Origin of the sequence: Streptomyces olivochromogenes (assembly GCF_001514115.1) — a bacterium.
In the GTDB taxonomy this organism is placed as follows: domain Bacteria; phylum Actinomycetota; class Actinomycetes; order Streptomycetales; family Streptomycetaceae; genus Streptomyces; species Streptomyces olivochromogenes.
The window spans coordinates 251,533-303,545 of sequence record NZ_KQ948465.1 but is presented as its reverse complement, the minus strand read 5'-3'; the positions used below and the strand labels follow the sequence as shown (position 1 = coordinate 303,545).

Annotated in this window: 34 protein-coding genes, 6 tRNA genes and 1 riboswitch (1 of these 41 running past the window's edge); of the genes, 20 read left to right on the top strand and 20 right to left on the bottom strand. The window is 70.9% G+C overall.

Features of this window, described 5'->3' with window-relative positions:
• Positions 1-226 precede the first annotated feature (226 nt).
• The gene (locus tag AQJ27_RS34380; RefSeq protein WP_067377183.1) at positions 227-787 is read right to left on the bottom strand and encodes a MarR family winged helix-turn-helix transcriptional regulator; all 561 of its coding nucleotides are present in this window, start codon (positions 785-787) and stop codon (positions 227-229) included.
• 144 nt (positions 788-931) lie between these two features.
• On the opposite strand from AQJ27_RS34380, the gene AQJ27_RS34375 reads away from it, so the two are divergent.
• On the top strand, positions 932-2,209 hold the full coding sequence (locus AQJ27_RS34375) for an MFS transporter (RefSeq protein WP_067377181.1): 1,278 nt from the start codon (positions 932-934) through the stop codon (positions 2,207-2,209).
• 97 nt (positions 2,210-2,306) lie between these two features.
• Here the strand turns inward: AQJ27_RS34375 and AQJ27_RS34370 are convergent, their stop codons facing one another.
• Complete coding sequence (locus tag AQJ27_RS34370; RefSeq protein WP_067377178.1) at positions 2,307-3,962, bottom strand: ATP-binding SpoIIE family protein phosphatase; 1,656 nt, start codon at positions 3,960-3,962, stop codon at positions 2,307-2,309.
• A gap of 242 nt (positions 3,963-4,204) precedes the next feature.
• Positions 4,205-5,584 carry an NAD(P)/FAD-dependent oxidoreductase gene (locus AQJ27_RS34365; RefSeq protein ID WP_067377174.1) on the bottom strand — a complete coding sequence of 460 codons (1,380 nt, stop codon included), beginning with the start codon at positions 5,582-5,584 and terminating at the stop codon, positions 4,205-4,207.
• 374 nt (positions 5,585-5,958) lie between these two features.
• Here AQJ27_RS34365 and AQJ27_RS34360 point away from each other — a divergent pair, with 374 nt between their 5' ends.
• Both AQJ27_RS34360 and AQJ27_RS34355 read left to right on the top strand, forming a co-directional pair.
• Entirely contained in the window at positions 5,959-6,738 is a 780-nt protein-coding gene (locus AQJ27_RS34360) for a TetR/AcrR family transcriptional regulator (RefSeq protein WP_067377172.1), read from the top strand.
• Positions 6,739-6,979: 241 nt separating this feature from the next.
• Positions 6,980-9,091, top strand: a complete 2,112-nt coding sequence (locus AQJ27_RS34355) for a sigma-70 family RNA polymerase sigma factor (RefSeq protein ID WP_067377169.1) — start codon at positions 6,980-6,982, stop codon at positions 9,089-9,091.
• 110 nt (positions 9,092-9,201) lie between these two features.
• Here AQJ27_RS34355 and AQJ27_RS34350 read toward each other — a convergent pair whose 3' ends face one another.
• Entirely contained in the window at positions 9,202-12,822 is a 3,621-nt protein-coding gene (locus AQJ27_RS34350; RefSeq protein ID WP_235613684.1) for an AfsR/SARP family transcriptional regulator, read from the bottom strand.
• A 706-nt stretch (positions 12,823-13,528) separates the two neighbouring features.
• The gene (locus AQJ27_RS34345; protein WP_067377166.1) at positions 13,529-15,628 is read right to left on the bottom strand and encodes an asparagine synthase-related protein; all 2,100 of its coding nucleotides are present in this window, start codon (positions 15,626-15,628) and stop codon (positions 13,529-13,531) included.
• Between the two features lie 748 nt (positions 15,629-16,376).
• On the opposite strand from AQJ27_RS34345, the gene AQJ27_RS34340 reads away from it, so the two are divergent.
• From AQJ27_RS34340 to AQJ27_RS34325, 4 genes are all read left to right on the top strand, one after another.
• The gene (locus AQJ27_RS34340; RefSeq protein ID WP_054230257.1) at positions 16,377-17,798 is read left to right on the top strand and encodes an NsdA family TPR-like regulatory protein; all 1,422 of its coding nucleotides are present in this window, start codon (positions 16,377-16,379) and stop codon (positions 17,796-17,798) included.
• A 163-nt stretch (positions 17,799-17,961) separates the two neighbouring features.
• Positions 17,962-19,167, top strand: a complete 1,206-nt coding sequence (gene lhgO / locus AQJ27_RS34335) for an L-2-hydroxyglutarate oxidase (RefSeq protein ID WP_425275247.1) — start codon at positions 17,962-17,964, stop codon at positions 19,165-19,167.
• Positions 19,168-19,499: 332 nt separating this feature from the next.
• On the top strand, positions 19,500-20,339 hold the full coding sequence (gene trmB / locus AQJ27_RS34330; RefSeq protein WP_067377161.1) for a tRNA (guanosine(46)-N7)-methyltransferase TrmB: 840 nt from the start codon (positions 19,500-19,502) through the stop codon (positions 20,337-20,339).
• Between the two features lie 67 nt (positions 20,340-20,406).
• Positions 20,407-21,804, top strand: a complete 1,398-nt coding sequence (locus tag AQJ27_RS34325; protein ID WP_067377158.1) for a PrsW family intramembrane metalloprotease — start codon at positions 20,407-20,409, stop codon at positions 21,802-21,804.
• A gap of 3 nt (positions 21,805-21,807) precedes the next feature.
• On the opposite strand, the gene AQJ27_RS34320 is transcribed toward AQJ27_RS34325, so the two are convergent.
• From AQJ27_RS34320 to AQJ27_RS34295, 6 genes are all read right to left on the bottom strand, one after another.
• Positions 21,808-22,752, bottom strand: coding sequence for an aldo/keto reductase (locus tag AQJ27_RS34320; protein ID WP_067377155.1), 945 nt, complete (start codon positions 22,750-22,752; stop codon positions 21,808-21,810).
• 58 nt (positions 22,753-22,810) lie between these two features.
• Positions 22,811-23,848 (bottom strand): M23 family metallopeptidase, encoded by a 1,038-nt coding sequence (locus tag AQJ27_RS34315; protein WP_067377152.1) that lies wholly within the window; start codon positions 23,846-23,848, stop codon positions 22,811-22,813.
• Positions 23,849-23,858: 10 nt separating this feature from the next.
• Positions 23,859-24,016: riboswitch (cyclic di-AMP (ydaO/yuaA leader) on the bottom strand.
• Between the two features lie 256 nt (positions 24,017-24,272).
• Positions 24,273-25,400 carry a PP2C family protein-serine/threonine phosphatase gene (locus tag AQJ27_RS34310; RefSeq protein ID WP_425275248.1) on the bottom strand — a complete coding sequence of 376 codons (1,128 nt, stop codon included), beginning with the start codon at positions 25,398-25,400 and terminating at the stop codon, positions 24,273-24,275.
• A gap of 176 nt (positions 25,401-25,576) precedes the next feature.
• On the bottom strand, positions 25,577-25,768 hold the full coding sequence (locus tag AQJ27_RS34305) for a hypothetical protein (protein WP_067377149.1): 192 nt from the start codon (positions 25,766-25,768) through the stop codon (positions 25,577-25,579).
• A gap of 152 nt (positions 25,769-25,920) precedes the next feature.
• A tRNA-Met gene (locus AQJ27_RS34300) sits at positions 25,921-25,994 on the bottom strand.
• A 73-nt stretch (positions 25,995-26,067) separates the two neighbouring features.
• On the bottom strand, positions 26,068-27,210 hold the full coding sequence (locus AQJ27_RS34295; RefSeq protein ID WP_067377146.1) for a dihydrofolate reductase family protein: 1,143 nt from the start codon (positions 27,208-27,210) through the stop codon (positions 26,068-26,070).
• Positions 27,211-27,282: 72 nt separating this feature from the next.
• Between AQJ27_RS34295 and AQJ27_RS34290 the strand changes: the two genes are divergently transcribed.
• Positions 27,283-27,786: a MarR family winged helix-turn-helix transcriptional regulator gene (locus AQJ27_RS34290; RefSeq protein ID WP_067377143.1), complete on the top strand. Its 504-nt coding sequence runs from the start codon at positions 27,283-27,285 to the stop codon at positions 27,784-27,786.
• A gap of 206 nt (positions 27,787-27,992) precedes the next feature.
• On the top strand, positions 27,993-28,619 hold the full coding sequence (locus AQJ27_RS34285) for a GTP cyclohydrolase II (protein ID WP_067377140.1): 627 nt from the start codon (positions 27,993-27,995) through the stop codon (positions 28,617-28,619).
• Positions 28,620-28,691: 72 nt separating this feature from the next.
• Here AQJ27_RS34285 and AQJ27_RS34280 read toward each other — a convergent pair.
• The 6 genes from AQJ27_RS34280 to AQJ27_RS34255 all read right to left on the bottom strand — a co-directional run bounded on the left by AQJ27_RS34280 (position 28,692) and on the right by AQJ27_RS34255 (position 37,494).
• A tRNA-Lys gene (locus tag AQJ27_RS34280) sits at positions 28,692-28,764 on the bottom strand.
• A gap of 109 nt (positions 28,765-28,873) precedes the next feature.
• Entirely contained in the window at positions 28,874-30,409 is a 1,536-nt protein-coding gene (locus AQJ27_RS34275; protein WP_067377137.1) for an amino acid permease, read from the bottom strand.
• A 58-nt stretch (positions 30,410-30,467) separates the two neighbouring features.
• On the bottom strand, positions 30,468-33,551 hold the full coding sequence (locus tag AQJ27_RS34270) for an FG-GAP repeat domain-containing protein (RefSeq protein WP_067377135.1): 3,084 nt from the start codon (positions 33,549-33,551) through the stop codon (positions 30,468-30,470).
• A gap of 248 nt (positions 33,552-33,799) precedes the next feature.
• Complete coding sequence (locus tag AQJ27_RS34265; RefSeq protein WP_067377132.1) at positions 33,800-36,043, bottom strand: DEAD/DEAH box helicase; 2,244 nt, start codon at positions 36,041-36,043, stop codon at positions 33,800-33,802.
• Positions 36,044-36,449: 406 nt separating this feature from the next.
• Entirely contained in the window at positions 36,450-36,971 is a 522-nt protein-coding gene (locus AQJ27_RS34260) for a hypothetical protein (RefSeq protein ID WP_067377129.1), read from the bottom strand.
• 172 nt (positions 36,972-37,143) lie between these two features.
• Positions 37,144-37,494 carry a metallopeptidase family protein gene (locus AQJ27_RS34255; protein WP_067377126.1) on the bottom strand — a complete coding sequence of 117 codons (351 nt, stop codon included), beginning with the start codon at positions 37,492-37,494 and terminating at the stop codon, positions 37,144-37,146.
• Between the two features lie 202 nt (positions 37,495-37,696).
• Here AQJ27_RS34255 and AQJ27_RS34250 point away from each other — a divergent pair, with 202 nt between their 5' ends.
• The 9 genes from AQJ27_RS34250 to AQJ27_RS34210 all read left to right on the top strand — a co-directional run bounded on the left by AQJ27_RS34250 (position 37,697) and on the right by AQJ27_RS34210 (position 46,649).
• Positions 37,697-39,247, top strand: a complete 1,551-nt coding sequence (locus AQJ27_RS34250; protein WP_096240163.1) for a metallophosphoesterase family protein — start codon at positions 37,697-37,699, stop codon at positions 39,245-39,247.
• 80 nt (positions 39,248-39,327) lie between these two features.
• Positions 39,328-39,400, top strand: a tRNA-Glu gene (locus AQJ27_RS34245).
• A 47-nt stretch (positions 39,401-39,447) separates the two neighbouring features.
• Positions 39,448-39,522: transfer RNA gene (locus AQJ27_RS34240), tRNA-Asp, on the top strand.
• Positions 39,523-39,546: 24 nt separating this feature from the next.
• A tRNA-Phe gene (locus AQJ27_RS34235) sits at positions 39,547-39,620 on the top strand.
• Positions 39,621-39,691: 71 nt separating this feature from the next.
• Positions 39,692-41,320 (top strand): hypothetical protein, encoded by a 1,629-nt coding sequence (locus AQJ27_RS34230; protein ID WP_235613683.1) that lies wholly within the window; start codon positions 39,692-39,694, stop codon positions 41,318-41,320.
• Between the two features lie 194 nt (positions 41,321-41,514).
• Entirely contained in the window at positions 41,515-41,865 is a 351-nt protein-coding gene (locus tag AQJ27_RS54960) for a hypothetical protein (RefSeq protein WP_425275246.1), read from the top strand.
• A gap of 67 nt (positions 41,866-41,932) precedes the next feature.
• Entirely contained in the window at positions 41,933-45,910 is a 3,978-nt protein-coding gene (gene hrpA / locus AQJ27_RS34220; RefSeq protein ID WP_067377114.1) for an ATP-dependent RNA helicase HrpA, read from the top strand.
• Positions 45,911-46,003: 93 nt separating this feature from the next.
• A tRNA-Asp gene (locus tag AQJ27_RS34215) sits at positions 46,004-46,078 on the top strand.
• Positions 46,079-46,460: 382 nt separating this feature from the next.
• Positions 46,461-46,649 carry a DUF6274 family protein gene (locus AQJ27_RS34210; RefSeq protein ID WP_067377111.1) on the top strand — a complete coding sequence of 63 codons (189 nt, stop codon included), beginning with the start codon at positions 46,461-46,463 and terminating at the stop codon, positions 46,647-46,649.
• A 448-nt stretch (positions 46,650-47,097) separates the two neighbouring features.
• Here the strand turns inward: AQJ27_RS34210 and bldC are convergent, their stop codons facing one another.
• Both bldC and AQJ27_RS34200 read right to left on the bottom strand, forming a co-directional pair.
• A complete protein-coding gene (gene bldC, locus AQJ27_RS34205; RefSeq protein ID WP_067377109.1) occupies positions 47,098-47,304 on the bottom strand; it encodes a developmental transcriptional regulator BldC in 207 nt (68 codons plus the stop codon).
• Positions 47,305-48,019: 715 nt separating this feature from the next.
• Positions 48,020-48,868 (bottom strand): DUF8083 family protein, encoded by an 849-nt coding sequence (locus AQJ27_RS34200; RefSeq protein WP_067377106.1) that lies wholly within the window; start codon positions 48,866-48,868, stop codon positions 48,020-48,022.
• Between the two features lie 245 nt (positions 48,869-49,113).
• Here AQJ27_RS34200 and AQJ27_RS34195 point away from each other — a divergent pair, with 245 nt between their 5' ends.
• Positions 49,114-50,202: a Leu/Phe/Val dehydrogenase gene (locus AQJ27_RS34195; RefSeq protein ID WP_067377103.1), complete on the top strand. Its 1,089-nt coding sequence runs from the start codon at positions 49,114-49,116 to the stop codon at positions 50,200-50,202.
• A gap of 321 nt (positions 50,203-50,523) precedes the next feature.
• Complete coding sequence (locus tag AQJ27_RS34190; RefSeq protein WP_067377246.1) at positions 50,524-50,775, top strand: DUF3073 domain-containing protein; 252 nt, start codon at positions 50,524-50,526, stop codon at positions 50,773-50,775.
• 144 nt (positions 50,776-50,919) lie between these two features.
• Here the strand turns inward: AQJ27_RS34190 and purM are convergent, their stop codons facing one another.
• Positions 50,920-52,013, bottom strand: partial view of a phosphoribosylformylglycinamidine cyclo-ligase gene (purM, locus tag AQJ27_RS34185; protein ID WP_180294002.1) — the 3' portion only. 7 nt of this gene lie beyond the right edge of the window; the window shows 1,094 of its 1,101 coding nt (coding positions 8-1,101); its start codon lies off the right edge, out of view — the gene reads right to left on this strand; the stop codon is at positions 50,920-50,922.

The window sequence follows — 52,013 nt, the reverse complement described above, 5'->3', positions numbered from 1 at the left end:
CGTCCCAAACTTTAGCGGATCCTCTCGGCAGTTCCTAATCGGATCGCCGTGTCCCGAGCGAATTGAATTCGGGCACGCCGAATTCACCCGTTTGGGAGATCGTGCTGGTGGTTGGGGTGCCGCTTCTGCGGCGGAGGTGCCACCGCAGAACCGTTACGGCCCCGTGGCAACTCGAAGAACCTTACGGATCCAGCAGGGTGGTGTCAATCGCCCTTGTCAAGATCTTTTAATCGAGGTCGCTGAGCCGGCCGCCCGCGTCCGGCTGGGCGTGCTCCACCCGCCGTAGAAGACGCGTCAGAACCTCACCGAGGACACCGCGCTCGTCGGCGGACAGGTCCTGGAGGAGGTCCTCCTCGAAGACCGTGGCGAGACGCATGGCCTCCAGCCACTTCTCGCGCCCCTCGTCCGTGAGCTCCACGATCACGCGGACACGGTTCGACTCGTCCCGCTCCCGGGTGACCAGACCCTCCCCGACCATCCGGTCGATCCGGTGGGTCATCGCGGCCGGGGTCAGACCCAGCCGCTTGGCGAGTTCGCTGGGGCCCATCCGGTACGGCTCCCCGGACAGGACGAGGGCCTTGAGGACCTCCCACTCGGCGTTGCTGATGCCGAGGGTGGCGGTCTGGCGGCCGTAGGCGACGTTCATACGGCGGTTGAGGCGGCCGAGGGCCGCCACGATCTTCTCGACCTGGGGGTCGAGGTCCCGGAACTCGCGCTGGTAGGCGGCGATCTGTTCGTCGAGTGTCGGCTCGGTTGTCGGCGCAGCGAGGCCGGGGGTGTCGCCCATGTCCGAAGTATCGCACGGGCTCGCTTGGCGTTGAAGTCCTTGAAGCTGTACAGTTCAACATCTAACTTTAGCTTCGAAGTCTTCAGGTCTGCATCCATGCGCGCCGAAGCTTCACGACCAAGGCAGGTGAAAGTGACCAGGGCGATGGGCGCAGCGATGCGCCGGATCCACGTGGGCAACGCACTCGGAGCGTTCGGGCTCGGCTTTACCGTCCCCTTCCTCTACGTCTATGTGGCGCAGGTACGGGGACTCGGCTCCATGACGGCGGGCCTCGTGCTCGCCGTCTTCGCCGTGGCCGCTCTCGTGGTGCTGCCGTTCGCTGGACGGGCCATCGTCCTGCGCGGCCCGCTGCCGGTCCTGCTCACCGCCCTGGTCACCGCCGCCGTCGGGGCGCTGAGTCTGGGGCTCGCGAGCAACGCCACGGCCGTACTGCTGTCGGCGGCGGCGCTCGGTGCGGGACAAGCCGTCATGCAGCCGGCGCTGGCGACGATGATCGTGGACTGCTCGACGGCGGACACACGGTCGCGCGCCTTCGCGACACAGTTCTTCCTGCAGAACCTCGGGCTCGGCGTGGGGGGCCTGATCGGCGGCCACATCGTCGACACGACCCGCGCGAGTTCGTTCACGCTGCTGTTCGCGATCGAGTCGGCGATGTTCCTGGTGCTGGTCGTGATCATGGCGACCGTACGGGTGCCGCACGCACCGCGGATCGAGGGGGACGCGCCGCAGGCCGAGGGCGGTAGCTGGAAGCAGCTGCTGGGCAACCGGGCCATGGTGCAGCTGTCCGTGCTGGGCTTCGTGCTGTTCTTCGCCTGCTACGGGCAGTTCGAGTCGGGGCTGTCCGCGTACGGCGTCGAGGCGGCCGGGATCTCGACCTCCGCGCTCGGTACGGCGATGGCGGCGAACACGGCGATGATCGTGGTGGCGCAGTTCGCGGTGCTGAAGTTCGTCGAGCGCCGGAAGCGGTCGCGGGTGATCGCGGCGGTGGGCCTCATCTGGGCCGTGGCGTGGCTGGCCGCCGGATACGCGGGGCTGGGACACGGCAGCCAGACGATGGCGACGGCGGCGTTCGTCTCGACGTACGCGCTGTTCGGACTCGGCGAGGCGATGCTGTCGCCGACGGTCGCGCCGCTGGTCGCGGATCTCGCGCCGACGGGACTGGCCGGCCAGTACAACTCCGCCTTCGCCCTGGTGAAGCAGCTCGCGTTGGCCGTCGGTCCAGCGGTGGGAGGTCCGATGGGGGCCTCGCTGCACGGTCCGTACGTCGTGACGTTTCTGCTCTTCTCGCTCGGCATCACGTTCCTGGCGCTGCGGCTCGGGCGACAGCTCAGCCCCGTACAGAACCAGCCGTGGCTGGCGAAGAGCCGGGTGGTGGTTCAGGGCGGGGCGGCACCCGCGGAGCCGGTACGGGCGAGCGCCTGACGGAGGTTCGGACGACGTTCGTACGACGGCTGTCGCCACGTTTCACCGTGGTGGCAGCCGTCTCCTGTTTCTCAGGGAACACACCCGGGGCAGGTGGTCAGCCGGCGGTGCGGGGCAGGGCGAACTCGCACCAGACCGCCTTCCCTCCCCCGGGCGTACGCCGCGAACCCCAACCGGAAGCGATCGTCGCGACGATCGCGATACCGCGGCCGGCCTCGTCCGCGGGCTCGGCGCGACGCCGACGCGGCAGATGGTCGTCGCCGTCGGTGACCTCGATGATGAGGCGGCGGTCGGTACGGCGCAGCCGAAGGCGCATCGGCGGGGTGCCGTGCTGGAGGGAGTTGGCGACCAGTTCGCTGGTGGCGAGGACGCCGAGATCATGGAGGTCGGTCGGGAATCGCCAGCTCGTCAGCACGCCGGAGGCGAAGGCACGCGCGCGTGGAGCCGCTTCCACCCCGCCCAGCAGCTCCAGGGCCGCGTTGCGGAAGAGCTCGCCGTCGGGGCCCGTGCGGGCGGGGTGCTGAAGGACGAGGACGGCCACGTCGTCGTCGTGGTCGGCGGTGACGCCCGCGGAGCGGACGAGGCGGTCGCAGACGACCTGGGGCGTGCCCGTCGCCCCCGCGAGGGCGCGCTCCAGGGACGCGATCCCCTCGTCGAGGTCCTCGTTGCGGCGCTCGACCAGGCCGTCGGTGTAGAGGACGGCCGTGGAGCCGGGCCCCAGCGGGACCGAGCCCGAGGCGTGCATCCAGCCGCCGGTGCCGAGCGGTGGTCCGGTGGGTTCGTCGGCGCGGATCACGGTGCCGTTCTCGTCGCGGACGAGGATCGGGAGGTGGCCCGCGGAGGCGTACACGAGCCGCCCCTCGTTGGGGTCGTGGACGGCGTACGCGCAGGTGGCGATCTGGTTGGCGTCGATCTCCGTGGCGAGTCCGTCGAGGAGTTGCAGGACCTCGTGCGGGGGCAGGTCGAGGCGGGCGTACGCGCGTACGGCGGTGCGCAGTTGCCCCATGACGGCCGCGGCCCGCACTCCGCGGCCCATCACGTCGCCGATGACGAGCGCGGTGCGGCCGCCGCCGAGGGTGATCACGTCGTACCAGTCGCCGCCGACCGCGGCCTCGGTGCCGCCGGGCTGGTAGGTGGCGGCGACGCGCAGGTCGTCGGGTTCTTCCAGTTCCTGGGGGAGCAGGGAGCGCTGGAGGGTGACGGCGGTCTCGCGCTGGCGACGCTCGCTGGCGCGCAGTCGCTCGGCGGCCTCGGCGTGGTCGGTGACGTCGGTGGCGAAGACGAGTACGCCGCCGTCCTGGCCGTCCGGGGTGGCGTCGACGGGCGTGCAGGTGAAGGTGTACGAGCGGCCGCCGGGGGCTTTGCGGGACTTGACCGTGCGCGGCTTGGCGCTGCGCAGCACCTGGTCGAGGAGCGGGAGCAGGCCGATCTCCGCGAGCTCGGGCAGCGCCTCGCGTGCGGGTCCGCCGACGGGTCGGGCGCCGAAGGCCGCCACATAGGCGTCGTTGACGTAGGCCACGCGGTGGTCGTGGCCGTGCACGAGGGCGACGAGGGCCGGGACGCGGTCGAGGACCTCGCGCACGGGCAGGTCGTCGACGGCGGGGACGGGCGGCGCGTCGTCGGTCAGCTGCTCGGCGCGGGCCGCGGGCACGGAGCCCTCGCCTCGACGGTCCGGGGAGGCCGTGTGTTCGGTCCGCGCCGCGGCGCGGCGCTGCGTTCCGGGGAGCCGGGCGCTCCAGCGGGTGAAGTTCACCGAATCCTTGCCTCGTGATTGTCGTCTCCGGTCGGCTCCGGAATCCGGCCGGGGGTCCGGCCCGCGGCCGGAGCCACTGGAGCGCTGCCTCCCTGATCGGAACCCGGGAAATGCGGCGCTGGGGAAGAAGCCTGTGCGTGCGAATGAGCGAACCGTCGGCCCGCCCAAGGTCGGGACCAGTCTGGCCGACCGGACCGACATCCGTCAGACGCCTGCCTGATCGGTGGAGTTCCTGGGTCCGGTCAGGACGACCCCTTCGGGTCGAGCTTCGGGTCGATAGGATGCTTTCCACCGGCCGCGAGTTCGAACTCCGCTCGAGGATGTTCGAGCGATCCGAGGGACACGATCTCCCTTTTGAAGAGCCCCGCCAAGGTCCATTCGGCGAGTACGCGGGCCTTGCGGTTGAAGGTCGGGACCCTGCTCAGGTGGTAGACGCGGTGCATGAACCAGGCAGGATAGCCCTTCAGCTTGCGCCCGTAGACGTGCGCGACACCCTTGTGCAGCCCGAGGGACGCGACCGAGCCGACGTACTTGTGGGAGTACGTCTCCAGGGGCTCGTCGCGCAGGGAGTGGGCGATGTTGTCGCCGAGGACCTTGGCCTGGCGCACCGCGTGCTGGGCGTTGGGCGCGGTCTCCTTGCCGGGCTCCCCGGCGGTGACGTCGGGGACGGCTGCGGCGTCTCCCGCCGCCCACGCGTGCGGGGCGCCGTCGACGGTCAGTTCCGCGGTGCACTTGAGGCGGCCTCGCCCGTTGAGGGGGAGGTCGGTGGCGGCCAGGATCGGGTGCGGTTTCACGCCGGCGGTCCACACGACCGTACGCGTGGGGAAGCGGGCGCCGTCGCTGAGGACGGCGATCCGGTCCGCGCAGGAGTCGAGGCGGGTTTCGAGGCGTACGTCGATGTTGCGGCGGCGCAGCTGGGTGACCGTGTACTTGCCCATCTCCTCGCCGACCTCGGGGAGGATGCGGTTCGAGGCCTCGACGAGGATCCACTTCATGTCGTCGGCGTTGACGTTGTGGTAGTAGCGGGCGGCGTAGCGGGCCATGTCCTCGAGTTCGCCGAGCGCCTCCACACCCGCGTAACCGCCTCCCACGAAGACGAAGGTCAGGGCGGCGTCGCGGATCGCGGGGTCGCGGGTGGAGGAGGCGATGTCCATCTGCTCGATGACGTGGTTGCGCAGCCCGATGGCCTCCTCGATGGTCTTGAAGCCGATGGCGTAGTCGGCGAGTCCGGGGATCGGGAGGGCGCGTGAGACCGAGCCGGGGGCGAGGACGAGTTCGTCGTACGTGATCTGCTCCGTGCCCGCTCCCTCCTCGGCGGTGGCGAGCGTGCTGAGCGTCGCGGTGCGCTTGGCGTGGTCGATGCCGTGGGCCTCGCCGACCACGATCCGGCACCGGTCGAGGACCCTGCGCAGCGGGACCACCACGTGGCGCGGCGAGATCAGGCCCGCGGCGGCTTCGGGAAGGAACGGCTGATACGTCATATAGGGGTCGGGGGAGACGACGGTGATCTCGACCTCGCCCCGATTCAGTTCCGGCTTCAACTTTCGTTGGAGGCGCAGGGCGGTGTACATCCCGACGTAGCCGCCGCCGACGATGAGAATGCGCACAGGTTCCTTCACCATCCCATGACGCACCCCGCTCTTGAGTTTGTCCACAGGCTCGACAATTTGTGTGACCGACGGCCGGGGGCCCGAGGGGTTGCCCTGTTTGCCGGAGTACGGGAAGAGTTCGCAGGTCAGCGGGGGTGCTCGGGGGGATCGGAGGGGGCGTAATCGGGAGGTACCCGACCCGTACTCCGATCGGGGGGCGCTCCGTGCGGAACCTGCCCCTTCTGAATTGACCCCCACTCAACTATGTTCGTGTGTCGACGGGGTGTAGGGGGATGCGCTCGACGAGTCCGCACGACGGGCTCGTGAATCAAGCTTGTTCCGCTCGCTCCGGCTGCCAATGGCGGGGAGAGTCTCCGGGGGGAGACGTCATTACCGGGGGAACGCTTATGCACATTCAGGATGCTCATTGGTCTTCCGCGTCTGCCATCGGGAACGGTGGCACGGTAGGCGCGGCAACGGGCGGCAACGGCCGCGGTCCGGTGGACGGATCGCGGACGACGCCGCTACGGGTGGACGCACAGCGCAATCTGGAACATGTACTGCGCGCGGCGCGCGAGGTCTTCGGCGAGCTGGGGTACGGCGCGCCGATGGAGGATGTGGCGCGGCGCGCCCGGGTCGGTGTCGGCACGGTGTACCGGCGCTTCCCGAGCAAGGACGTCCTGGTCCGTCGGATAGCCGAGGAGGAGACCTCCCGGCTGACCGACCAGGCACGCGCGGCGCTCGGTCAGGAGGACGAGCCGTGGTCGGCGCTCTCGCGCTTCCTGCGTACGTCGGTGGCCTCGGGTGCCGGGCGGCTGCTGCCGCCGCAGGTGCTGCGGGTCGGCGTCGCGGAGGAGGGGCCCTCGGTGGACGAGGCGCGGGTGCCGCAGCAGCGGTCCCAGCTCGCCCCCGAGCTCCGGCTCGTCGAGCAGCGGTCGGCGCCCGAGGAGGAGGCCATGGCCGCGGTGGCCGACGACGCCGGTGCGGCCACGCTGCTCGACGTGGTGGGCCGGCTCGTGGATCGGGCGCGCGCGGCGGGCGAGCTGCGGGCGGACGTGACCGTGGCGGACGTACTGCTGGTCATAGCCACGGCGGCGCCTTCGCTGCCGGATGCCGCCCAGCAGGCCGCGGCCTCGGCCCGGCTGCTGGACATCCTGCTGGAGGGGCTGCGCTCGCGGCCGGCGTGACGGCGGCCGGGGTGACGGAGTCCGAGGTGACGGAGTTCGGGGTCCGCGCATTCCGGCCGTGGCGCAACTGCCTTGCGGGGAGCGTTCATTGACTATTCCCCAAACGGGTGACCACTAGTGCTGTCGTGTGGCAAGTCCCCACGGACGAGTGGTTGGTCCGTGCGGTGGGGTCCCGCCCCTGAAGCGTGTGGCACTCTGTCCCGGTATTCGGGTCCGAGTGTGCAGGCGGGGGCTTTCCGCGATGAGCGTTGACGGGCGGGACGAGTCACTCGGTGACGGTGGCGCGGAGGCCGGCGGGTCGCCCTCGCGGCAGGTACCGAGCCAGGGCGGTCCGTCGGGCATCACCCCGGAACCCTCGGGTCCACTGGACACTCCAGGCACTTCGGGTACTTCAGGCACTTCCGGTGCCCCGGGCGCTTCAGGCACTTCGGGTGCCCCAGGTCCTTCAGGCACTTCGGGTGCCCCGAGGGACCCCAGCGTTCCGGCGCAGCGCGACCGGTTCGACCGGCGTGACGTCGGGGGCGTGCTGCCGCCCCCGCCGGAGCAACCGCCGTCCGACGCCGATCTGATCGGGCGGATGCGGGCGGGCGACGACACGGCGTACGAGGAGTTGTACCGCCGGCACGCCGAAGCCGTCCGTCGCTATGCCCGCACCTGCTGCCGGGACGCGCACACCGCGGACGACCTCACCGCCGAGGTGTTCGCCCGCATGCTCCAGGCGGTCCGCCGCGGCCACGGCCCCGAGCACGCCGTACGCGCGTATCTGCTCACCACGGTCCGCCGCGTCGCCGCGAGCTGGACGAACTCCGCGAAACGGGAACAACTGGTCGACGACTTCGCGCTGTTCGCCGCGCAGTCCTCCCGCACCTCCGACGTGTCCGACGACGAAACGTCGGACCTGGGTGCCGACGTACGGGCGATGCACGAGGCCGAGCAGTCGATGGCCATGCGGGCCTTCCGGTCGCTGCCGGAGCGCTGGCAGGCCGTGCTGTGGCACACGGAGGTCGAGGACGAGTCCCCGAGCGAGGTCGCCACGCTCTTCGGACTCGACGCCAACGGCACCCGCGTCCTGGCCAGCCGCGCCCGCGAGGGCCTGAAGCAGGCCTACCTCCAGGCACACGTCAGCGCCACACTCACCATGGACGAGGAGTGCGCGCGCTACGCCGACCGGCTCGGCGCCTACGCCCGCGGCGGTCTGCGCACCCGGGCCGAGCGCGGACTGCGCAAGCACCTGGAGGAGTGCGCCAAGTGCCGGCTGGCCGCGGGTCAGATCAAGGAAGTCGCCAGCGGGATCCCCGCGGTCGTGCCGGTCGCGGTCATCGGTTGGTTCGGTGCCGCCGGGTACGCGAAGGCCGTCGCGCTCATCGCCGGTGGCGCCGGAGCGGGGGCGGCCGGGGCGGCGGGCGCAGCGGCAGCGGTGAGCGGCGGCTCGGGCGGGGCTGCGGTCTCGGGCGGGGCATCGGGCTCGGCCGGGACGGCGGGCGGGGCGGCGGGCGGTGGCTCGGGCGGGGCGGGCGCCGGGGGCGGCGCGGCCGCCTCGGAGGGGCTGGGCGCGCCGGTCAAGGCCGGTATCGCGGCGGGAGTCGTCGCGGTGGCCGCCGCGGCGGTGGCACTGGCCCTCGTCGGCAACGGCAGCCCGGCCAAGAGGCCCGAGGCCAAGCCGCCGGCCACCTCGCCGGTGGTCGAGGCGCCACCGCCACAGCCGACGCCGACTCCCTCGAAGAAGCCCGCGCCGGGGGCCCCGGTGGTGGCCTCCGCACCGAGGCCCAGCCCGACCCCGACTCCCCGGCCCACCCCGAAGCCCACCCCCAAGCCGTCACCCACGCCCACCCCGACGCGGGCCGAGCCGAAGCCCACGCCCACAGCCACCCCCGCGCCGGCCCCCACTCCGACGCCCACCCCGCCGCCGCCTCCCGCACCGGTCGTCTACCAGTGGAACGAGTTGAAGTACGGCGTCACCGGTGACCACACCGAGCCCGAGATGCGGCTCGGCGAGAGCAGCTGGGTGTGGCAGCGGTGGGGAGTCTCGATCGCGGGTCAGCGGTACACCCACGGTGTGACCGTGCACGGCGAGTCCTCGGTCACCATCGACCTCAACCGCAGCTGCTCGGCGTACGACGCACTGGTCGGCGTGGACGACCTGACGCTGGGCCTCGGCCAGGTGAGCTTCTCCGTGTACGCCGACGGAGTGCGCCTGTGGCAGTCGCCACTGATCAAGGGCGGCGAACCCGCGATCCCCGTGCATGTGAACCTCACCGGCCGCAGAACGGTTCGGCTGGCCGTCGAACCGCACACGAGATTCGACGCGGTGGCCCTGGCGGACTGGGCGGAGTCCAAGTTCCAGTGCCAGTGAGGTGAATTACTCCTCGCCCTCGACCCGCACTCCTTGCTCGTACTCCCTACTCGTAACTAGTAACTCGCACTCCCTCTCGTACTCCTTGCTCGTACTCCCTCTCGCATTCCCTACTCGTACTCCTTCAGCGCCTCCGCGAGCTCCCGCAGGGCGTCAGCCTGGGTGAAACCCGCCCCCGTCGTCCGCTCGGACTCATGGCGGACGGGACCGAGAGCGGCACGCGCGGCGCTCTCCGTGCGCTCGGCACCGGTGCGCTCCTGGGTGGGACGGGGGTGACCGCCGCGCCAGGAAGTGCCCGCGGCGAGCAGACGGGCCGCTCGGGGATGGTCGCCGAGCTCGGACAGCAGGCCCGCCGCACTCTCGACGAGGCTCGCCGTCACCACGTCGGCGCACCGCCCCGTCACCGCCCCGGCCAACGCGTCGACCATCTTGCGCAGGCCGGGCTCCGGGCCGGACTCGGCGGCCGTCACGAGCGCCTCGACCCAGTTCAGCGCCGCCATGAACTGTGGCGGCGGGGTGCCGCGGACGGTCATCTCGCTCGCCTGCGCCCACTGTTCACGCGCGAAGGCGACCTCACCGTCGTCCAGTGCCAGCTGGGCGCGGAGCAGACGGACGAAGGCGCCGGAGTCCGTGACGCTGTACCGCTCGGCCGCGGCGTTCGCCTCGTCCAGGGCGGTCAGCGCCTGGGAGCGCTCGCCGGCTCGGTAGGCGAGCTCGGCCAGCCGCGCCATGAGGAAGGGCGTCTCGGCGTAGGCGCCGACCTCGAAGGCCAGTCGCAGTGCCTCCTCGTACTCGCCCTTGGCCTCGTCGTAGAAGCCGCGCGCCATGGCCGCCTCCCCCGCGGCGCTGCACACCTGGGCGCGCACCCAGCGATCGCCCACCCGCCGGCTGAGCACCCGTAGCTCCGCGAGGTCGTCGTCCACGCCCGGCATGCCGCCCGGGGCGTCGACGACCATGTGCGTGCGGAACATCAGGGTGACGCCGATCTCCCACTCACCGCCGAACTCACGGCAGTTGGCGAGCGCCGCGTCCATCGACGGACGCACGTCGTGCCAGCCGCTCAGGAAGAAGGCGGTCATCGGCCAGACGATGCCCGGCATGGTCGCCGCGGCCGGACCGCCCTTCTCGAAGAAGTCCCGCACCCGCAGGATGTACTCACGAATCCGCGGGTGCGCCCCTGCGTCCAACGGGTCGGTCTCCACCAGCATGAACAGGTGCAGCATGCGCGTCCGCATCCGCATGCCGTGCAGCGGATGGGACTCCTCGTGGTCCGGGGCGTCGAGGAAGGCGGCCAGTGGGTCGAACCGGTCCAGGTCGGCGAAGAGGTCGCCACCGCCGATGCCCTCGCACCCGTCACCACCGTCGCCGGCGTCGCCGCCCTCCCCGCCGTGCGCCCGGTTCGCCTCGGACGCGACGCGCCTCGCGTCGAGCGCCGCGCCCAGCCGCAGCAGGCGGTCCGTCCATTCCTCGCCTTCGCGGCGGAAGTTGCGCAGCCACCAGAACCAGCCCATGGCGAGGACGATCGCACCGGCGTCCTCCTCCGCACCGGCGACGATCGCGCGGTGCAGGGCCGCCCGGATGTTGTCGAGCTCGGTCTCCAGGCGGTGGATCCAGGGCAGCTGGGCGGCGGAGCGCAGCAGTGGCTCGGCCCCCTCGACAAGGTCACGCGCCCACGCGCGGTGGCGCCGCTCGGCCGCGGCGCGCAGCTCGGGGACTTCGGCGGCGCGCTCGGTGGCGTACTCGTGGATCGTCTCCAGCATGCGGTACCGCATGCCGCCACCGCCGTCCTCCTCGGACGGGGCGGACGGGGCGGACGGAGTCGCGATGATCAGTGACTTGTCGACGAGCGCCCCGACAAGATCGGCCACGCCACCGGCGACCGGACCGGTGAGGGAAGCAGTGTTGGAACCAGTGACGGAACCGGTGAGGGAACCGGTGAGGGAACCGGTGAGGGAACCGGTGAGGGAACCGGTGCAGACGGCTTCGGCGGCCGTGAGGTCCCAGCCGCCCGCGAAGACGGACGCCTCGCACAGCACGGCACGCTCCCGTTCGTCGAGCAGGTCCCAGGACCAGTCGACGACCGCGCGCAGGGTCTGCTGGCGGGGCAGCGCCGTGCGGCTTCCGGAGGTGAGCAGCCGGAAGCGGTCGTCGAGCCGGTCGGCGATCTGGCGGGGGGTCAGCAGCCGCAGGCGCGCGGCGGCCAGCTCGATGGCCAGGGGCAGGCCGTCGAGCCGCCGGCAGATCTCGTCCACCGCCTCGTGGTCGTGGAGCGCGGCGTCGGCGTCGGGACGTACGGCCGCCGCGCGCTCCATGAACAGCCGGCGCGCGGGGTCGGGCGGCAGGGGCTCGACCGGGCGCACCAACTCCCCGGGGACACCGAGTGGTTCACGGCTGGTGGCAAGGACGGTGAGTCCCGGGCAGCGGGTGAGCAGGGTCTCGGCGAGTTCGGCGGCCGCGCCGATGACGTGCTCGCAGTTGTCAAGGATCAGGAGCTGGCTGCGCGGGGCGCAGTACTCGACGAGCAGGCCGAGCGGGTCGTCCTGGCCGACCATCGCCATCTCGTGGGTCATCAACACGGTCTCGCGCAGACCGAGGGCGCTGACCACCGCGCCCGGGACCGCCTCGGGCCGGTCGAGCGGGGCCAGCTCGACCAACCAGGCCCCCGGAAGCCCGGCGGCGGCTTCCTCGGCGAGGCGGGTCTTTCCCGAACCGCCCGGTCCGGTCAGCGTGACCAGGCGTGCCCTCTGCACATCCGAACGGATCGCGTCGAGTTCGGGTTCCCGGCCGACGAAGGAGTTCAGGCGGGGGCGGAGGTTGCCGGTGCGTTCGGGGTCGAGGCGGGGGTCGGGGCCGGGGCGGGAGTGTCCGTCCTCGGTCGGGTGCGGAGTCGGTCGCTCTTCGAAGGAGCCGGTGTCGACGCGACGCCCTCGCCCTGTGGCCGCCTCCGCCGCGTCCCCTTCCCGCCGTACGCGATGGTCGGCGTCCACGGGTATGGGCCCCGGCCCGCCCGCTCCCGCCGGGGCGAGCAACTCCGCGTGCAGCCTCTGCAGTTCCCGGCCGGGATCCGCGCCCAGACCCTCCTGGAGGGCGCGGCGCACCCCTTCGTAGGCGGCCAGCGCGTCCGCTCCCCGGCCCGCGTCGCGCAGGGCGCGGATGAGCAGGGCGTGCAGGGCCTCGTCGTACGGGTGGGCGGTTGTCAGCTCCTTCAGCTCCGGTACGACGTCGGGGGCGCGGCCCAGTCGCAGGTCCGCGCCGATACGGGTGCGCGTCGCCTCCAGGCGGAGCGCGTCCAAGCGGGTGGCGGCGTCTCGGTCGGGGAGGTCCGCGAGGGCCTGGCCGTGCCACAGGGCGAGGGCGTCGCGCAGGGTGTGGGCGGCGGTGGACGCGTCGCCGCGATCGAGGGCGGCCTTGCCGTCCCGTACCTGCCGTTCGAAGACGAACAGGTCCACGTCGTCCTTGGTGGCCCGCAACCGGTAGCCGCCCGCCTCCGAGGCGACCGCGTCCTTGCCGAGCGCTCGGCGCAGGCGGCCGACCAGGGCCTGCAACGCCGCGGGGGCGTCCAGTGGAGGGTCGTCCGCCCATACCTCGTCGATCAGGGTCTGGGGGGTGGTCGTGCGGTCCGTTCGTCGGGCGAGCGCCGTGAGCAGGGCGCGAACTCGGGGGCCGCCGAGCGCGACCGGGGCCCCCTGGTCATCCTCCGCCTGGGCGACCCCCAGGATTCTGTACCGCACCCGCCTATTCTCACCTCGCCCGGTGCGCAGAGCCGAGGCTTTCCCCGGCGGGCCTCCACTCCGGCCCACACCCGGGTTCTCCGCCCCCGCCGCCCCTACCCTCCCCCAAGCTCTCGGCTTCGCTCGAGCAGGGGGGACCCCCATCATCCTCAACCTGGGGGCTGCGCCCCCAGACCCCCGGGTGGGTTTGTCGGCTGCGGGCCGGTGGGGGCCGATCGCGCAGTTCCCCGCGCCCCTGGGGGGCCGGGGCTGCGCCCCAGGCCCCCCATCGGCCTGACGGCCTCGTCCTCAGACGCCGGACAGGCTGAAAGATGCGCGCCAGCGCCCTCAAGGGGCGCGGGGAACTGCGCGCCCAGCCCCCACCGGGCCCGCAGCCAAACGAATTCGGGCGGGCGGCCGATGCGGGGCGCAGCCCCGTTTTAGGGGCGCGGGGAACTGCGCGACCAGCCACACACGGCCCGCAGCCAAACAAATCAGGTGGGCGGGGAACTGCGCGCCCCGCCAACCCGCAGTCGTCCGCGCGCGGAAGGGGCCGTGCCGGTGCGTCGTAAGCCCGTCGCTTACGTTCGGGTCTGGAAGCGGCTTCCTGTGGGGCAAGGCCTGATCCGGCGGCGACGGGCTCGACGTACCGGCACGGCCCCGACCCGACGACGGCCCGACGACGACCCGACGACGGCCCGGAGACGGCCCGGAGACGATCCGGCCGCTACCCCCGCCCCCCGGCCCCCGCCCCCAACGCCCGCCCCTGCGGCACGATCCCCGCGGGTACGGCCCGTTGGCGGGCGGGGGTGCCCGTCCAGCAGGTGCCGCGGCGGGCCAGCAGGCGGCGCAGCCACAGTTCCAGGGAGACCAGATCCGCCAGCCCGTCCAGCGGCAGCGGCTCCCCCGCCGCGGCCGCCCGCAGGGCCTTGCGGACGACCCGTGCCTCGACGAGCCCCGCCTGCGCCAGCAGAGGAGTGTCGAACAAAGCGATCAGGGAATCCGCGGCCACCCGCAGCCCCGTCCGCGCGGCCGCCGCCGAGGACGCGTGCGAGGGCGCACCCCAGCCGGGCGGCAGATCGGCCACCCCGGCGCCCTCCAGGACGGTCCGGAGGATCGCGGCGCGCGCCCCGGGCTGCACCCGCAGCGCCTCCGGCAACTCACGGCACGCGCGCACGACCTGGTTGTCCAGGAACGGCGCGTGCAGCCGCTGGAAGCGGATCTCGGCGGCCTGTTCCAGGACACGGAGATCGGCGGCGTGGCGCGCGAGCGCCGCCCGGGCGCGGAAGTCACCGGGCCGCTGCCCGGGACCGACCGCCCCCGTCCGACCTGCGGCTCCTTGTAGGCGAACCGATACTTCAGCCAGCGCCTCACCGGTCAGCCAACGCGCCGCGGGACCAGGCCTGGCCCAGGTGAGCGCAGCGAGTGACGCACCCACCGCGCCTCCCGGTTCGTCGAAGCGCCGGTGCAGCAGCCGGTCGGCGAGAACGTCGACGCCGGTCCGGTACGGCGTACGGGCGAGCTTGCGCGCGGCACCGTACACGCGCGCGGGAACCATGACGGACCCGTCCGCCTTCGCCAACGCGGCGACGGGCCGGACCAGATGGCGTCTCTTGCGGTCCATCAGCAGGTCGGCCAGCCGCGCGGGGTGCGCGTCCAGGACCTGCCGGGCCCCGTATCCCGTGAAGTGGTCCGCGCTGCCGGAGGACAGCCGCGCACGGTGCCGCGCCGCCGTCACCAGCGACGGCCCCGGCTCGTCCGTCAGCGGCCCCTCCAGGTCGGCGTACGGAAGCGTCTCCTCGCCCCCGGCGACGACCACGTGGTGCAGCCTGGGGTTCGCGGCGAGCGTCCCGGCCCGCTCCACCTCGGCCTCCCGTCCGCGCACGGCGAGGTCGTTGAAGGTGACGGCGAGGAGCCGCTCACCGGCGCCCGTGCCGTGCCCGAGGACCGTGCCGGGCGCCCCCGGCAGCCCCGCCGCGAGCAGGGCCAGCGTCCCGGAGGCGGGCCCTCCGGAGAGGTCGGCCCCGATTCCCGGTACGGGCATCCCGCGCGCCGCGCGCCGCTCCGCGGGCCCCATCCCGGGTACGGGCCCGGGGTCGATGTCGGTCCCGGGTACGTGCCGGGGAGCGGCGAGGCGCGCGCGTACGGCCTCCACCAGGGCGTCCCGGACGCCGTCCACCGCGCGGTCGGGGTCCGCGGTGGGCGCGGCGACGGCGAGGGAGGCGACGGGCTCGTAGCCGGCGACCTCGCGGGCACCCGCGCGCAGGATCAGCGCGTGCCCCGGCGGAATGCGTCGTACGCCTTCGTACGGGGTCGAGTCGTGGACCGCGGCCGGTACGTCGGGGGCGGCGAGCAGGGCCGCCAGGTGCCCGAAGTCGAGGTTGGCCTCGATGAGGTCGGCCAGCGGGAGGGCGGCGGTCGCGTAGGCCGTACCGCCCGCCCAGGGGGTGTGGAAGACGGGCCGCGCGCCCGCGAGGTCGCCGGCGACGGTGGTGCGGCGGCCGACCTGGACGACGGCGGTGTAGCTGCCGGACCAGGCGGTGAGGTGGCGCAGTGCGCCGCCGCGCGCGGCGAAGAGGCCGACCTTGAGTTCCTCGTCGCTCGCCCCGCAGGTGCCGAGGACGGCGATCCGGTTCTGCGCGTCGGCCTTGATGACGCGGACCTCGTCGGGACGCCAGTCGCCGACCGCCCAGAGCGGATCGGGGTCGCCCCACAGGAGTTGGGAGCCCACCGGGTGCACGGTCTCGCCGTCGCTTCCGGTGGCGCCCGCCAAGCCGATCTCAGGCGCTCTGGCGGCGGTACTGCTCCACCCCACCAACCACCGCATCGACGCCTCCACAGGCTGTGGACAACCAGTGCACCGTACGAACTCGGCTCCATGCTGCCACGAAGACCGCGTACGGGAGGGCCCCTGGGGCGGCTTGCGCCCCCTGGAATGCGCCCCCGCGAATACGTTCGCGCCGTTGGGAGGCCGCTGCAAAGCCGATCCGAAGCAGATGCGAACACCCGCCCGAGGCAAGGCGATCATGAGAGATTCACTGGGAACGACCAGTGGGCGGGGGTGGATCGGCGACGCGAATGCGCCCCCGGTACGCTCCCCGAAAGCACCTCATGCGCCCTCAAGTGACGTGGTAGGAGCGCTATTTGCCCGCAAAGACCACCGTCGATTTTCGGCCAAATCGGCTGCGGGCGGACAGGCGTGCACACGCTCCGTACAGGCCCTGGCGCACCGCTTCGACAACGCACAGTCCGGGAGGCGGAGTTCGCCTCCCGGACCGGTCCGCCGCCCGCGGGGATGTAGGCGGCGGTGTCCCCCAGCCCACTGGATCCAGTACAGCGGGCCGACCCACGCACGATCCATGGAAGCGCTCCCCCGGTGGCCGGAGAAGAGCGCACGGACGGGCGCACAGCCACACAGCGGGAGCACGATGCAACCGTCCGTACTTCCGTACGGACCACAATCCCGCCATCCGGAACAACGCCCCTTAACGCTTGGGATGCGGCGAACTACGCTGGGTTTACGAATGCCGCATGGTTATGCCAGCGCGGCAGCCGTCTGTGTCGAGGGGTGGCGCATGTCCAGGGAGCAACGCGGGCCGAACGAAAAACTCGGCGCCGTTCTCGCCCTCGCGGGAATCAGCAACGCAGGACTCGCGCGGCGCGTCAACGATCTTGGCGCTCAACGCGGGTTGACTCTTCGCTACGACAAGACGTCGGTGGCGCGCTGGGTGTCGAAGGGAATGGTGCCGCAGGGTGCGGCGCCGCATCTCATCGCGGCCGCCATCGGTCAGAAGCTCGGCCGCCCGGTGCCGCTCCACGAGATCGGCCTGGCGGACGCGGATCCCGCGCCCGAAGTGGGCCTCGCCTTCCCCCGTGACGTCGGGCAGGCGGTGCGGTCCGCCACCGAGCTGTACCGCCTCGACCTGGCCGGCCGCCGGGCCGGCGGCGGCATCTGGCAGTCCTTGGCGGGATCCTTCGCAGTGAGCGCCTACGCGACTCCCGCCTCACGGTGGCTGATAACCCCGGCCGACAGTTCGGTGGCGCGGGACGTGAACCCTTCCGAGGGCTCCGGGGCACCACTGAAAGTCGGCCACAGCGATGTGCAGAAGCTCCGCGAGGCAGCAGAGGACGCCAGGCGCTGGGACTCCAAGTACGGAGGTGGCGACTGGCGTTCGTCGATGGTGCCGGAATGTCTGCGGGTCGAGGCGGCACCGCTGTTGCTCGGCGCCTACTCCGACGAAGTGGGCAGAGCCCTCTTCGGGGCGAGTGCCGAGCTGACCCGCCTGGCGGGCTGGATGGCCTTCGACACGGGCCAGCAGGAGGCCGCCCAGCGCTACTACATCCAGGCCCTGCGCCTGGCCCGAGCCGCCGCCGACGTCCCTCTGGGAGGCTACGTACTGGCCTCCATGTCCCTCCAGGCGACCTACCGCGGCTTCGGCGACGAGGGCGTCGACCTCGCCCAGGCCGCCCTGGAGCGCAACCGGGGGCTCGCCACCGCCCGCACCATGAGCTTCTTCCGCCTCGTCGAGGCACGTGCCCACGCGCGCGCGGGTGACGCCCAGGCGGCCGGCGGAGCCCTGAAGGCAGCCGAGGGCTGGCTGGAGCGGGCCCGGGACGGCGACCACGACCCGAGCTGGCTCGGCTTCTACTCGTACGACCGTTTCGCGGCCGACGCGGCCGAGTGCTACCGCGATCTGAAGGCGCCGCGCCAGGTGCGCCGCTTCACCGAGCAGGCACTGTCGAAGCCGACGGAGGAGTTCGTACGCTCCCACGGTCTGCGACTGGTGGTGTCGGCGGTCGCCGAGCTCGAGTCGGGCAATCTCGACGCGGCATGCGAGCAGGGCGTACGGGCGGTGGAGGTCGCCGGGCGGATTTCCTCCGCGCGCACGACGGAGTACGTGAAGGACCTTCTGCACCGTCTGGAGCCCTACGGCGACGAACCGCGTGTGGTGGAGCTGAGGGAGCGGGCACGGCCGCTGCTGATGGCTCCCGCGTAGGCGCTCCGCCGGGAAGGCCGTGGCCGGCTGCGGGCCGTGTGTGGCTGAGCGCGCAGTTCCCCGCGCCCCTACGGGAGCGCGGACGGCGCTGCTTCCGGCGCTTCGCGGGTTTGAGGGCGTTGTCAGTGGCGCAGTGCACTCTTGAAGCCGGGAGGTGGAACAGGTGCGGGTCGCTTACGACTGCGATGTGCTGGTGATCGGCGGCGGGATCGTCGGCCTGGCGACGGCGTACGCGATCACGCGCGCCGCGCCGGGCACGCGGGTGACGGTGCTGGAGAAGGAGCGGGGCCCCGCCCGACATCAGACGGGGCGCAACAGCGGGGTGATCCACAGCGGGATCTACTACCGGCCCGGCTCGCTGAAGGCGCGGTACGCCGTGCGGGGCGCCGCCGAGATGGTGAAGTTCTGCGCGGAGTACGACATCGCGCACGCCGTCACCGGAAAGCTGATCGTCGCCACGGAGAAGGCCGAGCTGCCCCGTCTGCACGGGCTCGTGCAGCGCGGCCGGGAGAACGGGATTCCGGTGCGGGAGCTGGGCCCCGCCCAGATAGCGGAGTACGAGCCGCAGGTGCGCGGGCTCGCCGCGATCCACGTCGGCACGACGGGGGTGTGCGACTTCGTCGCCGTGGCCCGCCAGCTCGCCGAGTCCTCCGGTGCGGAGATCCGGTACGGGGCGCAGGTCGTCCGCATCGACCGCCGGCCCGCGCTCGGTGTCGCCGTCCGCACGGAGGACGGGGCGGTCGTGCGGGGACGGGTGCTGGTCAACTGCGCCGGGCTGCACTGCGACGAGATCGCGCGCCTGGCCGGGGACGAGCCCGGCATGCGGATCATCCCCTTCCGCGGCGAGTACTACTCCCTGGCGCGTCCCGAGCTGGTCCACGGCCTGGTCTACCCGGTCCCCGACCCCGCCTTCCCCTTCCTCGGCGTGCACCTCACCCGGGGGATCGACGGAGACGTCCACATCGGGCCCAACGCGGTGCCCGCGCTCGCCCGGGAGGGGTACGGGTGGGGGGTCGTCCGGCCCCGTGAGGTGGGCACGGCCGTGGCGTGGCCCGGTTCCTGGCGGATGGCGCGGCGGCACTGGCGGTACGGGGCGGGGGAGCTGCGGCGGTCGCTGTCCAAGGCCGCGTTCACCGGGGCCGTGCGGCGGCTGCTGCCGGTGGTGACGCCGGACGACCTGATCCCGGCCTCGGCCGGTGTCCGGGCCCAGGCCGTCCTGAGGGACGGCACCCTGGTGGACGACTTCCTCATCGAGGAGGGCCCGCGGACCGTGCACGTCCTGAACGCACCGTCTCCCGCCGCCACGGCCTCGCTCCCGATCGGGCGCGAGGTCGCGCGCAGGGCGCTGGGGGTGCTGGCGGGCACGTGACGGGGTGACCGACCTGAGTTTCACGCCCCGCCGCCCCATCCCCGGGGCTCCGCCCCCAGACCCCCGGGGTGTGTCCGTCGGCTGCGGGTGAGTGGGGGCTGGTCGCGCAGTTCCCCGCGCCCCTAGGACGGGGCTTCGCCCCGCATCTTTCAGCCCGTCCGGCGTCTGAGGACGAGGCCGTCAGGCCGATGGGGGGCCTGGGGCGCAGCCCCGGCCCCCCAGGGGCGCGGGGAACTGCGCGATCGGCCCCCACCGGCCCGCAGCCGACAAACCCACCCGGGGGTCTGGGGGCGGGAGAGTGTTCTTGGGGGCGCCGTAAAATCGTCCTCACTGTGTCTGACTCCATTGACTCCCCCGAAGAGCCCCGGTCCAGCTCCGTCGCCGGAGGTGAGCCCCAGCGGCCTGTCCGGGCCAAGGGGGAGCCCCGGTTCCCCGACGGTCCGAAGCCCGACCCCGCCGGATCGCACTTCGAGCGGCGGATCCGGAGTTTCCAGCCGCGGCGCAGCCGTGTCACCACGGGCCAGGCGGACGCGTTGCAGCGGCTGTGGCCCAAGTGGGGGCTCGACATCGACGGGCAGCGGGTGATCGATCTCGCGGAGTTGTTCGGGGGCGAGCGGCCCGTCGTGCTGGAGATCGGGTTCGGGATGGGCGAGGCCACCGCGCGGATGGCGGCGGAGGACCCGGACACGGGGATCCTCGCCGTCGACGTGCACACGCCGGGGCAGGGCAACCTGCTCAATCTCGCGGACCAGAACGGGCTCACCAACATCCGCGTCGGCAACGGTGACGCGATCATTCTGCTCAGGGAGATGCTCACGCCGGATTCCCTGAGCGGGCTACGCGTGTACTTTCCCGATCCCTGGCCCAAGAAGCGGCACCACAAGCGACGGCTGATCCAGCCGGAGTTCCTCAGCCTCGCCGCGACCCGCCTCAGGCCCGGCGCCCTCGTGCACTGCGCGACCGACTGGGAGCCGTACGCCGAGCAGATGCTGGAAGTGCTGAGCGCACACCCGGACTTCGAGAACACCCGGCCGGACGGCGGTTACGCGCCTCGTCCGGACTTCCGGCCCCTGACCCGTTTCGAGGGTCAGGGACTGGAGAAGGGTCATGTGGTGAACGACCTCCTGTTCCGGCGCGTACAGCACCGAGACCAGGACACATCCGGCGACTGAAGACCCGCGGACGAACACCACCAGGCGCCGTCGCGGGCAGCGCCCCTGCCTCGTTAGGGTCAATGCCGTGGCCACCTTCCCCCCGTACCCGACGTATCCCGGCGGTCCCACCGGTGGGCCGGCCGACGGTGCACTGCGGCACGCGCACTGGTGGCAGCGGAAGTGGGTGCGCTACGGCGCGCTGATCACCCTGCTCGCGCTCTCCGGCCTCGTCATCCTGGCCCTGGTCCGCCAACAGACCGGCACCGAGGGCTTCCTGGTCGGGCTCGGCCTCGCCGTGCTGCCCGTGCCGCTCCTCGTCGCCGCGTTCCGCTGGCTGGACCGGGTGGAGCCCGGCCCCTGGCGCAACCTGCTCTTCGCCTTCGCGTGGGGCGCCTGCGCGGCGGCGCTGATAGCGATCGTCGCCAACAGTTTCGCAACCAAATGGATAGCGACCGCCACCGCCGACCCGTCCAGCGCCGACACCCTCGGCGCGACCGTCATAGCGCCGATCGTGGAGGAGTCCGCGAAGGCCGCCGCCGTGCTCCTGGTCTTCCTCTTCCGCCGCCGGGACTTCACGGGGATCGTCGACGGGGTCGTCATAGCCGGAGTCACCGCGACCGGCTTCGCCTTCACCGAGAACATCCTCTATCTCGGCACCGCCTTCGGCACGGACCAGCTCAACGGCGACCGCGGCCTGGCCTCCGTCACCGCCGCGACCTTCTTCGTCCGTGTCGTGATGTCGCCCTTCGCGCACCCCCTGTTCACCGTGCTCACCGGCATCGGCTTCGGCGTCGCGGCGCTGTCCGCCGAGCGCCAGCATGTGCGCCGCGTCCTGCTGCCCCTGACCGGACTGCTGCTCGCGATGGGCATGCACTCCATGTGGAACGGCTCGTCGAACTTCGGGGAGTACGGCTTCTACGCGGTGTACGGGGCGTTCATGGTGCCCGCGTTCGGTCTGCTCACCTTCCTCGTCATCTGGACGCGGCAGCGGGAGCTGAAGACCGTACGGACCGAACTTCCGGCGTACGCGGCGGCCGGGTGGCTCACCCCGCCCGAGCCGTACGTGCTCGGCTCGATGCGGGCGCGGCGGCTGGCCCGCGAGTACGCCGCCCATCACTTCGGCAGGGCGGCGGCACGCTCGGTCGCCCAGTACGAGGCGTACGCGACCTCGCTGGCGTTTCTGCGGCACCGGGGGCGCAGTGGCCGCGCCAACGCCGACTTCGTCGTACGGGAGCGCGAGTTGCTGCACGAGCTGTGGCGCCGCCGGGAGGTCGCCCGCCCCTCCCTCGCGTACGCGGCCCACGCGTCGGCCCCGGCCGTACCGGTGCCACCGCAGGTACCCCCGCCGTGGCCCGGGTACGGCTACGCGCCGGTGCCCGGCCAGGCGAACCCCGCCGGCGCGCCCCCGTACCCCGCCGGCGCGACGACCCCGTATCCCGCCCCGGCGACGCCGTACCCCGCGTACAACCCCTACCAGTCGTAGGTCTCAGGCGGACGCTTCCGTCAGCCTGGCCACCTCCGCGTCCGTCAGGGTCAGGTCGGCGACCGCCAGCAGGGCCGGCAGCTGCTCGACCGTCCGTGCGGAGGCGATGGGAGCCGCGACCGTCGGCCGGGCGGCGAGCCAGGCGAGGGCGACCGTGGCGACCTCGGCGTCATGGGCCCCGGCGACCTCGTCGAGGGCGGCCAGAACGCGGATGCCGCGCTCGGTGTCGAGGTGCTTGCCCGCGCCCTCGGCCCGCGCGGAGTCGACCGTCGTACCCGGGCGGTACTTGCCGGTGAGGAAGCCGGACGCGAGCGCGAAGTACGGGACGGCCGCCAGGCCGGTCCGGGAGGCGACCTCCTGGAGCGGGCCCTCGTAGGTGTCGCGCGAGACGAGGTTGTAGTGGGGCTGGAGGGCGACGTAGCGCGCGAGGCCCTCGCGGTCGGAGAACTCCACGGACTCCGCGAGCCGCTCGGCGGAGATGTTGGAGGCGGCGATCTCCCGGACCTTGCCGGCCCGGACCAGTTCGTCCAGCGCGCCGATGATCTCCTCGACCGGCACCGAGGTGTCGTCGAAGTGGGTGTAGTAGAGGTCGATGTAGTCCGTGCCGAGGCGGCGCAGCGAGGCGTCGGCGGCGGCCTTGATGTTCGCCGGCGCCAGGCCCTTGTACTCGGGGTGGGTACTGACCTTGGTGGCGAGGACGACGTCGGAGCGGTTGCCGCGCGCGGCGAACCACTTGCCGATGATCGTCTCCGACTCACCGCCCTTGTGGCCGGGGCGCCACGCGGAGTAGCCGTCGGCGGTGTCGACGAAGTTGCCGCCCCCGGCCGTGTAGGCATCGAGCACGGCGAAGGACTGCGCCTCGTCGGCGGTCCAGCCGAAGACGTTGCCGCCGAGTGAGAGCGGGAAGACCTCGAGGTCGGAGGAGCCGAGCTTGCGAAGAGAAGTCATGCCCTAATTCAACAGCCGTACCGGATTGCCGTATTCCGCTCACGGCCCCCGGGAACGATCAGGGGTTCAGTCCCTTGCTGTGCAGCCACGCCATCGGGTCGATCGCGCTGCCGCCGTCCGGGTGAACCTCCAGGTGCAGATGCGGCCCGGTCACGTTGCCGGTCGCGCCCACGCGCCCGATGACGTCGCCGGTGGCCACCTTCTGCCCCACGCTGACGCTGATGGACGACTGGTGGCAGAACCACAGCTCCGTGCCGTCGTCGAGGGTGAGGATGGTGCGGTAGCCGTACGAGCCGGCCCAGCCCGCCTCCGTGATCGTGCCGCTGTGGATGGCCTTGATCAGCGTGCCGGTGGGGGCCGCGAAGTCGAGGCCGGTGTGGTACCCGGAGGACCACATGGAACCGGCGTCACCGAAGCGGGAGGTCAGGGTGTACGAGGAGGTCGGCAGCGAGTAGCTCTTGGCGAGCTCGGCGAGGCGCGCGGCCTCGGCCTTCTGCTTGGCGGCCTCGTCCGCCTTCTTCTTCTCGGCGGCGACCTTGGCCTCGGCGTCGTCCTTCTGCTGGGCGGCCAGCGCGACCGCCTTCTTCGCGGCGGCGGACTCGGCGGCGTCCTGGGCCGCCTTGTCGATCTGGTCCTGCTGCGACTCGGCCTGCTGGATGATGCGGGCCCGCAGCGCCTCGCCCGCGTCCGTGTTGCCCTGCGCGGCGTCGGCGCTGGTCACACCGGCGCTGGTGAGCGGGGTGGCGGAGCCCTTCGGCGTGCTGGGACCGCCGTCGGATATCAGTGCCTTGGCCGATTCGGTGACCGAGGAGAGGTCGGGCAGCGAGATGGAGACCGGCGGCTTGCCGGGCGCCGCGGTGGCCATGCCGCCCGCGCCGACGGCGGCGATGACACCGACGCCCAGGACCGTGGAGCTGCGGGCGAGTCCCCCGCCGCGCTGCTTGGAGACGCGGTGCCGGCCGCGCAGGGGACGGATGGAATCCTCGGTGGGGTTCCACTCCTCCCAGGGGCCCTCGTCCTTGCCGTAGGCGTAGCCAAAAGTCTGGGTGTCGTTCGGCGGGAACGAAGTGGGCTGGGCGGGCCGGTTGGACGCCACGTGGGCGTGCTCCTTCCTTCCTTCTCGCCTACCGGGTTAGCTGACGGGTTCGGAGCAGGAAGGTCTCCTACGCGCGTCAACCCACGGTGTCTCCACCGTGAAAGACGCTCGATTCACCCCAAGTTGGTGGTTCCCCGGTTCCCTCGCGGGATTCGGCGCGTGCGCACGGAGCCGACTCTTGTGACGGCTGGGACGACCGCGCTGCGTTATCGAACGTTAATAGACGCGGGTACCGGATTCCAAGCTGTTCGTACTGATCGTTAACGACTTTTGGCCAGGACTTACCGTTCATGACCGGCGGAAATCGGGCGAGTTGGCCGCAGCTCCCTACCTGGCGGTTATTTGACGGTGCGTCAGTTGTTATGCGGAGGGACATCGAGCGATCACCCCTCGTGACATCGATCAAGAACGCCCCTTCGCACGGCTACGGCCGCCGTACGGCGAGCAGTGCCATGTCGTCCGTCAGGGCGCCGCCCGCGTGCCGGCGGACCTCCTCCACGAGCGTGGCCAGCAGGGCTTCGGGGCCGGGGAAGGTCCGTCCGGTCAGGCGCGCGGCCGGATCGTAGAAGCGCCCCTGCGCGTCGCGGGCCTCGGACAGTCCGTCCGTGTGGAAGAGGAGCGTGGCCCCGTGCGGGAACTCCGCCTCCTCGGCACGGTCCGGCCAGCTGCCCAACTCGCCCATGCCGAGCGGCAGTGCGGGGTTCGCGGCGGCGAGCGTGACCAGGGTCCCGTCCGCGTGCAGGAGCAGCGGCGGCGGGTGACCGCGGTTGACGATCCTTACGAGGCCGTCCTCGTGCGTGATCTCCGCGAGGACGGCGGTGGTGAACCCCTCGAGGGCGTCGAGGCCCTCGCGCCGGGTGCCCTCGCGGGCCAGCGCCCGCTCCAGCCGCTGCGCGACCGCCTCCGGCGTGGCCTCCTGCTCGGCCGCCTCCCGGAACGCCCCGATGACCACGGCGACGGCGGCCACCGCGCCCATGCCCTTCCCGCGTACGTCGCCCACCGCCAGCCGTACGCCGTGCGGGGAGTCCTGCACCGCGTACAGGTCGCCGCCGATGAACGCGCCCGCCTGCGCGGCCTCGTAGCGCGCCGCGACGTCGAGGCCGCCGATCCGCTGGTCGGGTTCCGGCAGGACGGCACGCTGGGCCGCCTCGGCGATCTGGTGGGCCGAGGCGAGTCGTTCGTCGGTGCGGCGGACGAGGATGTTGATGAGCACGGCCAGCACGCCGACGGTCGCCACCGTGACGGCCTCCGTGATCTCTTCCACCTTGAAGAAGACGCCGAGCCAAATGTGGGCCGTGAACACCGTGAGGAGCGCCACGACGCCGGTGAGCACGGTGCCGCGCAGCGAGAAGAGCGGGGCGGCCACGAGCGGCGCGGCCGTGAAGAAGGGGCCCGCGGTGAAGGCCATCGGGGTGAAGTAGTCGTAGAACGCGCCGAGCAGGATGAGCAGCGCGGGCAACACCCGGACGAGGCTGCGCGCGCGGGAGATCCGGCGCCGGTCCGCCTCGGCCGTGCGGGGCTCCGGCTCGTCCCCCACCCCCGGATCGGGCACGGGGTCCTCGGGCAACCGCCCACCGGACCGGTCGTACGGCTTGTCACATGACTGCTCGCACGGCTCGCCGTACGGCTCCTCCGCCCACTGCGCGCCTCCTTGCTGCTGCCCCACCCGTCCAGGCTTCCCGGCAGGGGGGCGAGGGGCGAGCGGTGGGGGGCCGACCGGGGGACGCGTCAGTCCGAGGGCGGCCACCGGACGCCGCCCGCTCCGCCGCGCCCGTGGTGGTGCCCGGCCGGGGCGACGACGGTCCCGCCGTCCGGCACGAAGTCATGACCGCCGTGACAGGCCCCGAGGAACAGCGCGCACACGGCGAGCAGCAGCGCGAGCGCCGGCGCGCGCCGGACCAGCCACCGAGGACGACTCATAGTGAGCGGAAGACTACAGAAGGTCGGGTCGGCGGGGAAAATCGGGGCGGGACGGCGAACGGGAAAACCGGGCGGCAGGAAAACCGGGACGGTGAACGGGGAAAAAACCAAGGGCCGGAACTCGTTTCCGAGTTCCGGCCCTTGGCCTTCAGTAGCGGGGACAGGATTTGAACCTGCGACCTCTGGGTTATGAGCCCAGCGAGCTACCGAGCTGCTCCACCCCGCGTCGTTGAAATTAGTGTACGCCATCCGCGGGGCCCGATTCACCAGGCTTTTCGCGGACGACCGCGAGGCCGCCCCTACCCTGCCGCGAGAAGGTGCCGATTGGGCGCCACGGCCCGCTCCTCGAACTCCGGCAGTACGACGACATCCGCCCCCGCGGCCACGAGCAGACCGTTCCCGTCGGCCTCCGTCACGAACGTGTCGGGCTCGCGCCATGCGGTGACCACCCGCCGTACCCCCGCGTCGAGGATCAGCCGCGCACAGGGCGCGGGCCGGGACGCCCGCCGCGCGCACGGCTCCAGGCTGCTGTACACAGTGGCGGAGCGCAGCCGCGGATCCGCGGGATCGATCTTCGCGAGCGCCGCCTCCTCGGCGTGCACGACGGGGTCGCCGCCCTCCCGCGAGTGCCCGCGCGCCAGCTCGGTGCCGTCGGCCGCCACCACCACCGCCCCCACGCTGAACGCCGTCGCCGAGGGCGGGCACAGCGCCGCCAGCTCGCAGGCGACGCCCAGCCAGTGCCGGTCCGCGGCGGCGGCGAGGGCGCCTTCCCCGGGTGCGGTGGGGACGTAGCGGATGAGGACGACGTCCCCGACCGGTCGTGTCTCCACCAGCCGCATCCGGCCCGGCGGATATCCCCCGGGTCCGAACAGCCGTGGCGCGTCCGGCTCCCCCACGAAGAGCGGCGCGACGGCGAGCTGCAGCTCGTCCGCCAGCCCCTGTGTCATCAGCTGGGTGTGCACACGCCCCCCGCCCTCGACCATGAGCCGCCGCACTCCACGGGCGTCGTGGAGGTGTTCGAGCACGACGCGCCAGTCCAGCTCGGCGCCGGTCGGGACCACGTCGACGTCCAGTCCGCGCAGGGTGTGGGTGGCGCGTTCGGCGCCCTTGTCCGTCGTATAGACGACCTTCTCGCCGCCCGTGTGCCAGAACTGGGCGTCCGGGTCGAGGTCGCCGGAGCCGCTGACGGTGACCTTCAGCGGGTACTCCGGGCGCCCGGCGGCGACCCGCGCCGCCCGCCGCTCGGCGGAGTTGACCAGCAGCCGGGGGTTGTCCGCGCGGATGGTGCCGGCGCCGATCAGGATCGCGTCGCTGGACGCCCGTACCTCGTCGACCCGGTCGAAGTCGGCCGGGCCCGAGAGCAGCAGGCGTTCGGGGCCGGTGTCGTCCAGGAAGCCGTCGAGGGAGACGGCGGCGGACAACAGGACGTAGGGGTGGGGCATGGGGCGCACTCTCCAGCTCCGAGCGCAGGGCTCCTAGTGGTTCAAGTTTTAAACAATACCTAGACTGGCGGCATGACGACCCGCTGGCTCTCCCCCGCCGAGCAGCGCGCCTGGCGCGCGTACATCGCCGCCGCCTCGCTCCTGGAGGACACGATCGACCGGCAGCTCCAGGCCGAGACCGGCATGCCCCACCTTTACTACTCCATCCTGGCCATGCTGTCCGAGGCACCGGACCGGCGGCTGCGGATGACCGACCTCGCCGAGACCCTGAAGATCACCCGCAGTCGGCTGACCTACGGCGTGACCCGGCTGGCGAACGACGGCCTGGTGCGCCGGGAGGGCTGCCACAGCGACAAGCGCACCCAGATCGCGGTCCTCACGGACGAGGGGACGGCCGTTCTGGAGCGGGCGGCGCCGGGTCACGCGGAGCAGGTCATGACGGCGGTCTTCGACCGGCTGACCCCCGAGCAGGTGGGGCAACTGGAGGAGATCTGCGGGGCCATCACCCGCGGCATCCAGGGGGAGGATCCCGCGGCCTGCGGGGAAGATCTGCCGTGGCGACGGCGTTCCTCATGAGTCGGCGACGGCGTTCCTCGTAGTCGGCAACGGCGTTCGTCGTGACCCGTACGACAGCACTCTCAGTGAGCCGTACGGCACAGAATCGAGCAAAGTCGTTGCTTGAACTTTAAAGCACCGTGTACTGTCTGTCTCCGAGGCAGTGCTTCAAAACTGAAGCACCACCGGCACAACTCGCACCACACCCGCTGGACCGGAGAGACAACATGCGCGATTTCCCCACCGCCACGGTGCGCACCCGCGTCACTGTGCCCCTGCGCTTCGGCGACGGCTACTCGGTCGACGCGCAGTTGGTCACCTTCCACGGCCTCGTCGACGACAAGGAACACCTCGCCGTCGTGCTCGGCGAGCCCGGCGCGACCCCGCTGGTGCGGCTCCACTCCGAATGCCTGACCGGTGACGTCTTCGGCTCGGCCCGCTGTGACTGCGGCCCGCAGCTGCGCGAGGCGGTGGAGCAGATCGCGGAACGCGGCGGAGTGCTCCTGTACCTCCGTCAGGAGGGCCGCGGCATCGGCCTCTACAACAAGCTCGACGCGTACGCCCTCCAGGACCAGGGCCTCGACACGTACGCCGCCAACGCCGCCCTCGGCCTGCCCGAGGACGGCCGGGACTACACCGCGGCGGCCCAGATGCTCCAGGCCCTCGGCATCGACGACCTGGACCTGCTCTCCAACAACCCGGACAAGGCCGAGCAGCTGCGCGACCTCGGCGTCACGGTCTCCCACCGCGTCCCGACGGGCGTCTTCACCACCGCCCACAACGTGCGCTACCTGCGTGCCAAGGTCCTCCAGACCCAGCACACGCTCCCCCTGCCGGAACTCACGGCGGGCTGAGCCATCGGGCCGCACGTTCCCCAAGCACACCGAAGCCCCAGGTCAGATTCCCTCTGACCTGGGGCTTTTCGGTAGACCCTGTGGGACTCGAACCCACAACCAATGGATTAAAAGTCCACTGCTCTGCCAATTGAGCTAAGGGTCCACACGCCGGCCCGTATCGATCCCGTGCCGATGCATCCCCGAGCATAGCCGGACGTGGCCGGGACTCCGATCGGGTATCCGCGTCCCGGCCACGCCAACAGCGAACAGCCCTACGGATCAACCGGTTCGGGCGCGTCCTTGCGCGCCGCCACGCGGGCGAGCGTGCGGGCGTGGTCGGGGTTGAGGAACCAGTGGCGGGCCGACACCAGCCACCAGGTCGCGGCGAAGCCGAGGACGACGAGGACCGCGACCGGGGCGTAGTTGAAGGTCTCCCAGGTGACCGGCGAGACCTGCGGCAGCATGAACAGGACCGTGATCACGACGACCCAGGCGACCGAGACGACGCCGATCGCACGCGACCAGCGGCCCAGGTGCCACGGCCCCCGCTCGAACGCCTCTCCCTTGCGCAGCCGCAGCAGCGTCGGGATGACGTACGCGATGTAGAGCCCGATCACGGCGATCGACGTCACGGCCGCGTACGCCGTCACATTGATCAGGTACGGCAGCCCCAGCACGAGCGCGCCCAGCGCCGCCAGCCACACCGCCGCGACCGGCGTGCGGGTGCGCGGGCTCACGGTGTGCCAGACCCGGGAGAACGGCAGCGCCCCGTCGCGCGAAAACGCGTAGATCATGCGGCTGTTGGCGGTGACGGACGCCATCCCGCAGAAGAGCTGCGCGCCGATCACGACCAGGAGCAGGAGCTTGCCCGCCGTCGCCCCCAGCGCGTCGAGCAGGATCTGCGCCGGCGGCGCGCCCGTCGCTGAGCCCAGCTCCTTGTCGTACGACTGGATGGCGAAGGTGAAGCCCAGCAGCAGCACGAATCCGGCTATCCACGAGGTCCAGATCGACTGCACGATGCCCTTCGGGCCCGCCGTCGACGCGTCGTGCGTCTCCTCGGTCATATGGGCCGAGGCGTCGTACCCGGTGAAGGTGTACTGCGCCATCAGCAGGCCGACGAGGACGACGTACACGCCGCTGCCCCAGCCGGTGTTGTTCACGAAGTGCGTGAACACGAAGGACGCCGACTGATGGTGGTCCGGCACGAAGGCCAGCGCGCCCACGATCACCCCGACGCCCAGCACGTGCCACCACACGCTGATGTCGTTGAGGAGGGCGACGATCCGGACCCCGAAGGTGTTCAGCAGCCCGTGCAGGACGAGGATCCCGGCGAAGAGCAGGATCGTACGGCCCGGCGTGATCGTGAAGTCGAACTGCAGGTTCAGGTACGCGCCCAGGAAGGACGCCGCACCGAAGTCGATCCCGGCGGTCACCGCGACCTGCCCGAGGACGTTGAACCACCCCGTGAACCAGGCCCAGGCGGCGGCCGACCTCGCGGGCGCCAGCCGGTGGGCCCAGAAGTACAGCCCCGCCGAGGTCGGATAGGCCGAACAGATCTCGGCCATCGACAGCCCCACGAACAGCGTCATCAGTCCGACCGCGACCCACCCCCAGGTGATCACGGCGGGGCCGCCGGTGTTCATGCCGAACAGATACAGCGTCAGACACCCCGAAAGAACCGAGATGATCGTGAACGAGACCGCGTAGTTGGAGAACGCCGACATGCGGCGGGCGAGAACCTGCGTATAGCCGAGCTGGGCAAGCCGTTCTTCGTCCGACAGCCCACTCGCCTTGGCGTCATCTGTCATGCCCCCAGCGATTCCCTCGCCGGGGGATCGACATGCACCGATCAAGACGTCGGGTTGGCTAGAAAAGGCCCTTATAGCCCTGCCAGCCGCTCCCGATCTTCACCCGCGCCGCGAACGACCCCTTGCCGGTGCCGTTCTGACGGTACAGATTGCCCGCGGTGTCCCGCGCGACCAGGTCCGCCTTGCCGTCACCCGTGATGTCCCCGGCGCCGACGACGACGTTGTACGACCCGCCCCAGCCCGCGAACACCTTCGTCCGCGCGCCGAACGACCCCTTGCCGGTGCCGTAGTAGCGGTACAGGGTGTTGCCCTTGTCCTGGGCGAGCAGGTCACCGATGCCGTCGCCGTTCAGGTCACCGACGCCGACGACCTTCTTGTACGTCTTCCAGTTGGCGTACAGCTTCACGCGCGCGGACAGCTTGCCCGTGCTCGTGCCCTTGTAGAGGTACACCGTGCCGGTCGCCGTGTTGCGCGCGATCAGATCCGGGCGGCCGTCGCCGCTGATGTCGCCGGGCGAGGTCAGGACGTCGTACTGGTTCCAGCCGCTGGTGCCGAGCGAGGTGTACGCCGTCGACGGCTTCAGCGTGCCGTAGCAGTCCGGCTTGTACGCGCGCAGTGCCCCGCTGGCCAGCCGGACCAGGACGTCGTTGCAGCGGTCGCCGCTCAGGTCGCCGAACGGCACCACCTTGTTGGTCGTCGTCCAGCCGCTGCTGGTGCCGAGGTTCACGGAGAACGTGCCCTTGCCCGAGCCCTGTCGGAAGCCCAGCGTGCCCGAGGAGCTGAGGGTGAGCAGGTCGCCGACGGAGTCGCCGCCGCCGATGTAGTCGTGGCGGGCCGGCGCGGCGCCGAACAGGGCGACCGTGCCGCTCGCCGTCACCGGGGCGCCGACGCCGTCGGCCGGTGTGACGGACAGCGTCCAGTCGTACGACCCGTTCGTCAGGAACGCCCCCTTGGCGTCCGTCCCGAACCAGCCGACCTTCACCTCGCCGCGTGTCGCACCGCCGTCCCGCGTGTCCACGACCTTGCCGGTGGCGCGGCTGCGCACGGTCAGCCGCCAGCCCGCGGTCGGCTTCGACAGCAGCAGGGTGGTCAACGTGGACGGCGTCGTGTCGATCTCCCGCGCGACGAGGGTGGACGCCGAGCCGACCGGGGCCAGCAGGCGCAGCGGCTGCTGGATCACGCCGGTCGGCACGAGGTGCACGCGCTCCTGGTCGTCGACGTAGGCCACGTTCCCGGTCGACTCGTCGACCGTCCAGCGCACCTCGCGCTGGGAGATTCCGGTGTCGGGCAGTGCGCCGATCACACGGCTCACAGGTGTGCCGTCCGCGACCGTCGTGAGGACCAGTTGCCCGGCCTGCTTGTCGTGCGTGACGACGAATCCGTCGCCGAGTTCCGCCTCGCCGGCCGGGACGGGCACGGACCTCTTCGCCGTACGGTCGTAGACGCCGGCCGTGCCGTCGGCGCAACTCCAGTACAGCCAACGGCCGTTGGCCCGCAGTTCGGTCGGTGCGCAGCCGGCGTCGATGGTGAGGGTCTCGGCGGTCTTCTTCGTGGTGAGGTTGTACGCCGTGACGGTGCCGGGGGTGGTGCCCGGGGTCCACAGGGTGTCGCCGGAGAGGGCGGCGGCGCCGGGCGGGCGGGTGAGCGCCGGGTTGCCGTCATTGCCGATCTTGTAGACGGTCTGCGCGGTGTCCGTCGTGTGGATCAGGTACTGGCCGGACACGTCGGTGATCCGGCCGCCGGCGGGGACCCCGCGCTCCCAGAAGGAGTACTGGGCCGGCCCGGCGACGCGAATGCGGTCGCTGGTCGTGGTGTCCTTCGTCAGCCAGGCGGCGCGACCGTCGGCCGTGCCGTGGAGCTGGGAGCAGCCGACCTCCGTCGCCGGGCAGGTGCCGAGGTTCAGTGCGGTGCCGTCGAACGACGAGCGTGCGCCGAACTCGGGGGTGCCGGTCACGGCGACGGTCCGTACGTAGTCGTCGCGGTATCCGCCGGGGCCGCCGGTGTCGGCGACGAGCAGCCGCCCCTGTTCCAGGGACAGTCCCTGGATCTTGATCGGCGGCTTGGGCAGCGCCTTGACCTGGGTGACGACCGGACTGCCGTCCGGGCCCGGCTTGATGCGCTGGACGCCCCAGTCGTCGGCGGTGGTGCGGCCGATCAGGACGGCGGTGCCGTCGGAGACGGCGGAGGAGTAGACACCCGACGAGGGCATCAGGGTGACCGTGGGACCGCCCGCGATCGGTTTGGCGAGCACCGCCGTACCGCCGCTGGGCCGGTGGACCAGCCAGTCGCCGACCACGGCGAGATCCTGGGCGGGGTTCACGCCGCTGCCCGACAGCGTGACCTCGGCCGGGGCCGCCGACAGGTCGGAGCGGGGGAGCACCTGCACGGCGGTCTCGTTGACGTTGAACAGGACCACGTGCTCGGCGGTGACCTTGGCCCTGAGGTAGACCTTGGAGCGCGGCGGGGTCCAGTCCCGCACCTGCCCCGTCCGCCGGTCGACCATGACCGACAGGTACTGGCCGTCCTTCGCGCCCTGGAACAGCAGCCCGTCGGCGTCCCCGTCCAGGGGCTGCCCGAGGTTCACTCCCGCGGGCACTCCGCCGACCGGCACGTCACGCGTGCTGCCGTCGGCCTCCGGGAGCAGCAGGTGCATCTCCCGCCAGGCCGTGCCGTTCTCGTCCTGCACGACGCGATAGGCGACCGCGAGGTCGCTGTACGCGGTGAGCAGCGTCAGGCCCGAGGGTGTCCGGAGGGTGCGGGTGGTCCCGTCGACCGCGTTCCACAGGTCGACCCTGCCCCCCTCGTAGCGGTACGCGAGGACGTCGCCGCCGGTCCCCCAGGTACCGGTGATCCCCGCAGGCCGGGTCACGGGCACCGACGTCCCGTCCGCGTACCGCGTCCAGACCAGCCCGGACCCCTCCAGCGTGTGGAAGACGCCCTGCTGTCCCGCGCCGTCGTGGCCGGACGTCGACCCGCTGTAGAGCTCGGCCGAGGTGTAGGTGCCGCGCAGCGTCGCCGGCACCACCGTCTCCTGCGGCGCGTCCGCGACCGCCGTCGGCGACGGCAGCAACGGGCTCAGGCCGGCCGCCAGCACCGCGGAGGCGGCGACGAGACGCAGGCGCACGAAGGCATGACGAGTCAAGAAGACCCTCCCCGAAGAACGAGACGGGACGCGCACCGCTTCTCGATGCCCCCGGCCCCCCGGCCGTCGCATCCGTCTCAGAAGTCGGCTGATCTTACAGCGAGTTCAAAGTTTTCGGAAAGCCTTTCGAAACAGCGCGGGGCACAGCCACGGGCACGGAAAACGCCGTGGCCCCCACCGGATTCGGTGGGGGCCACGGCGTTCAGCACTCGCGGACGTCAGTGGACGTCAGCAGATGTCATCGGACATCAGCCGTTGCGCTTCCAGCGGGGCTTCTCGTCACGGCGGCCGAAGGAACCGGTGCCGGTACCCGTGCCGGTGCCGGTGCCGCGGTGGTCGTCGCGACGGCCGTACGGGCGGTCGTGGCTGCCGGCGCGGAAACCGCTGGAGGGACGGTTGTCCTGGCGGTCGCGGTTGAAGGGACGGTCGCTGCCACGGTGACCGCCACGGTCGTCGCGACGCTCGAAGGTACGGCCGGCGGTGCCACGGTCGTTGTCCCGGCGGAAGCCGGAGCCACCGCGGTCGTCACGACGCTCGAAGGTACGACCACCACGGTCGCCGTCCCGACGGTCACGGTCGAAGCCGCCACGGTCGTCACGACGGTCGTTGTCCCGACGGAAGCCGGAACCACCGCGGTCGTCACGACGCTCGAACGAACGACCACCACGGTCATCACGACGGTCGTTGTCCCGACGGAAGCCGGAACCACCGCGGTCGTCACGACGCTCGAACGAACGACCACCACGGTCATCACGACGGTCGTTGTCCCGACGGAAGCCAGAGCCACCGCGGTCGTCACGACGCTCGAACGAACGACCACCACGGTCATCACGACGGTCGTTGTCCCGACGGAAACCGGAACCACCACGGTCACCGCGGTCGTTGTCGCGGCGCTCGTAGTTGCCCCGCTCGTCACGGCGCTGACGCGACTCGTAGGACGAACGCTCGGCGACGGGCTGCTCGGACACGGCCGGCGTCTCGGCAGGGGCCTCGGCCACCGCCTGCTCCGCCAGGGCCTCCGCGGCCGCGACGACCGCCGCCTCCGGGTCCTCGCCCCGCTCGCGCGCGGCACGGGCCACCAGACGGTCGGCCTCCCCACGCAGCTCGACCGCACGACGCTGCGCGCGCTCCAGCTCCTTGGTGAGCTGCGAGACCTCACGCTCGGCCTGCTGCGCGGCGTCGCCGGCCGACTGGGCCTGGACCTCGGTCATCGACCGGGCGCCGGTGATCTCGGCGACCTCGGGCTCGAAGGCCGTACCGGAGTTGATGATGTGACGCGCGGCGTCGACGCCCGCGTCCTCCATCAGCCGGAAGATCTGACGGCGCTGGTGCGGCAGGGAGAGGGACACCACGGTGCCACTGCGGCCCGCACGGGCCGTACGGCCGGAGCGGTGCAGGTAGTCCTTGTGGTCACCGGCCGGGTCCACGTTCAGGACGAGGTCGATGCCGTCGACGTGGATACCGCGGGCGGCGACGTCGGTCGCGACGAGCGCGTTGACGTAACCGTCCTTGAAGTCGGCCAGCGTCCGGGTGCGGGCGCCCTGGGTCATGCCGCCGTGCAGCGCGTCGGCCTTCACACCGGCGTCGCGCAGCTGCTCGGCGATACGGTCGGCGCCCAGCTGGGTGCGGACGAAGATGATCGTGCGGCCCTTGCGGGAGGCGATCGCGGCGGTGACCGGCGCCTTGTCCTTGGGCTTCACGATGAGGATGTGGTGGGACATCGTCGTGACGTTGCCCTGGGCGCTGTCGACCTCGTGCGTGACCGGGTTGGTCAGGTAGCGCTTGACCAGCGTGGAGATCTCGTTCTCCATGGTGGCCGAGAACAGCATCCGCTGGCCGCCGGCCGGGATCTGGTCGAACAGCTCGGTGACCTCGGGCAGGAAGCCCAGGTCGGACATCTGGTCGGCCTCGTCGAGAACGGCCACCTGGACGTTCTCCAGCGAGCAGGCGCCGCGGTTGATGATGTCGCGCAGGCGGCCCGGGGTGGCGACGAGGACGTCGACGCCGCGCTCCAGGGCGTAGATCTGGTTACCCATCGACGTACCGCCGCAGACGACCTTCATCTTCAGGCCGAGGACGTCGCCGTAGGGCTGCAGCGCGTCGGCGACCTGCATGGCCAGCTCACGGGTCGGCGTGAGGATGACGGCGCGCGGCTTCTTCTTCTCGGTGTGACCGCCGGCGAGACGCGCCAGGGTCGGCAGACCGAAGGAGAGGGTCTTGCCGGAGCCGGTGCGGCCACGGCCGAGGATGTCCTTGCCGGCCAGGGCGTCCGGGATGGTCGCGGCCTGGATCGGGAACGGGGTGGTCACACCGTTCTGGGCGAGCTTGCGGACGACGCCCTCGGGGAGGCCGAGGGAGTCGAAGGTGATCTCGGGGGCGGCGTCGACGGTCTCGACCGTCTCCACGGTCTCGACGGCGGCCTGGACGCCCTCGTTGTTGTCGTTCTCGTTGTTCTCGGGCACGACGACGTGATCAGTACTGGAAACAGACATGCGAAATGCGAACCTTCCGGAGTTCTTCGGCACGCGCCCAAACTCCGTGAAGTCGCAATCGACCGCCTCTATGCGGTCCGGCCACGGCAAGGGAGAGTACGCGCCACACGCGGCGCTCTCTGCAATGGCGCCGGGCAAATGGGATCAAACGATCTACCACCATACGCACCCCCCACCCCTGAAGGCAAACTGACCCTCAAAGGGGCAGGTCAGGCACACAGGGGAGGTCTTACGTCTGCTGGCAAGTGGTTCCAACACCAGCGATGGCCGAACGTATTCCCGCCCCCTCCGCCGACTTTCTCGCCGCTCCCTCCGCAGGCTTTCCCGCCGGCCCTCCGCCGACTCTCCCGCCGGCCCTCCGCTCGCCGGTCCTGCGCCCCTCCCGGCCGCCCGTCCACCACCCCGTTCACGCCGGCCGGCCCGCCCGCGGCGCCGGCTCCCGGTCCACCAGTTGCGTGGTCTGCTCATGCGCCGAGGACGAGGGCTCCGCCGTGGTCGGATCGGGCGTCGGCGTCACGGGCGGCGGCGGAGGAGGGGGCGGCGGAGTCGGATCGGACGTGGCGTGCGTGGGACTCGGCGCCCCGTTCGACGGCGGAGGCTGGTCCGGCTGCCCCTTGCCGTCCCCCTTGCCCGTCGCCTTGGCGGACGGCTTCGCGCCGCCGGAGGCCGACGCGGACGCGGAGGCCGACCCGGAGGCGTGCTCACCGGGCTTGGCGGAGGCGCCGCCCCTCACACCCGTCCCCCCGTGGAACCCGCCACCGCCCCCGTCCCCCGCGGACCCCCCGTCGGGGGCCTGGCCACCGTGCCGCCCCGCCGAGTGCGCGGGCCCGGGCCTACCCGCGTCGTCACCCACGCTCACACAGCCGGCGGCGGACGCGACGACGATGACCGTGGCGGCCAGACGGACGGGTACGTACAAGGCGCGCACGGGCAGCCACCTCCGGAGGGGGTTCTCCCCTGCTCGGCGGGGCCGAGAGTCTGGGGATGGATCGGGGAGTCCCCCTGACCAACTCCCGCCGCCCACAAGAGGACACGCGGGAACATGACACACGTCCCCAGCCCCGGGCGGCGTCAGCCCCCGCCACCCACTCCCCGCTCACTCACCCGTAGCCGAGCGCGTGCAGCCGTTCGTCGTCGATCCCGAAGTGATGCGCGATCTCGTGCACCACGGTGACCTCGGTCTCCGCGACCACGTCCTCCCGCGTCTCGCACATCCGCAGCGTCGGCCCCCGGTAGATCGTGATCCGATCCGGCAGCACCCCCGCGTACCACTCCCCGCGATCGGTCAGGGGAGTTCCCTCGTAGAGCCCGAGCAGCTCGGGATCGGCGGGGTCCGGCTCGTCCTCGACGAACACCGCCACGTTGTCCATCAACCGCGTCAGCTCCGGCGGAATCCGGTCCAGCGCCTCGGCGACCAGTTCCTCGAACTCCTCGCGCGTCATCTCCAGCACACGGCCATTGTCCGGTACGACCGCCTCTCAGGAGAGTCGACGACAGCCCCGTACACCCCGCATACCCACCCCCGCACTTGGGCATACGGGACCAATGGCCCGCGTCCCCGCTGCCGTCACCACCGCCACATCCGCCGTCACCAGCTCCATATCCGCCGTCACCACCGCCGTCACCAGCTCCATATCCGCCGTCACCACCGCCATGTCCGCCCTCACCACCGCCCTGACCCGCAAGCACCGCTCCCTCCGCTCCCGCCGCACCCGCCGCTTCCGCCCCGTCACCGAGGAACTCGTCCAGCAGCCGAACCCGTACGCCCGGGCGCTCGGCCTGATGGCGGTCGTCCTCCTCGGTGCCTGGCTGGGCCTGCTGATCGTGGGCAATGTGCGCGTCCCGGTCGGCCCCATGAACACCACGATGACCCTGCGCCCCTCGGTCACCGGCGGCACCAAGATCAACGTCTCCCCGCTCGGCGCCCTGGAGCTGAACAGCCACATCGCCCCGGTCCGCCTCGACGTGAACGTCGACCAGCTCGACCCGGTCCGCGCGCAGGCCCTGGTCGACCACCCCGAGCGGCTCTCGGGCCTGCAGGACGAGGTCGCGCAGGACGTCGAGCACGGCACACTCGACCTGGCCGTACGGTCCTGCGTCGCGGTCGTGTCGGGGGCCACGGCCCTCGGCCTCGCGGTCTATCGCCGCCCGCGCCGCGCCCTGGCCGCCGGCGGCCTGGCCCTCACCCTGCTCGCCGCCTCCGGCGCGACGGCCTTCGCCACCTGGAACCCGAATTCGGTGCTGGAACCGAGGTTCTCCGGGCTGCTCTCCTCCGCCCCCTCCCTCGTCGGCAACGCCCGCAACATCGTCAGCGAATTCGACGTCTACCAGAAGGAGTTGGCGCGCCTGGTGACGAACGTGACGAAGCTGTACGACGTCACCTCCACGCTCCCGACGTACGAGCCCGACCCGTCCACGATCCGGGTCCTGCACGTCTCCGACATCCACCTCAACCCCGCGAGCTGGAAGATCATCGCGTCACTGGTGAAGCAGTACGCGATCGACGTGATCGTCGACTCCGGCGACACCATGGACCACGGAACGTCGGCCGAGAACGGCTTCCTGGACCCCATCCCCGACCTGGGCGCGCCCTACATCTGGGTGCGCGGCAACCACGACAGCCTCGTCACCCAGCGCTACCTGGAACGCCTGAAGAACGTGCACGTCCTGGACGACGGCCGCGCGATCACGGTCGCGGGCCTGCGCTTCGCCGGCATCGGCGACCCCCAGTTCACCCCCGACCGCTCGGCGGTCCCGGGCGGCGACGCGGCGGAGGATCTGGCCGGCGCCCGCCTGGCCTCCGCTCTCCGCGACCAGCGCACGGCAGGCACCCCCGTCGACATCGCCATCGCCCACGAGCCGTCGGCGGCCCGCGGGACGGACGGCGAGGTGCCCCTCGTCCTGGCCGGTCACCTCCACCACGAACAGACGGAGGTCATGAAGTACGGAACCCGCCTGCGCGTCGAGGGCTCGACGGGCGGCAGCGGCCTGCGCGCGATCGAGGGCAAGTACCCGGACCCCATCGAGGCCTCGGTCCTCTACGTCGACCGTGACACCCGCCGTCTCCAGGCCTGGGACGAGATCAAACTGGGCGGCCTGGGCCTGACGACGGCCGAGGTCAGCCGCCACCTCCCGAAGGAGAACCAACCGGGCGCGCCTCAGTCCTCCTCCCCCTCCCCGACCACCTCCACGACCACCCCGTAAACCGTTTTGGCGATACCTCCCGCCATCCCATATGCTTCTCACGTCCCCGACGCGCTGAGAAGCGCCCAGGCGGGCCGATAGCCCTCATCGTCTAGCGGCCTAGGACGCCGCCCTTTCAAGGCGGTAGCACGGGTTCGAATCCCGTTGGGGGCACGCAACACCGTGTGCGACACTGTTTTACGCGTCGCACGCAACAGCTTGGTCCTGTGGAGCAGTTTGGAGTGCTCGCCACCCTGTCAAGGTGGAGGCCGCGGGTTCAAATCCCGTCAGGACCGCTGAGGTTTCCCAGGAAACCTCGTGGCTGGGTAGCTCAGTTGGTACGAGCGATCGCCTGAAAAGCGATAGGTCGCCGGTTCGACCCCGGCCCCAGCCACAAGAACGAAAACCCCCTCCGGGTCAACTGGAGGGGGTTTTCGTCGCTCACAGAGAGCCTGAGGGGGGTTCTTGAGACACATCGCCAGAGGGCTGGTGACGGCCGGCGCCGTCCTGGTCGCCACACTCGCGATACCCGGCACGGCCCACGCCGCGGGACCGAACGTCGAGAATGCGTACAGCGACCAGGCCGACTGGTCGGTCCTGGACGTCCGCCTCAACTACAGCGGCTCGGTCGACAAGATCACAGCCAGGCTCCGCCCGGCAGGCAGCGCCGAGTCGGACGCGCCGGTGGCCACGATCACCGACTTCACGCGCAAGTACGACTACAGCTCCTGGGACAGCATCTGGGCCTCCCAGCCCATCCATCTGGACACTCTGGGCGCCTACACGATCGACATCGAGGCCACGGACTCCTCGGGCGAGACCACCGTCCAGCAGAACGCCGGCACTCTGCGCTATCAGAAGCAGCCCGTCATCACCGGTTACTCGGTCACGCCGACCGAACCGGACATCGAACACAAGACGGTCACGGCCACCGGTGACATGGCCGTCCGAGACCCCAGCACCCGCGAGACGGTGCCGCTGCCCGGCGCCACCGTTGACCTCACGTTCGACGGGAACGACAAGACGACCGCTGTCACGGACGACGCCGGCCACTTCTCCGCCTCCCACGAGGTGGTGGACGGCGGCTGGACCTTCGCCCAGTACAACGGCGACCTGGGCTTCGCCACCGGCCCCTGGGTGGAGGTCAGGCCGAAGACCGCGCCGACCCGGATCGTCCTGGACAAGAGCAGCCTCCACGTCACCGCGAACGACAAGTTCAACGTCACCGGAGCGCTCCAGTACCAGAGCGGCACGGAGTGGAAGCCGCTGTCCGGCATCGCGCTGCAGATGGACTACAAGGACTGCACCACCTGCAGCCCCGTCCAGTCGACCACCGACGCGAACGGCCGCTTCTCCTTCTCGAAGTACGCGTACGGCAGCAAGGTGGTCTACGAGGTCGGCTTCCCGCCGTACCCGTACACCCCCTTCATCCAGCGCACCACGAAGGCCGACGTCACCGTCGCGGCCACCGCCACGACGAAGTTCACCGAGTTCACGGCGCAACTGGACGAGTACGCACAGCTGGACATCACCGGCAGCGTCGACCTGGTCGGACGCGACAGCAACGACCGGATCGGCGTCGACATCCAGTACTCGCCCGACGGCAGGACGCACTGGAGCACCAAGAAGACGGTGCAGACCTCCGTCGGCTCGCAGTTCATCGTCGAGAAGCTGCCGGGCTACACGGACGGCTACTGGCGGCTGCACTACGCAGGCTCCACCGCCAAGGACATCAAGGGCGGCGTCAGCGGCAGCCTGCGCAGGAACCGCGCGCTCACCCGGATCAAGGACGCCAACGCGTCCCCCGAGCCTGTCTCCAAGGGCCGGACGATCACCGTCAAGGGCGTGCTCCAGGAGCGCAAGGCCGGCACCACCTCCTGGAAGGCGTACGGCGCCAAGAAGGTGGAGATCCTCTTCCGGCCCAAGGGCAAGAAGACCTGGTACCTGATGTCCACCGTCACCACGAAATCGAACGGATCCTTCAGCAAGGGCTTCAAGGCCCAGCAGGACGGCACCTGGGTTCCCGTCTTCCTGTATCCCGACAGCAAGCACTTCGTGGGCGACGGCACGGAGGACTACGTCGACGTGCGATGACACCCGCGCGGACAGCTGAGAAGGGGCGGACCCGAAAGGGTTCGCCCCTTTCCGCACGCCGGGACGGGCGCGTCTGCACGCCGGGACGGGCGCGAGCGGCGACGGGCGGCTCGCTTGGCACCGGCGCTCGACCGCCGCTATGTTCTGGCCGGTCCAGCAGGTTTCTTCGGGGCGGGGAAGACATGAGCCGGAACGTGGCCAGAGTGATTCAGGACACCGAATTGGAGAAGGACCGGGCCCGGTACGGGCTGTTCGCCGTGGTCGTCAGCATTCTCGCGATCTCGGTCGTCGCGATCTTCGGCGTCTGGCGGCTCGACGGCGACAAGGCCGTGATCGTCGGCGTGCTCACCGCCGCGTTCACCGCGGTGAGCGGCATGACCACCGCCTACCTGGGCATCAAGGCCGTCTCCAACACCGCCCAGTCCATGGCCCGGGAAAACCGTCCCCGCCAGGAGTCCGCGCCCGCCGCCCCGTCGGCGCCCGCTGCCACGCCCGAGCCCGCCCCCGCCGCCTCCCCCGAGCCTCCGCCGCAGCGCACCCCCTGACCTGTCCCCGCACCCCGCCCAAAACCGTTCGCCAGTAATTTCGGCGAGGTGAGATCCTGGACGGCGTATGTCTACGCATCCTGCCCCCGTCCTCGGCGACCTCGCCCCCCGCCTGGCCGAGCTGTCCCTGCGCGACGCGCACCGGCTCGGCCGCAGGCTCGAGGGCGCGCGCCGGATCCGCAAACCAGAAGCCCGCGCCGCCGTGCTCGCCGAGATCGACGCGGAGGTCACCAAGGCCGAGGCCCGCATGGCCGAGCGCCGCATCCGCGTGCCCGCCGTCACCTACCCCGAGCAGCTCCCGGTCAGCCAGAAGAAGTCCGACATCGCCGACGCCATACGCGACCACCAGGTCGTCATCGTCGCTGGTGAGACCGGCTCCGGAAAGACCACCCAGATCCCCAAGATCTGTCTCGAACTGGGCCGCGGCGTCCGCGGCATGATCGGCCACACCCAGCCCCGCCGCATCGCCGCCCGCACGGTCGCCGAGCGTGTGGCGGAGGAGCTGGACACCCCCCTGGGCGAGGCCGTCGGCTGGAAGGTCCGCTTCACCGACCAGGTGAACCCGGACGGCACCTTCGTCAAGCTCATGACGGACGGCATCCTGCTCGCCGAGATCCAGACGGACCGCGAGCTGCGCGCGTACGACACGATCATCATCGACGAGGCCCACGAGCGCTCCCTCAACATCGACTTCCTGCTCGGCTACCTCGCCCAGCTGCTCCCCAAGCGCCCGGACCTCAAGGTCGTCATCACGTCGGCCACGATCGACCCGGAGCGCTTCTCCCGCCACTTCGGCGAGGCCCCGATCGTCGAGGTCAGCGGCCGTACGTACCCCGTGGAGGTCCGCTACCGCCCGCTCCTCGAGGAGGAAGGGGACGACGCCGACCGCGACCAGATCACCGCGATCACGGACGCGGTCGAGGAACTGCAGGCCGAGGGCAAGGGCGACATCCTGGTCTTCCTCTCCGGCGAACGCGAGATCCGCGACACGGCGGACGCACTCACGAAAAAGAACTACCGCTTCACCGAGGTCCTCCCCCTCTACGCCCGCCTCTCCCACGCGGAGCAGCACCGCGTCTTCCAGCCCCACACCGGCCGCAGGATCGTTCTGGCGACCAACGTCGCCGAGACCTCGCTCACCGTCCCGGGCATCAAGTACGTCATCGACCCGGGCAACGCCCGTATCTCCAGATACAGCCACCGCACCAAGGTCCAGCGCCTGCCCATCGAGCCGGTCTCGCAGGCCAGCGCCAACCAGCGCAAGGGCCGCTGCGGCCGTACGTCGGACGGCATCTGCATCCGCCTGTACTCCGAGGACGACTTCGACGCCCGCCCGGAGTTCACGGACGCGGAGATCCTCCGTACGAACCTGGCGAGCGTCATCCTCCAGATGACAGCGGCCGGCCTCGGCGACATCGAGAAGTTCCCCTTCATCGACCCGCCGGACCACCGCAACATCCGGGACGGCGTCCAGCTCCTCCAGGAACTGAACGCACTCGACCCGTCCGAGAAGGACGTACGCAAGCGCCTCACGGACACCGGCCGCAAGCTCGCCCAGCTCCCCGTCGACCCCCGGCTGGCCCGCATGGTCCTGGAGGCCGACAAGAACGGCTGTGCGCGCGAGGTCATGGTGATCGCCGCGGCGCTCTCCATCCAGGACCCGCGCGAACGCCCCGCCGACAAGCAGACGCAGGCGGACCAGCAGCACGCCCGCTTCAGGGACGAGACGAGCGACTTCCTCGCCTTCCTCAACCTCTGGCGCTACGTCCGCGAACAGCAGAAGGAGCGAGGCTCGTCGGCCTTCCGCCGCATGTGCAAGCAGGAGTACCTGAACTTCCTGCGCATCCGCGAGTGGCAGGACATCTACACCCAGCTGCGCACGGTCGCCAAGCAGATGGGCATCCATCTCAACGAGGACGACGCGGCGGAGCAGAGCGTCCATGTCTCCCTCCTCGCCGGCCTGCTCTCGCACGTCGGCATGAAGGACGTGAAGGAGACCGGGGGCGAGAGCGGGAGGAGTACGGGCAAGAACGAGTACCTCGGCGCCCGCAACGCCAAGTTCGCGATCTTCCCGGGTTCGGCCCTGTTCAAGAAGCCCCCGCGTTTCGTGATGTCGGCCGAGCTGGTGGAGACCTCCCGTCTCTGGGCCCGGGTGAACGCCAGGATCGAGCCCGAGTGGGTCGAGCCCCTGGCGGAACACCTCCTCAAGCGCACCTACAGCGAACCGCATTGGGAGAAGGACCAGGCGGCCGTGATGGCGTACGAGAAGGTCACCCTCTACGGCGTCCCGATCGTCGCCCAACGCAAGGTCAACTACGGTCGTATCGACCCCGAGACGAGCCGCGACCTCTTCATCCGCAACGCGCTCGTGGAGGGCGACTGGCGCACGCACCACAAGTTCTTCGCCGACAACCGCAAGCTCCTGACCGAGGTCGAGGAGCTGGAGCACCGTGCCCGCCGCCGGGACATCCTGGTCGACGACGAGACGCTGTTCGACTTCTACGACCAGCGGGTGCCGGCCCATGTCGTGTCCGGCGCGCACTTCGACTCCTGGTGGAAGCACAAGCGCCATGACGAGCCCGAGCTCCTCGACTTCGAGCGTTCGATGCTCATCAACGAGAAGGCGGGGGCGGTCACCAAGGACGACTACCCCGACTCGTGGCGTCAGGGCCGCCTGAAGTTCCGGGTGACCTACCAGTTCGAGCCGGGCGCGGACGCCGACGGCGTCACGGTCCACGTCCCGCTCCAGGTCCTGAACCAGGTGACGGACGAGGGCTTCGACTGGCAGATCCCGGGCCTGCGCGAAGAGGTGGTGACGGAGCTCATCCGTTCCCTCCCCAAGCCCGTCCGCCGCCACTACGTCCCCGCCCCCAACTTCGCGAAGCGGTTCCTGGACCAGGCGGTCCCGCTTCAGGAGCCGCTGCCGACGACCCTCGCCCGTGAGCTCAAGCGGATGGTCGGTGTGCCGGTCACGGCCGACGACTTCGACTGGTCCCGCGTCCCCGACCACCTGAAGATCACCTTCCGGATCGTCGACGAGCGGCGCCGCAACCTGGCCGAGGACAAGGACCTCTCGGTCCTCCAGCTCCAGCTGAAGCCGAAGGCGCGCAAGGCGATCTCGCAGGCCGCGGCGGCGACGGCGGAGCGCGAGGGCGGCGAGTCCCTGGAACGTACGGGCCTCACGGACTGGACGATCGGCACGCTGACGCGCGTCTTCGAGACGCGCCGGGCCAGCCAGCCGGTGAAGGCCTACCCGGCCCTGGTCGACGACGGCCCGACGGCGAACACCGTCTCCGTACGTCTCTTCGACACGGAGGCCGAGCAGGCGCAGGCCATGTGGACGGGCACCCGGCGGCTGATCCTGCGCAACATCCCGGTGAACCCTGCCAAGTTCGCCTCGGACAAGCTCACCAACGCCCAGAAGCTCGCCCTGTCCGCCAACCCGCACGGCTCCGTGCAGGCCCTGTTCGACGACTGCGCGACGGCGGCGGCGGACAAGCTGATCGGCGACTTCGGGGGCCCGGCGTGGGACGAGGAGTCGTACCGGAAGCTGTATGACAAGGTGCGCGCCGAGATCGTCGACACGACGGTCCGGACGGTGGGCCAGGTGCAGCAGGTCCTCGCCGCCTGGCAGGCCTGTGAGCGCCGTCTGAAGGCCACCGGCAGCCCCACCCTGCTGGCAAACCTCACGGACGTACGGACGCAGCTGAACGCCCTGGTGAAGCCCGGCTTCGTCACGGCGACCGGTCTGCGCCGGCTCCCGGACCTGATGCGCTATCTGGTCGCCGCCGACCGGCGCCTGCAGCAGATGCCGACCGGCGTCCAGCGGGACACCACCCGCATGGAGAAGGTCCACGAGATGCAGGACGAGTACGCGTGGCTCCTGGAGCAGATGCCGCAGGGCCGGCCGGTCCCGCAGCAGGTCCTGGACATCCGCTGGATGATCGAGGAGCTCCGGGTCAGCTATTTCGCCCACGCGCTCGGCACGGCGTACCCGGTCTCCGACAAGCGCATCGTGAAGGCGATCGACGCGGCGGTGCCGTAACGGGACCTGCACGGTGGGTGAGTTCGACCCCGGGCTCACCCTCCTGTACAGTCTCTTCTCGCAGCACAGCGCAAGAAAGTGAATGCGAAACCTGGTCCTGTGGAGCAGTTTGGAGTGCTCGCCACCCTGTCAAGGTGGAGGCCGCGGGTTCAAATCCCGTCAGGACCGCAAGAGATACGAGAGCCCGGGTCTTCGGACCCGGGCTCTCGTGCGTACGCGCTCCGCGCAGTCGTACGAACTCACGGCCCCCTCGCGCATCCGGACTCCCGGGCCACCCACGCGCGGACCGCTCCGCACGGACCACCCCGCGCGGACCGAACCCCCCCGGCAGCGCACGTTCGGGCCCCTGAGCGCGTATCCACCGACTCCGGGCGGCGTACGCCCCTTCACGCGCCTCGCACGCCCTCGCCCCCACACGGCCGTTTCCCAGGCCCTCTCACCGAACGCCGGACGCAACTCCACCCAACCGGCGGAGCCCCCCGCACCTTGACGCCGTCACATTCGGCGGGTACCCCGGAATCCAGGGCACTCGACCTCCTGGAGGTGGTTCATGGCGGCGTCCGCTCGACACGAGACGCGCGCTCTGCTCCGCGCCCATCTGTCGGCCGCCTCCGGGTACCGCCATCTGACGCGGCACTGCCCGATCTGCCATCAGCTCCTGAGACTGGCCATGGAACCCTCCGCACACGGCGAGGAGGAGGAGACGGCGGCCGAGGACGAAACCTCCTCCCATGCGTGACCTCGCGCGGGAGGGCACATCCGCCCAACTCCTTTAGCGCAGACGTGTCACAGGCAACAAGGACATTGGCATGTGACGGGTGTCACCGCATAAGTTTTCAGAAGGGCGGAACTTACACCCCACCTACAACTGGTCAATTTAATATGTGCAATTGCACCACTCTCCGAGGGCTCCCACAGGAGATCCGACACCCCTCCCCAGACTCCGACAAGGCCGCTCACAGACCCACCGCACGGCCCACACCCACGCCCCCTCGGCGCCTGAGCAGGGCATAAAAAAATCGCGCTGGACCCGGCGGAGTCCAGCGCGATCGACGACGCACCCTTGTCGCATGTGTAACTGGGTCGGGCGTGAGCCCTGTTGGGGCAGGACCCGCGTCGCTTGGAGCTGTGGTTCGGGCGTCTTGACAGGTTGGGGGACCTACCGAATTGCCCGGTTATGCGATTGTTCAGGCTTCGCTGCGCTGCTGCGGGATACCCGCGAGTAGCGCGCGGGCCTCAGCCTCGCGGTAGCGGCGGTGCCCGCCGAGCGTGCGGATGGATGTCAGCTTGCCGGCCTTCGCCCACCGCGTGACCGTCTTGGGGTCGACGCGGAACATCGTGGCGACCTCAGCCGGGGTCAGCAGCGGCTCGGCATCAGGGGTGCGAGCGGTCATGAGCGGCCTCCTCGGGAGAACCGAACCTTCTCGGTTCTTTCCTCTAATAAATTCTGCACCTTGACCCGCGTTGCCCGAAATGGCGGACGCGAGTCGAGTCGGTTATAGGACGAACGGCTTGTCCTCGGCACTACAACTACACCATCCGTCCAGCCGCGTCGGCCAAACCGATGGAATTGCCCTCCCAGGTGTTCATCAGCGACGGAAGCCGATGGACCATGCCATAGCGGACAGTCACGCCACTGTGACGATCAGTCACAGGACGATCAGGAGTCGTCAGACCCCCCATAGCGCGCAATACCGAGATTCCCGTCCAAACATGGACGGATGGAGCCCTCCCCCGGGCTCCTTGTCCTATTTTGGCACGAGGAAGGGCAAGCGATGCAAGAGCCAGGTAAGTGCCATACGTCACGCTTGACACATCGTTGACACAAAAGACCGGATCGGGACCTAGGTCCCGGCCTGCGTGGTCTTCTCCCGCAGTGAGGGTTCTTCAGCGTGCGAGGACCATACGTCAGTTCGGGCGAACACCAGTGAGAAGCACATCACACTTCTCGTGTGGCAAACCCGCCCCAGCCATCCCGAGGCACTCAGACATCCCCAGGTACTCAGACACCCCACAGGACGCACGGGTCCCACAGGACGCACAGAACCCACGCGACACACAGGACCCATGCGCCCGCGGGCCCAAAGACCCTGGCCCCCTGGACGCCCCTCAGTTCGCCGAGCGCCGGTCCCGGACCGAGCGCCAGCGCTCCACGAGCCGTCCGTACGCCTCGCCCGCCGCCGCCCCGTCCCCATGCCGCAGCGCCTCGATGCCCTCGGCGACGTCGGCCGCCGAGTGGTCGTCCTCGAGGTGCCCGGCCGGCAGGGCGTGCACGAGCCCGCCGTAGTCCAGCTCGACCAGCGAGCGCGGATGGAACTCCTCCAGCCAGCGCCCCACGTCCACCAGGCCGTCGATGAGGGGTCCCTCGTCCAGGGTGTCCCGCAGGGTCTTCAGGGCGCGTGCCGTCCGCCGCCGCGCCTGCACCATCGGCGTCCGGTAGCGCAGCGCGGGCGCGGCTCCGTCGCCGCCCGCCCCCTTCTCGTACCGCCGCTCCTCGTCGGTGACGAGCACGAACCAGTTCAGCGGCACCTGCCAGGTCGAGGTGCGGATCCACGGGCGGGCGTCGGGGTTGCGGGCCAGCCAGCGCTCGTAGTCGAGGGCCGCCTGGCGGCGTACGAGCGGCGGCAGGACCGCGTCCAGGACGGACACGGGCAGTTCGTCCGCCAGCTCCTCCAGCGCCAGCCAGCCGCGCAGCCGGGTGCGCCAGGGACAGACGCAGAGCACTCCGTCGACGCTCAGCACGAACGCGTCCGCGCTCTCGTGCACCGGCACGGGAATCGGCGGGGTGGGCAGCAGGTCGGCCAGGGAGCGGCGCAACTCGTCCTGGTACGACGGGCGCTCGGCGCGCCGTGCGTAACGCGCCCAGTGGGTTCGCTCAGGCTCCGGGAAGGCGGCCAGCGGTTCGTACACGCGCAGATAGGACGCGTACGGGACGATCACCGAGGACACCTTGGGCACCCCTGCTCCCTCCCCAACGGACCGGACACGAAACCCGGGCGGGATCCCGGGCGAGCGGCACACGGGCGACCGGGAAATCACTGCAAATCGTCCCACGACCGTGCGGAAACGTACTCCGGGAGGAGGTGATCCTGAACACTGCGCGGATGGCCACCGGGCACAGGCTCTAATCTCATGCCCACGGAAGCCCGCCATCCGCACGGGCACCGTCCACAACCGCCGCTACTTACCTGGGAGTCACCACAGTGACCGACGTAACCGACGGCGTCCTGCACACCCTGTTCCATTCGGACCAGGGGGGTCATGAGCAAGTCGTGCTCTGCCAGGACCGGGCCAGCGGCCTCAAGGCCGTCATCGCCATCCACTCCACCGCTCTGGGCCCCGCCCTGGGCGGGACGCGCTTCTACCCGTACGCGAGCGAGGAGCAGGCCGTCGCCGACGCGCTGAACCTCTCGCGCGGGATGTCGTACAAGAACGCCATGGCCGGTCTCGACCACGGCGGCGGCAAGGCCGTGATCATCGGGGACCCCGAGCAGATCAAGAGCGAGGCCCTGCTCCTCGCCTACGGCCGCTTCGTGGCCTCGCTCGGCGGGCGCTACGTCACCGCGTGCGACGTCGGTACGTATGTCGCCGACATGGACGTCGTGGCGCGCGAGTGCCGCTGGACGACGGGCCGCTCGCCCGAGAACGGCGGCGCAGGCGACTCCTCGGTCCTGACCGCCTACGGGGTCTTCCAGGGCATGCGGGCGAGTGCCCAGCACCTCTGGGGCGACCCGACGCTGCGCGGCCGCAAGGTCGGCATCGCGGGCGTCGGCAAGGTGGGCCACCACCTCGTGGACCACCTGCGCGAGGACGGCGCCGAGGTCGTGATCACGGACGTACGCGACGAGTCCGTACGACGGATCCTGGACAAGCACCCGACGGGCGTCACGGCCGCCACGGACACCGAGGCGCTGATCCGCACCGAGGGCCTGGACATCTACGCCCCCTGCGCGCTGGGCGGGGCGCTGAACGACGCGTCCGTGCCGGTGCTCACCGCGCGGATCGTGTGCGGCGCGGCCAACAACCAGCTCGCGCACCCGGGCGTCGAGAAGGACCTCGCGGACCGCGGGATCCTCTACGCGCCCGACTACGTGGTGAACGCGGGCGGTGTCATCCAGGTCGCCGACGAGCTGCACGGCTTCGACTTCGACCGGTGCAAGGCGAAGGCCACGAAGATCTTCGACACCACGCTGGACATCTTCGCACGTGCGAAGGAGGACGGGATTCCGCCGGCCGCCGCGGCCGACCGGATCGCCGAGCAGCGGATGGCGGAGGCGCGCCGCCGCGGATAACGGAACTCTCCATTCCGTCGCATTCCGCGCGTGTCTCGACGCTTGTCAGGGACCCGCCGAGGGGACACTTCGAGAGAACTCTCACTCCCGTCGGCGGGTCGTCCGCCAAGAAGAGGTTAAAATCGCGGTTGACCAGCGAGGACAGGGCACCTCGCAGGTTCTGGGCCAAGGCGCGTCCTGCGGGCGACGTACCGTATGGGCGCGGGCTCAGGTACCGTGGAAGCCCTACGGACCGGTCTCTCCATGGAGAGCCCGTTCCAGATCATGAACGCGTGTCAAGACTCTGGGGCCACCGAGCCCCGTATCCGAGGGGGTCGAGCCATGGGGCGCGGCCGGGCAAAGGCCAAGCAGACGAAGGTCGCCCGCCAGCTGAAGTACAGCAGCGGCGGGACTGACCTCTCGCGTCTGGCCAATGAGCTGGGCGCTTCGACTTCGAGCCAGCCGCCGAATGGCGAGCCGTTCGAGGACGACGACGAGGAAGACGACCCGTACGCCCAGTACGCGGATCTCTACAACGACGACGATGAGGATGAGGACGAGTCCGGTCCACAGTCTCAACGTCGCGGCGCTTGACGCACCAGCGTCCCTCGCGGTTTCCGCGATCTCTCGTAGCTGTAGCGGTAAGCAGATCTCTGTTGGCGGATTTCTCGTAGCAACCGCACTTCACCCGGTCCGGGGCCTCAACGCCGGACCGGGTTTTGTGCTGCCCCGAGGGGCTCAGCTCGCGTAGTCGCCGATCAGGGCCGCGCCCGTCGCGTGCTCGCCGCGCTCGGTGATCTCACCGGCGATCCAGGCGTCCACGCCGCGGTCCGCGAGGGTGGCCAGCGCCGCGTCCGCCGATTCCTCGGGGACGATCGCGATCATGCCCACGCCCATGTTCAGCGTCTTCTCCAGCTCCAGACGCTCGACCTCGCCCGTCCTGCCGACGAGGTCGAAGACCGGGGCCGGCGTCCAGGTCTCGCGGTCCACGATCGCGTGCAGCCCGTCCGGGATCACCCGGGCCAGGTTGGCCGCGAGCCCGCCGCCGGTGATGTGGCTGAAGGCGTGCACGTCGGTGGTCCTCGTCAGCGCCAGGCAGTCCAGCGAGTAGATCTTGGTGGGCTCCAGGAGCTCCTCGCCGAGCGAGCGGCCGAACTCCTCGACGTGCTGGTCCAGGCTGAGGTTCGCCCGGTCGAAGAGGACGTGCCGGACGAGCGAGTACCCGTTCGAGTGAAGACCGGAGGCCGCCATGGCGATCACCGCGTCACCCGTACGGATACGATCCGGGCCGAGCAGCCGGTCGGCCTCCACCACGCCCGTACCGGCGCCCGCGACGTCGAAGTCGTCCGGACCGAGCAGGCCCGGGTGTTCGGCCGTCTCGCCGCCCACCAGGGCGCAGCCCGCGAGCACACAGCCTTCGGCGATGCCCTTCACGATGGCCGCCACGCGCTCGGGGTGGACCTTGCCGACGCAGATGTAGTCGGTCATGAAGAGCGGCTCGGCGCCGCACACCACGATGTCGTCCATGACCATCGCGACCAGGTCGTGGCCGATGGTGTCGTACACGCCGAGCCGGCGGGCGAGGTCGACCTTGGTGCCCACGCCGTCCGTGGCGGAGGCGAGCAGCGGGCGCTCGTAGCGCTTGAGGGCGGAGGCGTCGAAGAGGCCGGCGAAGCCGCCGAGGCCACCGAGGACCTCGGGGCGCTGCGTCTTCTTCACCCACTCCTTCATCAGTTCTACGGCGCGGTCGCCCGCTTCGATGTCGACGCCGGCAGCCGCGTAGGAAGCACCAGAAGCAGTGCCCGTCGCCGGAGGTGACTGATCAGACACAG

Bases quoted from the DNA above. Each gene is read 5' to 3' on its own strand.
- AQJ27_RS34380 (WP_067377183.1), bottom strand. From the start codon at position 787: ATGGGCGACACCCCCGGCCTCGCTGCGCCGACAACCGAGCCGACACTC.
- AQJ27_RS34375 (WP_067377181.1), top strand. From the start codon at position 932: ATGGGCGCAGCGATGCGCCGGATCCACGTGGGCAACGCACTCGGAGCG.
- AQJ27_RS34365 (WP_067377174.1), bottom strand. From the start codon at position 5,584: ATGGTGAAGGAACCTGTGCGCATTCTCATCGTCGGCGGCGGCTACGTC.
- AQJ27_RS34360 (WP_067377172.1), top strand. From the start codon at position 5,959: ATGCACATTCAGGATGCTCATTGGTCTTCCGCGTCTGCCATCGGGAAC.
- AQJ27_RS34355 (WP_067377169.1), top strand. From the start codon at position 6,980: ATGAGCGTTGACGGGCGGGACGAGTCACTCGGTGACGGTGGCGCGGAG.
- AQJ27_RS34345 (WP_067377166.1), bottom strand. From the start codon at position 15,628: ATGCGGTGGTTGGTGGGGTGGAGCAGTACCGCCGCCAGAGCGCCTGAG.
- AQJ27_RS34340 (WP_054230257.1), top strand. From the start codon at position 16,377: ATGTCCAGGGAGCAACGCGGGCCGAACGAAAAACTCGGCGCCGTTCTC.
- AQJ27_RS34320 (WP_067377155.1), bottom strand. From the start codon at position 22,752: ATGACTTCTCTTCGCAAGCTCGGCTCCTCCGACCTCGAGGTCTTCCCG.
- AQJ27_RS34305 (WP_067377149.1), bottom strand. From the start codon at position 25,768: ATGAGTCGTCCTCGGTGGCTGGTCCGGCGCGCGCCGGCGCTCGCGCTG.
- AQJ27_RS34295 (WP_067377146.1), bottom strand. From the start codon at position 27,210: ATGCCCCACCCCTACGTCCTGTTGTCCGCCGCCGTCTCCCTCGACGGC.
- AQJ27_RS34290 (WP_067377143.1), top strand. From the start codon at position 27,283: ATGACGACCCGCTGGCTCTCCCCCGCCGAGCAGCGCGCCTGGCGCGCG.
- AQJ27_RS34285 (WP_067377140.1), top strand. From the start codon at position 27,993: ATGCGCGATTTCCCCACCGCCACGGTGCGCACCCGCGTCACTGTGCCC.
- AQJ27_RS34275 (WP_067377137.1), bottom strand. From the start codon at position 30,409: ATGACAGATGACGCCAAGGCGAGTGGGCTGTCGGACGAAGAACGGCTT.
- AQJ27_RS34265 (WP_067377132.1), bottom strand. From the start codon at position 36,043: ATGTCTGTTTCCAGTACTGATCACGTCGTCGTGCCCGAGAACAACGAG.
- AQJ27_RS34250 (WP_096240163.1), top strand. From the start codon at position 37,697: ATGTCCGCCCTCACCACCGCCCTGACCCGCAAGCACCGCTCCCTCCGC.
- hrpA (WP_067377114.1), top strand. From the start codon at position 41,933: ATGTCTACGCATCCTGCCCCCGTCCTCGGCGACCTCGCCCCCCGCCTG.
- AQJ27_RS34210 (WP_067377111.1), top strand. From the start codon at position 46,461: ATGGCGGCGTCCGCTCGACACGAGACGCGCGCTCTGCTCCGCGCCCAT.
- bldC (WP_067377109.1), bottom strand. From the start codon at position 47,304: ATGACCGCTCGCACCCCTGATGCCGAGCCGCTGCTGACCCCGGCTGAG.
- AQJ27_RS34190 (WP_067377246.1), top strand. From the start codon at position 50,524: ATGGGGCGCGGCCGGGCAAAGGCCAAGCAGACGAAGGTCGCCCGCCAG.